This window comes from Thiobacter subterraneus (genome assembly GCF_055379455.1).
The window spans coordinates 72,501-125,596 of record NZ_AP042402.1; the positions used below are offsets into that span (position 1 = coordinate 72,501).

63 protein-coding genes, 4 tRNA genes, 2 rRNA genes and 1 pseudogene (1 of these 70 only partly in view) are annotated in these 53,096 nt (G+C 61.2%); 50 read left to right on the forward strand and 20 right to left on the reverse strand.

Annotated elements, in window-relative coordinates:
* From ACZ42P_RS00370 to pnp, 9 genes are all read left to right on the forward strand, one after another.
* Positions 1–2,389, forward strand: a 23S ribosomal RNA gene (locus ACZ42P_RS00370); it begins 1,227 nt to the left of the window's first position.
* Positions 2,390–2,481: 92 nt separating this feature from the next.
* A 5S ribosomal RNA gene (gene rrf, locus ACZ42P_RS00375) occupies positions 2,482–2,595 on the forward strand.
* Positions 2,596–3,216: 621 nt separating this feature from the next.
* Positions 3,217–3,648 carry a ribosome maturation factor RimP gene (gene rimP, locus ACZ42P_RS00380; protein WP_464898135.1) on the forward strand — a complete coding sequence of 144 codons (432 nt, stop codon included), beginning with the start codon at positions 3,217–3,219 and terminating at the stop codon, positions 3,646–3,648.
* 14 nt (positions 3,649–3,662) lie between these two features.
* Positions 3,663–5,153 carry a transcription termination factor NusA gene (gene nusA / locus ACZ42P_RS00385; protein ID WP_464898136.1) on the forward strand — a complete coding sequence of 497 codons (1,491 nt, stop codon included), beginning with the start codon at positions 3,663–3,665 and terminating at the stop codon, positions 5,151–5,153.
* 31 nt (positions 5,154–5,184) lie between these two features.
* On the forward strand, positions 5,185–7,728 hold the full coding sequence (gene infB, locus ACZ42P_RS00390) for a translation initiation factor IF-2 (protein WP_464898137.1): 2,544 nt from the start codon (positions 5,185–5,187) through the stop codon (positions 7,726–7,728).
* Positions 7,729–7,751: 23 nt separating this feature from the next.
* On the forward strand, positions 7,752–8,126 hold the full coding sequence (gene rbfA, locus ACZ42P_RS00395) for a 30S ribosome-binding factor RbfA (RefSeq protein ID WP_464898138.1): 375 nt from the start codon (positions 7,752–7,754) through the stop codon (positions 8,124–8,126).
* Between the two features lie 7 nt (positions 8,127–8,133).
* Positions 8,134–9,042 carry a tRNA pseudouridine(55) synthase TruB gene (gene truB / locus ACZ42P_RS00400; protein ID WP_464898139.1) on the forward strand — a complete coding sequence of 303 codons (909 nt, stop codon included), beginning with the start codon at positions 8,134–8,136 and terminating at the stop codon, positions 9,040–9,042.
* Between the two features lie 85 nt (positions 9,043–9,127).
* On the forward strand, positions 9,128–9,397 hold the full coding sequence (gene rpsO, locus ACZ42P_RS00405) for a 30S ribosomal protein S15 (RefSeq protein ID WP_464898140.1): 270 nt from the start codon (positions 9,128–9,130) through the stop codon (positions 9,395–9,397).
* A gap of 99 nt (positions 9,398–9,496) precedes the next feature.
* Complete coding sequence (gene pnp / locus ACZ42P_RS00410; protein ID WP_464898141.1) at positions 9,497–11,644, forward strand: polyribonucleotide nucleotidyltransferase; 2,148 nt, start codon at positions 9,497–9,499, stop codon at positions 11,642–11,644.
* 78 nt (positions 11,645–11,722) lie between these two features.
* On the opposite strand, the gene ACZ42P_RS00415 is transcribed toward pnp, so the two are convergent.
* The gene (locus ACZ42P_RS00415) at positions 11,723–12,178 is read right to left on the reverse strand and encodes a hypothetical protein (protein ID WP_464898142.1); all 456 of its coding nucleotides are present in this window, start codon (positions 12,176–12,178) and stop codon (positions 11,723–11,725) included.
* Positions 12,179–12,185: 7 nt separating this feature from the next.
* Positions 12,186–12,608: an RNA polymerase-binding protein DksA gene (gene dksA, locus ACZ42P_RS00420; protein ID WP_347309194.1), complete on the reverse strand. Its 423-nt coding sequence runs from the start codon at positions 12,606–12,608 to the stop codon at positions 12,186–12,188.
* Positions 12,609–12,699: 91 nt separating this feature from the next.
* Here dksA and ACZ42P_RS00425 point away from each other — a divergent pair, with 91 nt between their 5' ends.
* Entirely contained in the window at positions 12,700–13,461 is a 762-nt protein-coding gene (locus ACZ42P_RS00425; protein ID WP_464898143.1) for an HAD family hydrolase, read from the forward strand.
* Positions 13,462–13,492: 31 nt separating this feature from the next.
* Here ACZ42P_RS00425 and folD read toward each other — a convergent pair whose 3' ends face one another.
* Complete coding sequence (folD, locus tag ACZ42P_RS00430; protein ID WP_464898144.1) at positions 13,493–14,350, reverse strand: bifunctional methylenetetrahydrofolate dehydrogenase/methenyltetrahydrofolate cyclohydrolase FolD; 858 nt, start codon at positions 14,348–14,350, stop codon at positions 13,493–13,495.
* A 101-nt stretch (positions 14,351–14,451) separates the two neighbouring features.
* On the opposite strand from folD, the gene ACZ42P_RS00435 reads away from it, so the two are divergent.
* The 3 genes from ACZ42P_RS00435 (at position 14,452) to ACZ42P_RS00445 (ending at position 14,793) form a co-directional block, all read left to right on the forward strand.
* A tRNA-Pro gene (locus ACZ42P_RS00435) sits at positions 14,452–14,528 on the forward strand.
* 35 nt (positions 14,529–14,563) lie between these two features.
* Positions 14,564–14,640, forward strand: a tRNA-Arg gene (locus ACZ42P_RS00440).
* Positions 14,641–14,717: 77 nt separating this feature from the next.
* Positions 14,718–14,793: transfer RNA gene (locus ACZ42P_RS00445), tRNA-His, on the forward strand.
* A 19-nt stretch (positions 14,794–14,812) separates the two neighbouring features.
* Here the strand turns inward: ACZ42P_RS00445 and smpB are convergent.
* The gene (gene smpB, locus ACZ42P_RS00450) at positions 14,813–15,262 is read right to left on the reverse strand and encodes an SsrA-binding protein SmpB (RefSeq protein ID WP_464898145.1); all 450 of its coding nucleotides are present in this window, start codon (positions 15,260–15,262) and stop codon (positions 14,813–14,815) included.
* Between the two features lie 81 nt (positions 15,263–15,343).
* On the opposite strand from smpB, the gene ACZ42P_RS00455 reads away from it, so the two are divergent.
* Positions 15,344–15,778 carry a type II toxin-antitoxin system RatA family toxin gene (locus tag ACZ42P_RS00455; RefSeq protein WP_464898146.1) on the forward strand — a complete coding sequence of 145 codons (435 nt, stop codon included), beginning with the start codon at positions 15,344–15,346 and terminating at the stop codon, positions 15,776–15,778.
* The gene (locus tag ACZ42P_RS00460) at positions 15,768–16,097 is read left to right on the forward strand and encodes an RnfH family protein (protein ID WP_464898147.1); all 330 of its coding nucleotides are present in this window, start codon (positions 15,768–15,770) and stop codon (positions 16,095–16,097) included. The genes ACZ42P_RS00455 and ACZ42P_RS00460 overlap by 11 nt, the downstream gene beginning before the upstream one ends.
* 6 nt (positions 16,098–16,103) lie before the next feature.
* On the opposite strand, the gene ACZ42P_RS00465 is transcribed toward ACZ42P_RS00460, so the two are convergent.
* Positions 16,104–16,550, reverse strand: coding sequence for a DUF4124 domain-containing protein (locus tag ACZ42P_RS00465; RefSeq protein WP_464898148.1), 447 nt, complete (start codon positions 16,548–16,550; stop codon positions 16,104–16,106).
* 49 nt (positions 16,551–16,599) lie between these two features.
* Complete coding sequence (locus ACZ42P_RS00470) at positions 16,600–16,932, reverse strand: hypothetical protein (protein ID WP_464898149.1); 333 nt, start codon at positions 16,930–16,932, stop codon at positions 16,600–16,602.
* 169 nt (positions 16,933–17,101) lie between these two features.
* On the opposite strand from ACZ42P_RS00470, the gene guaB reads away from it, so the two are divergent.
* From guaB to ACZ42P_RS00485, 3 genes are all read left to right on the forward strand, one after another.
* Entirely contained in the window at positions 17,102–18,562 is a 1,461-nt protein-coding gene (gene guaB / locus ACZ42P_RS00475; RefSeq protein WP_464898150.1) for an IMP dehydrogenase, read from the forward strand.
* A gap of 99 nt (positions 18,563–18,661) precedes the next feature.
* Positions 18,662–20,227 carry a glutamine-hydrolyzing GMP synthase gene (gene guaA / locus ACZ42P_RS00480; protein ID WP_464898151.1) on the forward strand — a complete coding sequence of 522 codons (1,566 nt, stop codon included), beginning with the start codon at positions 18,662–18,664 and terminating at the stop codon, positions 20,225–20,227.
* A gap of 287 nt (positions 20,228–20,514) precedes the next feature.
* Positions 20,515–21,795 (forward strand): tyrosine-type recombinase/integrase, encoded by a 1,281-nt coding sequence (locus tag ACZ42P_RS00485; RefSeq protein ID WP_464898152.1) that lies wholly within the window; start codon positions 20,515–20,517, stop codon positions 21,793–21,795.
* Between the two features lie 10 nt (positions 21,796–21,805).
* Here ACZ42P_RS00485 and ACZ42P_RS00490 read toward each other — a convergent pair.
* The 3 genes and pseudogenes from ACZ42P_RS00490 to ACZ42P_RS00500 all read right to left on the reverse strand — a co-directional run.
* A pseudogene (locus ACZ42P_RS00490) lies at positions 21,806–21,937 on the reverse strand (helix-turn-helix transcriptional regulator); the annotation flags it as partial.
* A 91-nt stretch (positions 21,938–22,028) separates the two neighbouring features.
* A complete protein-coding gene (locus ACZ42P_RS00495) occupies positions 22,029–23,735 on the reverse strand; it encodes an ATP-dependent helicase (protein ID WP_464898153.1) in 1,707 nt (568 codons plus the stop codon).
* Positions 23,736–23,739: 4 nt separating this feature from the next.
* The gene (locus ACZ42P_RS00500; protein ID WP_464898154.1) at positions 23,740–24,387 is read right to left on the reverse strand and encodes a hypothetical protein; all 648 of its coding nucleotides are present in this window, start codon (positions 24,385–24,387) and stop codon (positions 23,740–23,742) included.
* A gap of 496 nt (positions 24,388–24,883) precedes the next feature.
* Between ACZ42P_RS00500 and ACZ42P_RS00505 the strand changes: the two genes are divergently transcribed.
* The 14 genes from ACZ42P_RS00505 to ACZ42P_RS00570 all read left to right on the forward strand — a co-directional run bounded on the left by ACZ42P_RS00505 (position 24,884) and on the right by ACZ42P_RS00570 (position 33,308).
* Positions 24,884–24,955 (forward strand) — tRNA-Asp (locus ACZ42P_RS00505).
* Positions 24,956–25,216: 261 nt separating this feature from the next.
* Positions 25,217–25,810, forward strand: a complete 594-nt coding sequence (locus tag ACZ42P_RS00510) for a hypothetical protein (RefSeq protein WP_464898155.1) — start codon at positions 25,217–25,219, stop codon at positions 25,808–25,810.
* Positions 25,811–25,819: 9 nt separating this feature from the next.
* Positions 25,820–26,230 carry a hypothetical protein gene (locus ACZ42P_RS00515; protein ID WP_464898156.1) on the forward strand — a complete coding sequence of 137 codons (411 nt, stop codon included), beginning with the start codon at positions 25,820–25,822 and terminating at the stop codon, positions 26,228–26,230.
* A 404-nt stretch (positions 26,231–26,634) separates the two neighbouring features.
* A complete protein-coding gene (locus ACZ42P_RS00520; protein WP_464898157.1) occupies positions 26,635–26,793 on the forward strand; it encodes a hypothetical protein in 159 nt (52 codons plus the stop codon).
* A gap of 232 nt (positions 26,794–27,025) precedes the next feature.
* Positions 27,026–27,862 (forward strand): PD-(D/E)XK nuclease-like domain-containing protein, encoded by an 837-nt coding sequence (locus tag ACZ42P_RS00525; protein ID WP_464898158.1) that lies wholly within the window; start codon positions 27,026–27,028, stop codon positions 27,860–27,862.
* Between the two features lie 3 nt (positions 27,863–27,865).
* A complete protein-coding gene (locus ACZ42P_RS00530) occupies positions 27,866–28,339 on the forward strand; it encodes a hypothetical protein (RefSeq protein WP_464898159.1) in 474 nt (157 codons plus the stop codon).
* A gap of 209 nt (positions 28,340–28,548) precedes the next feature.
* On the forward strand, positions 28,549–29,628 hold the full coding sequence (locus tag ACZ42P_RS00535; RefSeq protein WP_464898160.1) for a recombinase RecT: 1,080 nt from the start codon (positions 28,549–28,551) through the stop codon (positions 29,626–29,628).
* Positions 29,629–29,638: 10 nt separating this feature from the next.
* Positions 29,639–29,914 carry a hypothetical protein gene (locus ACZ42P_RS00540; RefSeq protein WP_464898161.1) on the forward strand — a complete coding sequence of 92 codons (276 nt, stop codon included), beginning with the start codon at positions 29,639–29,641 and terminating at the stop codon, positions 29,912–29,914.
* 244 nt (positions 29,915–30,158) lie between these two features.
* Positions 30,159–30,563: a single-stranded DNA-binding protein gene (locus ACZ42P_RS00545; RefSeq protein ID WP_464898162.1), complete on the forward strand. Its 405-nt coding sequence runs from the start codon at positions 30,159–30,161 to the stop codon at positions 30,561–30,563.
* Positions 30,564–30,575: 12 nt separating this feature from the next.
* On the forward strand, positions 30,576–30,815 hold the full coding sequence (locus tag ACZ42P_RS00550) for a hypothetical protein (protein ID WP_464898163.1): 240 nt from the start codon (positions 30,576–30,578) through the stop codon (positions 30,813–30,815).
* Entirely contained in the window at positions 30,805–31,038 is a 234-nt protein-coding gene (locus ACZ42P_RS00555; protein ID WP_464898164.1) for a hypothetical protein, read from the forward strand. Before ACZ42P_RS00550 ends, ACZ42P_RS00555 begins: the two co-directional genes overlap by 11 nt.
* Before the next feature lie 152 nt (positions 31,039–31,190).
* Positions 31,191–32,285, forward strand: a complete 1,095-nt coding sequence (locus ACZ42P_RS00560) for a DUF7146 domain-containing protein (RefSeq protein ID WP_464898165.1) — start codon at positions 31,191–31,193, stop codon at positions 32,283–32,285.
* A gap of 13 nt (positions 32,286–32,298) precedes the next feature.
* Positions 32,299–32,565, forward strand: a complete 267-nt coding sequence (locus ACZ42P_RS00565) for a hypothetical protein (protein WP_464898166.1) — start codon at positions 32,299–32,301, stop codon at positions 32,563–32,565.
* A 398-nt stretch (positions 32,566–32,963) separates the two neighbouring features.
* Entirely contained in the window at positions 32,964–33,308 is a 345-nt protein-coding gene (locus ACZ42P_RS00570) for a type II toxin-antitoxin system PemK/MazF family toxin (protein ID WP_464898167.1), read from the forward strand.
* Here ACZ42P_RS00570 and ACZ42P_RS00575 read toward each other — a convergent pair.
* A complete protein-coding gene (locus ACZ42P_RS00575; RefSeq protein ID WP_464898168.1) occupies positions 33,305–33,781 on the reverse strand; it encodes a hypothetical protein in 477 nt (158 codons plus the stop codon). The genes ACZ42P_RS00570 and ACZ42P_RS00575 overlap by 4 nt on opposite strands.
* A 200-nt stretch (positions 33,782–33,981) precedes the next feature.
* On the opposite strand from ACZ42P_RS00575, the gene ACZ42P_RS00580 reads away from it, so the two are divergent.
* Positions 33,982–36,807 (forward strand): adenosylcobalamin-dependent ribonucleoside-diphosphate reductase, encoded by a 2,826-nt coding sequence (locus ACZ42P_RS00580; RefSeq protein ID WP_464898169.1) that lies wholly within the window; start codon positions 33,982–33,984, stop codon positions 36,805–36,807.
* A gap of 245 nt (positions 36,808–37,052) precedes the next feature.
* Complete coding sequence (locus ACZ42P_RS00585) at positions 37,053–37,241, forward strand: hypothetical protein (RefSeq protein WP_464898170.1); 189 nt, start codon at positions 37,053–37,055, stop codon at positions 37,239–37,241.
* Here ACZ42P_RS00585 and ACZ42P_RS00590 read toward each other — a convergent pair.
* The gene (locus ACZ42P_RS00590) at positions 37,225–37,542 is read right to left on the reverse strand and encodes a hypothetical protein (RefSeq protein ID WP_464898171.1); all 318 of its coding nucleotides are present in this window, start codon (positions 37,540–37,542) and stop codon (positions 37,225–37,227) included. The two genes, ACZ42P_RS00585 and ACZ42P_RS00590, sit on opposite strands and share 17 nt — an antisense overlap.
* Positions 37,543–37,636: 94 nt before the next feature.
* Here ACZ42P_RS00590 and ACZ42P_RS00595 point away from each other — a divergent pair, with 94 nt between their 5' ends.
* From ACZ42P_RS00595 to ACZ42P_RS00650, 12 genes are all read left to right on the forward strand, one after another.
* On the forward strand, positions 37,637–37,891 hold the full coding sequence (locus ACZ42P_RS00595) for a hypothetical protein (protein ID WP_464898172.1): 255 nt from the start codon (positions 37,637–37,639) through the stop codon (positions 37,889–37,891).
* Positions 37,884–38,030: a hypothetical protein gene (locus ACZ42P_RS00600; RefSeq protein ID WP_464898173.1), complete on the forward strand. Its 147-nt coding sequence runs from the start codon at positions 37,884–37,886 to the stop codon at positions 38,028–38,030. The genes ACZ42P_RS00595 and ACZ42P_RS00600 overlap by 8 nt, the downstream gene beginning before the upstream one ends.
* Before the next feature lie 115 nt (positions 38,031–38,145).
* Positions 38,146–38,985, forward strand: a complete 840-nt coding sequence (locus ACZ42P_RS00605; protein ID WP_464898174.1) for an ArdC-like ssDNA-binding domain-containing protein — start codon at positions 38,146–38,148, stop codon at positions 38,983–38,985.
* Between the two features lie 152 nt (positions 38,986–39,137).
* Positions 39,138–39,326, forward strand: coding sequence for a hypothetical protein (locus ACZ42P_RS00610; protein ID WP_464898175.1), 189 nt, complete (start codon positions 39,138–39,140; stop codon positions 39,324–39,326).
* Positions 39,323–39,454 carry a hypothetical protein gene (locus ACZ42P_RS00615; RefSeq protein ID WP_464898176.1) on the forward strand — a complete coding sequence of 44 codons (132 nt, stop codon included), beginning with the start codon at positions 39,323–39,325 and terminating at the stop codon, positions 39,452–39,454. The genes ACZ42P_RS00610 and ACZ42P_RS00615 overlap by 4 nt, the downstream gene beginning before the upstream one ends.
* Positions 39,455–39,464: 10 nt before the next feature.
* Complete coding sequence (locus tag ACZ42P_RS00620) at positions 39,465–40,121, forward strand: hypothetical protein (protein ID WP_464898177.1); 657 nt, start codon at positions 39,465–39,467, stop codon at positions 40,119–40,121.
* 286 nt (positions 40,122–40,407) lie between these two features.
* Entirely contained in the window at positions 40,408–41,001 is a 594-nt protein-coding gene (locus ACZ42P_RS00625; protein WP_464898178.1) for a JAB domain-containing protein, read from the forward strand.
* A complete protein-coding gene (locus ACZ42P_RS00630) occupies positions 41,001–41,273 on the forward strand; it encodes a hypothetical protein (RefSeq protein ID WP_464898179.1) in 273 nt (90 codons plus the stop codon). Before ACZ42P_RS00625 ends, ACZ42P_RS00630 begins: the two co-directional genes overlap by 1 nt.
* Positions 41,274–41,377: 104 nt before the next feature.
* Positions 41,378–41,848, forward strand: coding sequence for a hypothetical protein (locus ACZ42P_RS00635; protein ID WP_464898180.1), 471 nt, complete (start codon positions 41,378–41,380; stop codon positions 41,846–41,848).
* A gap of 179 nt (positions 41,849–42,027) precedes the next feature.
* Positions 42,028–43,302: an RNA-guided endonuclease InsQ/TnpB family protein gene (locus ACZ42P_RS00640; RefSeq protein WP_464898181.1), complete on the forward strand. Its 1,275-nt coding sequence runs from the start codon at positions 42,028–42,030 to the stop codon at positions 43,300–43,302.
* 988 nt (positions 43,303–44,290) lie between these two features.
* Positions 44,291–44,584, forward strand: a complete 294-nt coding sequence (locus ACZ42P_RS00645; protein WP_464898182.1) for a hypothetical protein — start codon at positions 44,291–44,293, stop codon at positions 44,582–44,584.
* A gap of 62 nt (positions 44,585–44,646) precedes the next feature.
* Positions 44,647–44,889: a hypothetical protein gene (locus ACZ42P_RS00650; RefSeq protein WP_063393546.1), complete on the forward strand. Its 243-nt coding sequence runs from the start codon at positions 44,647–44,649 to the stop codon at positions 44,887–44,889.
* 4 nt (positions 44,890–44,893) lie between these two features.
* Here ACZ42P_RS00650 and ACZ42P_RS00655 read toward each other — a convergent pair whose 3' ends face one another.
* Entirely contained in the window at positions 44,894–45,310 is a 417-nt protein-coding gene (locus ACZ42P_RS00655; protein WP_464898183.1) for a PIN domain-containing protein, read from the reverse strand.
* On the reverse strand, positions 45,307–45,561 hold the full coding sequence (locus tag ACZ42P_RS00660) for a FitA-like ribbon-helix-helix domain-containing protein (RefSeq protein ID WP_310676608.1): 255 nt from the start codon (positions 45,559–45,561) through the stop codon (positions 45,307–45,309). The genes ACZ42P_RS00655 and ACZ42P_RS00660 overlap by 4 nt, the downstream gene beginning before the upstream one ends.
* A 310-nt stretch (positions 45,562–45,871) precedes the next feature.
* Between ACZ42P_RS00660 and ACZ42P_RS00665 the strand changes: the two genes are divergently transcribed.
* Both ACZ42P_RS00665 and ACZ42P_RS00670 read left to right on the forward strand, forming a co-directional pair.
* Positions 45,872–46,282 carry a hypothetical protein gene (locus ACZ42P_RS00665; RefSeq protein WP_464898184.1) on the forward strand — a complete coding sequence of 137 codons (411 nt, stop codon included), beginning with the start codon at positions 45,872–45,874 and terminating at the stop codon, positions 46,280–46,282.
* Positions 46,273–46,854, forward strand: a complete 582-nt coding sequence (locus tag ACZ42P_RS00670; protein WP_464898185.1) for a DNA-binding protein — start codon at positions 46,273–46,275, stop codon at positions 46,852–46,854. Before ACZ42P_RS00665 ends, ACZ42P_RS00670 begins: the two co-directional genes overlap by 10 nt.
* Positions 46,855–46,869: 15 nt before the next feature.
* Here the strand turns inward: ACZ42P_RS00670 and ACZ42P_RS00675 are convergent, their stop codons facing one another.
* The 7 genes from ACZ42P_RS00675 to ACZ42P_RS00705 are packed head-to-tail and all read right to left on the reverse strand — an operon-like array spanning position 46,870 to position 51,452.
* Positions 46,870–47,088, reverse strand: coding sequence for a WGR domain-containing protein (locus ACZ42P_RS00675; protein ID WP_464898186.1), 219 nt, complete (start codon positions 47,086–47,088; stop codon positions 46,870–46,872).
* The gene (locus ACZ42P_RS00680; protein WP_464898187.1) at positions 47,078–47,713 is read right to left on the reverse strand and encodes a uracil-DNA glycosylase; all 636 of its coding nucleotides are present in this window, start codon (positions 47,711–47,713) and stop codon (positions 47,078–47,080) included. Before ACZ42P_RS00680 ends, ACZ42P_RS00675 begins: the two co-directional genes overlap by 11 nt.
* Positions 47,691–49,634: a tyrosine-type recombinase/integrase gene (locus tag ACZ42P_RS00685; protein ID WP_464898188.1), complete on the reverse strand. Its 1,944-nt coding sequence runs from the start codon at positions 49,632–49,634 to the stop codon at positions 47,691–47,693. The genes ACZ42P_RS00680 and ACZ42P_RS00685 overlap by 23 nt, the downstream gene beginning before the upstream one ends.
* A complete protein-coding gene (locus ACZ42P_RS00690) occupies positions 49,565–50,005 on the reverse strand; it encodes a VRR-NUC domain-containing protein (RefSeq protein ID WP_464898189.1) in 441 nt (146 codons plus the stop codon). The genes ACZ42P_RS00685 and ACZ42P_RS00690 overlap by 70 nt, the downstream gene beginning before the upstream one ends.
* On the reverse strand, positions 49,999–50,247 hold the full coding sequence (locus tag ACZ42P_RS00695) for a hypothetical protein (RefSeq protein ID WP_464898190.1): 249 nt from the start codon (positions 50,245–50,247) through the stop codon (positions 49,999–50,001). Before ACZ42P_RS00695 ends, ACZ42P_RS00690 begins: the two co-directional genes overlap by 7 nt.
* Positions 50,247–50,477 carry a hypothetical protein gene (locus ACZ42P_RS00700; protein WP_464898191.1) on the reverse strand — a complete coding sequence of 77 codons (231 nt, stop codon included), beginning with the start codon at positions 50,475–50,477 and terminating at the stop codon, positions 50,247–50,249. Before ACZ42P_RS00700 ends, ACZ42P_RS00695 begins: the two co-directional genes overlap by 1 nt.
* Positions 50,478–51,452, reverse strand: a complete 975-nt coding sequence (locus ACZ42P_RS00705) for a ParM/StbA family protein (protein ID WP_464898192.1) — start codon at positions 51,450–51,452, stop codon at positions 50,478–50,480.
* Positions 51,453–51,977: 525 nt separating this feature from the next.
* On the opposite strand from ACZ42P_RS00705, the gene mobI reads away from it, so the two are divergent.
* Positions 51,978–52,460: a conjugative transfer protein MobI(A/C) gene (mobI, locus tag ACZ42P_RS00710; protein WP_464898193.1), complete on the forward strand. Its 483-nt coding sequence runs from the start codon at positions 51,978–51,980 to the stop codon at positions 52,458–52,460.
* Positions 52,461–52,664: 204 nt separating this feature from the next.
* Positions 52,665–52,970 (forward strand): helix-turn-helix domain-containing protein, encoded by a 306-nt coding sequence (locus tag ACZ42P_RS00715; RefSeq protein ID WP_464898194.1) that lies wholly within the window; start codon positions 52,665–52,667, stop codon positions 52,968–52,970.
* Positions 52,971–53,096 lie beyond the last annotated feature (126 nt).

Sequence of the window (53,096 nt, forward strand, 5' to 3'; positions counted from 1 at the left end):
AATAGCTCACTGGTCGAGTCGTCCTGCGCGGAAGATGTAACGGGGCTCAAGCCATGAACCGAAGCTGCGGGTCAGAGGACAGAATACAGATGACAGAAGACAGAGAGGTGTTCAGTGAACAGGCAACGGAATCCAGAGACTGCCGAGCGGCAAATCAAGGATGTGGAAGACTTGGTGGTGTACCGGAAGGCGTATGCGATATCGCTGGAAGTGCATCGTGTGAGTCTGGAGTATCCGAAGATCGAGCAATTTGCGTTGGCTGATCAGATGCGTCGGGCATCGAAATCGATCTGCGCGAATTTGGCCGAAGGGTTTGGCAGGCAATCGATATCGAAGGCCGAATTCAAGCGATTCGTCTTGATGGCGATGGGTTCGGCCGACGAAATGCGTGTATGGATTCAATACAGTGTTGATCTGGGGTATATCGCGCAGCCGAAGGCGCAAGCCTGGCGTCGCGAATATCAAGACATAGCCAAGATGCTCACTGGGCTGTATGCCAAGTGGGGGTAACGAACTGGCTGCTGATTACTGACAAGCTCTCTGTCCTCGGTCGTCTGTCTTCTGTCCTCTGGCGGTAGGAGAGCGTTCCGTAGGCCTGTGAAGGTGTCTCGAGAGGGATGCTGGAGGTATCGGAAGTGCGAATGCTGACATGAGTAGCGATAAAGGGAGTGAAAGGCTCCCTCGCCGAAAGCCCGAGGTTTCCTGCGCAACGTTCATCGGCGCAGGGTGAGTCGGCCCCTAAGGTGAGGCAGAAATGCGTAGCTGATGGGAAACGGGTTAATATTCCCGTACCATGCCTAGATGCGATGGGGGGACGGAGAAGGTTAGGTGGGCCGGGTGTTGGATGTCCCGGTTTAAGCGTGTAGGCGTGCCCTTTAGGCAAATCCGGAGGGCTAAGCTGAGGCGTGATGACGCAACCTCCTTCGGGAGGCCAAGCCACTGATACCATGCTTCCAGGAAAAGCCTCTAAGCTTCAGTCTAGGTGTGACCGTACCGCAAACCGACACAGGTGGGCAGGGTGAGAATCCTAAGGCGCTTGAGAGAACTCAGGAGAAGGAACTCGGCAAATTGGCACCGTAACTTCGGGAGAAGGTGCGCCCCTGGTACGTGAAGTGGCTTGCCCATGGAGCGGAAGGGGGCCGCAGTGAAAAGGTGGCTGCGACTGTTTAATAAAAACACAGCACTCTGCAAACACGAAAGTGGACGTATAGGGTGTGACGCCTGCCCGGTGCCGGAAGGTTAAGTGATGGGGTGCAAGCTCCTGATCGAAGCCCCGGTAAACGGCGGCCGTAACTATAACGGTCCTAAGGTAGCGAAATTCCTTGTCGGGTAAGTTCCGACCTGCACGAATGGCGTAACGATGGCCACACTGTCTCCTCCTGAGACTCAGCGAAGTTGAAGTGTTTGTGAAGATGCAATCTCCCCGCGGCAAGACGGAAAGACCCCATGAACCTTTACTGCAGCTTTGCATTGGACTTTGAACAGGCTTGTGTAGGATAGGTGGGAGGCTGTGAAGGGCAGACGCCAGTTTGCCTGGAGCCGTCCTTGAAATACCACCCTGGTCTGTTTGAGGTTCTAACCTGGGCCCCTGAACCGGGGTCGGGGACCGTGCATGGTGGGCAGTTTGACTGGGGCGGTCTCCTCCTAAAGCGTAACGGAGGAGCACGAAGGTACGCTAAGGACGGTCGGAAATCGTCTGGATACCGCAATGGGAAAAGCGTGCTTGACTGCGAGACTGACAAGTCGAGCAGGTGCGAAAGCAGGTCATAGTGATCCGGTGGTTCTGTATGGAAGGGCCATCGCTCAACGGATAAAAGGTACTCTGGGGATAACAGGCTGATTCCGCCCAAGAGTTCACATCGACGGCGGAGTTTGGCACCTCGATGTCGGCTCATCTCATCCTGGGGCTGTAGCCGGTCCCAAGGGTATGGCTGTTCGCCATTTAAAGAGGTACGTGAGCTGGGTTTAAAACGTCGTGAGACAGTTTGGTCCCTATCTGCCGTGGGCGCTGGAGATTTGACGGGGGCTGCTCCTAGTACGAGAGGACCGGAGTGGACGCACCTCTGGTGTACCGGTTGTGACGCCAGTCGCATCGCCGGGTAGCTAAGTGCGGAAGAGATAAACGCTGAAAGCATCTAAGCGTGAAACTCGCCCGAAGATGAGATCTCCCCGGGGGCCGGCTTTATGCCTCCTGGAAAGACGAAGCAGGCTTCGCCGCCGCGTGCACCCGCACGCCAGGCAAAGCATTCCTGCAACCGCCAGGAGACAGGGGGCATAAAGCCGGACCCCCCTGAAGGGTCGTCGAAGACCACGACGTTGATAGGCTGGGTGTGGAAGCGTGGCAACACGTTAAGCTAACCAGTACTAATTGCCCGTGAGGCTTGACCCTATCCCCTCAAGCAGCTTGCGAAACCGCAATCAAACCCGACTTCTTCCAGATGCGCTGTGACGTCCCCAAAAACGCCACAGCAACCCGTTACGCTTGGCGGCCATAGCAGCCTGGACCCACCCCTTCCCATCCCGAACAGGACCGTGAAACGGGCTCGCGCCGATGATAGTAGAGACCCCCTCTGCGAAAGTAGGTCACCGCCAGGCACCCCACACCCAAAAAGCCCTGACCACACCGTCAGGGCTTTTTGCTTTCAGAAAGCGAAAAGGCCGCTGCCATGGCGCGCCTTTGGCGGGCTGTCGTTTCGCCACCTCCCAGCTGGTGTAAGAGGGCCGTCAGGGACCCTGACCGCCCCTATCCGGAATATGGAGTCGCCGTCAGGGTTGAACTTTTTAGTCAAGCCGTTGGCTCCGCCAAGGCGCCCTCCACAGCAGCCATGGCTAGAGGGAGCGGCTTGGGTCGCGACGAATCTGATTGGGGGGCTCGCCACCGCAGTGCCTTCCACGCCCCCCGACCCTTCCGCGCCGGGGGGGCGGACTATTTTCCTCGGTGTGTCCCCGTCGAGGGCAAGAAGCCCTGTGGCAGCGGCTTTGGCCGCGAGGCAGGACGATACCCGCCGGCGGTGCCCCAGGGTGTCCTGGCCGCGTGTCTGCGGGGTTATGGAGCCCGTGTGGCATTTGGCGACCGTCCGGGGCACACTGCCTCGGGGGCAGGCCGGCCGCCCGGTATCCTTCCCGTCGATTTCCTTCCTTAGTTGTTGTTTTCTTGTTATAATGGCCGGCTTAAAGGGATGGGCGTTGCGCCCATTTTTTGTTTCTGGCGGTCGCATGGACTTGCAAGCGCTGTTCGAGAAGACGTTGCCCGGACTCGGGTACGAGCTGGTGGACCTGGAGCTCAGCAACCGGGGCAGGTTGCTGCGCCTGTTCATCGACAAGCCTGGCGGTATCACCATCGATGACTGTGTGCGGGTCAGCAACCATCTGACCCGCCTGCTTGCCGTCGAGCTCGACTACGACTACGACCGCCTGGAGGTGTCCTCACCGGGCCTCGATCGCCCGCTGAAGAAGGCGGCGGATTTCGAGCGCTTTGCGGGGGAACGGGCGCAGGTGAAGCTGCGTGTTCCGGTGGCTGGACGCCGCAATGTCACCGGCGTGCTCAAGGGTGTGCACGACGGTGTGGTGGAAATGGACGTGGACGGGATGCTGCAGACGTTCGAGCTCGCGAACATCGACAAGGCGCGTCTGATCCCCAATATTTGACCGGAGGTTGCTGTATGAGCCGCGAGATTCTGCTGGTGGTGGATGCGCTGGCGCGTGAAAAGAACGTGGACAAGGAGGTGGTGTTCTCCGCCCTCGAACTGGCCCTTGCATCTGCGACGAGGAAGCGCTTCCACGAGGACGTGGACGTGCGCGTCGTCATCAACCGTGAAACGGGCGAGTACGAGACTTTCCGCCGCTGGCATGTGGTGCCGGATGAGGAGTATCTGGACGAGGGTCTGCAGATCCCGCTGTCCGAGGCCCGCAAGAAGCAGCCGGACATCGAAGTCGGGGGTGTGATCGAGGAGCACCTGGAGCCGGTCGAGTTTGGCCGCATCGGCGCGCAGACCGCCAAGCAGGTAATCCTGCAAAAGATCCGCGAGGCCGAGCGGGAACAGATTCTGAACGATTTCCTGGAGCGCAAGGAACACCTGGTTACGGGTGTCATCAAGCGCATGGAACGCGGCAATGCCATCATCGAGTCGGGGCGCATCGAGGCCGTGCTGCCGCGGGATCAGATGATCCCGAAGGAAAATCTGCGCGTCGGCGACCGCGTGCGTGCCTATCTCCTGAAGATCGATCGCGCTGCCCGGGGCCCGCAGCTGATCCTGTCGCGCATCACGCCGGAGTTTCTGGTGAAGCTGTTCGAGCTGGAGGTGCCGGAGATCGAAGAAGGGCTGATCGAGATCAAGGCCGCCGCGCGTGATCCGGGGGTGCGTGCCAAGATTGCCGTGAAATCCAACGATCCGCGCATCGACCCCCAGGGCACGTGCATTGGTATGCGCGGCTCACGGGTGCAGGCCGTGACCAGCGAGCTGGCCGGGGAGCGTGTCGATATCGTGCTCTGGTCGTCCGATCCCGCGCAGTTCGTGATCAACGCGCTGGCACCGGCGGAGATCTCCAGCATCGTCGTGGACGAGGAAAAGCACAGCATGGACGTGGTGGTGGAGGAGGAGCAGCTGGCACAGGCCATTGGCCGCGGCGGCCAGAACGTGCGTCTGGCGTCCGAACTCACCGGCTGGGATCTCAACATCATGACCGCCGAGGAGGCGCAGCAGAAGAGCGCCGAGGAAGCCGAGCGGATCATGAAGGAATTCATGGAAAAGCTCGACGTCGATGCCGAAGTGGCGCAAGTGCTGGTGGAAGAGGGTTTCACCAGCCTGGAGGAAATTGCTTACGTTCCCTTGTCCGAGATGCTGGAAATCGAGGCCTTCGACGAGGACACCATCAATGAACTGCGCAGCCGGGCACGCAATGTCCTGCTCACGGAAGCCATCGCCAGCGAGGAGAAGGTCGAGCATGTGGCGGAAGACCTCGCGACCATGGAAGGCATGGATCCAGAAACGGCGCGGCTGCTGGCGACCAAGGGCATTTCCACGGTGGAGGAGCTGGCCGATCTTGCAGTGGACGATCTGGTCGAGATGACGGGCATGGACCCGGAACGCGCCAAGACCCTGATCATGACTGCACGTGCACCCTGGTTTGCGGCCGAGCAAACCAACAGCTGAGAGCAACGGACCGAATCGACGGAGGGCTTCAATGCCACAAATGAACGTAGCGCAATTTGCCTCGGAGCTGGGGGTGGCAGAAACGGTTCTGCTGGAACAGCTGAGAGCGGCCGGGGTGAACAAGAGCGCTGCCGAGGATCCCCTGACGGAACAGGACAAGGCGCAGCTGCTGGATTATTTGCGGCGCGCCCACGGCGTCAAGGAAAGCCGCAGCAAGATCACGCTGACCCGGCGCGAAACCACCGAGATCCGCAAGGCGGATGCCACGGGCAAGGCGCGCACGATCCAGGTGGAGGTGCGCAAGAAGCGCGTCTTCGTCAAACGGGATCTGGTGGCGCCGGCTGCGGAGCCGGTGGCGGAGGTCAAGCCGGCGCAGCCGGTGATCGATGCCGAGCAGCTTGCTAAGCGCGAGGAAGAGGCGCGCAAGGCGGCCGAACTCATCGCGCGCCAGAAGGAAGAAGCCGAGAAGCGCGCTCAGCGTGCCCGCGCCAGGAAGCCTGCCGAAGAGGAAACCAAGCCGGCAGCGGAGGAGGCCACGCCCGCGGCGCCGGCGGCCGAAGCGGCACCGGCACCGGCGGCCGAGACGAAGACCGAGGGGACGCTGCACATTCCGAAGGCCGAGGAAAAAACCGAGGCCGAGAAAAAGAAAGGCGCCAAGAAAAAGGCGGCGCCCGCCACCGGCTGGGTCGAGGAAGGTGCCAAGAAGCGCGGCATCAAGGTCAAGGGCGACCTCACGGGCGGGGGCTGGCGCGAGAAGGGCAAGCCCGGCCGCCACAAGGGTGAGGAAAGCAGTCATGCCTTCACCGCACCCACCGAGCCCATCGTTCGTGAAGTGCTGGTGCCGGAGACCATCACCGTGGGCGAGCTTGCCCACCGGATGGCGGTGAAGGCGGCCGAGGTCATCAAGACCCTGATGAAAATGGGCACCATGGTCACCATCAACCAGGTCCTCGACCAGGAGACCGCCATGATCGTGGTCGAGGAAATGGGGCACATCGCCAAACCTGCTGCCCTGGACAACCCGGAAGCCTACCTGGAAGAGGCCCAGGTCAGGGAAGTCGAGGCCCTGCCGCGTGCGCCCGTGGTGACCGTCATGGGTCACGTGGACCACGGCAAGACGTCGTTGCTCGACTACATCCGCCGCACGCGGGTGGCCAGCGGCGAGGCGGGGGGCATTACCCAGCACATTGGCGCCTATCACGTGCAGACGCCGCGCGGGGTGGTGACCTTCCTGGACACGCCGGGCCACGAAGCCTTTACCGCCATGCGCGCCCGGGGTGCGAAGGCGACGGACATCGTGATTCTGGTCGTGGCCGCCGATGACGGCGTGATGCCCCAGACCATTGAGGCCATTCATCACGCCAAGGCGGCGAACGTGCCGCTGGTGGTGGCGATCAACAAGATCGACAAACCCGAGGCCAATCCCGAGCGTGTCAAGCAGGAGCTGTCCGCCCAGGGCGTGGTGCCCGAGGAGTGGGGGGGCGACACCATGTTCGTGGAAGTGTCTGCCAAGACCGGGCAGGGCATAGACGATCTGCTGGAACGCGTGTTGCTGCAGGCCGAGGTGCTGGATCTCAAGGCGCCGCGCGACTGTCCCGCCAAGGGGCTGGTCATCGAGTCGAGGCTCGACAAGGGGCGGGGTCCGGTGGCGACCATCCTGGTGCAGTCCGGCACGCTGCGCCAGGGCGACGTGCTGCTGGCCGGCACCGCCTTCGGCCGCGTGCGCGCCATGCTCGACGAGAACGGCCGCCCGGTAAAGGAGGCGGGGCCCTCCATTCCCGTGGAGATCCTGGGCCTTTCCGATGTGCCCCAGGCGGGTGAAGAAGCCATCGTCGTGCTGGACGAGCGCAAGGCGCGCGAGATCGCCCTGTTCCGTCAGGGCAAGTACCGCGACGTGAAGCTGGCCAAGCAGCAGGCGGCCAAGCTGGAAAACATCTTCGAGCAGATGGCCGAGGGCGAGGTGAAGACGCTCGCGCTCATCATCAAGGCCGACGTCCAGGGTTCCCAGGAAGCCCTGATTCACGCCCTGAGCAAGCTTTCCACGCCCGAGGTGAAAGTCAACATCATCCACAGCGGGGTGGGCAGCATCACCGAATCCGATGTCAACCTGGCGCTGGCCTCCAAGGCCGTGATCATCGGTTTCAACGTCCGTGCGGATGCCCAGGCCCGCAAGCTGGCCCAGAGTTCCGGCGTGGACGTGCGCTACTACAACATCATTTACGACGCGGTGGACGAGATCAAGGCAGCCATGTCCGGCATGCTGGCCCCCGAGAAGAAGGAGCAGGAAGTCGGCCTGGTGGAAGTGCGTCAGGTGTTCCGCATCTCCAAGGTGGGAACGGTCGCCGGCTGTTACGTGCTGGAAGGTACGGTCAAGCGCGGCGCCATGGTGCGTGTCATCCGCGATGGCGTGGTGATTCACACCGGCGAGCTGGATTCCCTCAAGCGCTTCAAGGAAGACGTCAAGGAAGTCAAGGCCGGCTTCGAATGCGGTCTGTCGATCAAAAACTTCAACGACATCCGCGAAGGCGACCAGATCGAGGTGTTCGAGGTGGTCGAGGTGGCGCGCTCCCTGTGAAGCCCGTCAAGGCAGCCTGATTCATGCCAAAAGACTTTACCCGTCCGCGCCGAGTGGCCGAACAGATCCAGCGCGAGCTCGCGGATCTCCTGCGTCTGGAGGTCAAGGACCCGCGCGTGGGCATGGTGACCATCACGGATGTGGAGGTCAGCAACGATTACGCCCATGCCAAGGTGTACTTCAGCCTGCTGGGCGATGAGGCACGTGTGCAGGAAGCCCTCAAGGGGTTGCAGTCCGCGGCTGGTTTCCTGCGCAGCGAGGTTGCCAAGCGCATCAAGCTGCGGATCATGCCGCAGCTGCACTTCGTGCACGATACTTCCATCGAGCGGGGTATGCGGCTCGATCAGCTGATCGATGCCGCCGTGGCGGAAGACGCGAAGCGTCACCGCGACCAGTAGGCAGGTGATGGCAGGCGAGAAGCGCGAAAAACGCGCCGTCGATGGCGTATTGCTGCTGGACAAGCCCGTGGGCGTCACTTCCAATGGCGCCCTGCAGCATGTCAAGCGACTCTACCGTGCCGCCAAGGCCGGTCACACGGGCAATCTCGACCCCATCGCCAGCGGCCTGCTGCCCATCTGCTTCGGTGAAGCCACCAAGTTCGCCCAGTATCTGACCGATGCCGACAAGCGCTACCGGGCCCAGATCCGCCTTGGTCAGACCACGGACACCGGAGATGCCGAAGGTCAGATCCTGGCGACCCAGCCGGTGCGGGTCAGCCTGGACGCCCTCCAGGCAGTGCTGCGCCGCTTCGTGGGCGAAATCGAGCAGGTGCCGCCAATGCACTCGGCCCTCAAACACCAGGGGCGGCCCCTGTACCACTACGCACGCAAGGGAGTGGAGATCGAACGGGCGCCGCGTCGGGTGACCATTTTCGAACTCAATCTGCTGGGCTTCGATGGCGAGAGCCTGTTCGAGGTGGACGTGCGCTGCAGCAAGGGGACCTATATTCGGGTGTTGGCCGAGGACATCGGGCGCGCCCTGGGTTGCGGCGCCCACATGGCGGGACTGCGCCGGATGGGCGTGGATGGTTTTTCCGTCGAGCAGGCCGTCACGCCAGGCCAACTGGAGGCCATGAGCGAGCCGGAACGGGACCGCCAGCTGTTGCCGGTGGATGTGCTGGTCGCCCACCTGCCCCGGGTGGATCTGGACTCGGATGGGGCATTCTATTTCCAGCGCGGCCAGCCCCTCTGGATGCCCCGCCTGCAGGTCTCCCAGGAATACCGGATTTACGATGAAAAACAGCGGTTTATCGGGATCGGCGCGGGCGACCGCGAAGGGCGCCTGGCCCCCCGCCGGCTGGTGGCCCAGGCGTGAGGGCCGGGCGGGGTTTGCGGGAAAAACTTGTGAAAATACATGGGTAACGTGTAAAATTCACGTTTTCGGACTGGAGCGAAAAAGAATGGCTGTTACGACTGCTGAAAAGGCGAAGATCGTGAGCGAGTATCAGCTCGCGCAGGGCGACACCGGCTCGCCGGAAGTGCAGGTGGCGCTCATGACGGCGCGCATCAACGACCTCACCGAGCACTTCAAGAACCACGCCAAGGATCATCATTCCCGCCGCGGCCTGCTCAAACTGGTGAGCAAGCGGCGCAAGCTGCTGGATTATCTCAAGCGCAAGAACGCAGACCGCTACCGGGCTCTGATCGATCGCCTCGGTCTGCGCAAGTAAGGCGAGCACAGGAAAGGCGCGGTCATCCGCGCCTTTTTCATTCGGGTTTGGTTGCGTCAGGGGCCTCTCTGCGGCCCTCCAGAATCGAGGATTCCCAAGTTGGCATACTTCAAGAAAACCTTTGCCTACGGCAAGCATCAGGTCACGCTGGAAACCGGCGAAATTGCGCGCCAGGCGAGCGGCGCCGTGATGGTGAACATGGATGACACCTGCGTTCTGGTCACGGTGGTCGCTGCCAAGAACGTGAAGCCCGGCCAGGACTTTTTTCCGCTCACCGTGGATTACCAGGAGCGCACCTACGCCGCAGGCCGTATTCCCGGTGGTTTCTTCAAGCGCGAAGGCAAGCCTTCCGAGAAGGAGGTGCTGACCTCCCGGCTCATCGACCGGCCCATCCGCCCCCTGTTCCCGGACGGCTTCTACAACGAAGTGCAGATCGTTGCCACGGTCATGTCGGCCAACCCGGAGGTCGATCCCGACATTCCCGCGCTGATCGGCGCCTCTGCCGCGCTGTCGCTGTCCGGCGTGCCTTTCCACGGGCCGATTGGGGCCGCGCGGGTGGGATACAAGGATGGCCAGTATTTGCTCAACCCCACCATCAGCGAGCTCGACACGTCCCTGCTCGACTTGGTGGTGGCGGGCACCGAACAGGCCGTGCTCATGGTGGAATCGGAAGCCCATGAACTGCCGGAGGACGTCATGCTGGGGGCCGTGATGTTCGGCCACGAGCAGATGCAGACGGTGATCCGCGCCATCAACGAGCTCACCGAGGAAGCCGGTGCGGAACCTTGGGACTGGACACCGCCGCCCCGCGACGAGGCGCTGGTGGAGCGTGTGCGCCAGCTGGCGGAAGCCGAGCTGCAGGAAGCCTATCGCATCACCCAGAAACAGCAGCGCGTGGCGCGCGTGGATGCCATCCGCGAGAAAGTGTTCGCCGAGCTGATCACGCCCGACATGGACACGGTGGCCCAGAATGCCATCAAGTCCTATTTCTTCGAGCTCGAGGCCAAGGTGGTGCGCAGCCGCATCCTTGCCGGCGAACCGCGTATCGACGGGCGCGACACCCGCACGGTGCGCCCCATCAGCATCCGCACCGGCGTGCTGCCCCGGGCCCATGGCTCGGCCCTGTTCACCCGCGGCGAAACCCAGTCCCTGGCCGTGGCGACTCTGGGCACGGCACGTGATGCGCAGATCATCGATGCCCTGGAGGGCACCTATTCCGAACGTTTCATGATGCACTACAACATGCCGCCCTATGCCACCGGAGAGACGGGCCGGGTCGGGGCGCCGAAGCGGCGCGAGATCGGGCATGGACGGCTGGCCAAGCGCGCCCTCCTGGCCGTGTTGCCCAGCGAGGAAGAATTTTCCTATTCGATTCGTCTGGTCTCGGAAATCACGGAATCCAACGGGTCCAGCTCCATGGCGTCGGTGTGCGCCGGCTGCCTGGCGCTCATGGATGCCGGCGTGCCGGTTAAGGCCCACACCGCCGGCATTGCCATGGGACTCATCAAAGAGGGCAACCGCTTCGCGGTGCTCACCGACATCCTGGGCGACGAGGACCACCTGGGTGACATGGACTTCAAGGTCGCAGGCACCGAGCGTGGCGTGACCGCGCTACAGATGGACATCAAGATCACGGGCATTACCCGGGAAATCATGCACGTGGCCCTGAACCAGGCGCGCGAGGGACGCATGCACATCCTCGAGCTCATGAAACAGGCCATGCCCCAGGCACGCGAGGAGCTGTCGGACTACGCGCCGCGCATGATCACCCTCAAGATCAACCCGGAGAAGATTCGCGACGTGATTGGCAAGGGTGGGGCGGTCATCCGCGCCATCACCGAGGAAACCGGTACCCAGATCGACATCGCCGAGGATGGTACCGTCACCATCGCCTGCGTCAACCCGGAAGCCGGTGCGGCCGCCCGGAAGCGCATCGAGGAGCTGACCGCCGAAGTGGAGGTGGGCAAGGTGTACGACGGCACTGTGCTGAAGCTGCTGGATTTCGGCGCCATCGTCAGCGTGCTGCCGGGGCGTGACGGCCTGCTGCACATTTCCCAGATTGCGCACGAGCGGGTCAACAACGTGAGCGACTACCTGAAGGAAGGACAGGCCGTGCGCGTCAAGGTGCTGGAGGCCGACGAAAAGGGCCGTTTGCGCCTGTCCATGAAGGCGCTGCTGGAGCCGCCCCCCCAGAAGGGCGAAGCCAAGGCGGAGGCTGCCGAGAAGAAGCCCGAACAGACGGCGTGACGCGCGTCAGCGGGAACGACGAAAAAGGCAGCTTCGGCTGCCTTTTTCGTTTGCATCGGAGCGGCCCCCGACGCTGTTTCAGCGCAGCGAGGCGAGAAAGCCCTGCCACCAGCGCTTGCGGCTTTGGGGGACCACCCAGTTCGGGGTGAGCTCCACGGGCGGCACCTGGCTCATCACCCAGCCCGGCAGCACCACGGTCTTCGACGAGCCGCAGGCGCTGCCCAAGTGATTGGGGTCGTAGATCTTGATGAAGGTGGGACGATCCAGATCGTCCGCATAGACGATGCTGCAATAGTCCTCGCGATGTTCCTCGCGCAGGAGCCGGTCCAGGTCGGCCATGAATTTCTGCACGTGTTCCGCGTCGGCGGGCGCAGCCGGCGGCGGTTCACCCACCGCATAGAGATACCAGCCGGCCCCGGGATCCACCTGCCGCCAGAAGCGGCTGAGCTGGTCCCAGGTCATGATGCCGAACAGGGTTCCCGTGAGCTTGCGGGTGAACTCGGTGTCCGGCAGGTCGAGGCCCCGGGCGGACATGGCGGCCTTACTTGGCCATCTGGCGCTCGCGCAGTTCGTCGAGCGTCTTGCAGTCGATGCACAGGGTGGCGGTGGGCCGTGCCTCCAGCCGCTTGAGGCCGATTTCGACGCCGCAGCTTTCGCAATAGCCGTACTCTCCGGCGTCGATCTTGGCGATGGTTTCCTCGATCTTCTTGATCAGCTTGCGTTCCCGGTCCCGGTTGCGCAGCTCCAGGGCCATGTCGGATTCCTGGCTCGCCCGGTCGTTGGGATCAGCAAACACCGTGGCCTCGTCCTGCATGGTGTGCACGGTACGATCGATGTCCTGGGAGAGTTCCGCTTTCCACTCTTCCAGGATTTTGCGAAAATGCGCGCGCTGTTTCGGGTTCATGTACGCTTCGCCCTTTTTGGGCACATAGGGGGCGAAGGTCTTGTGCAGTTCTGCGGGCATCTCGTTACCTACCGTTGGCGAAAAGCCGATTTAATACCAGTTTTTCCTGTGCCCCGCAAGCACGCCAGCCGCTTCATTCGAGGGAGTCACCGTGTCCCTGCAAGCCCTGATTTTTGACGTGGACGGCACCCTGGCCGACACGGAACGGGACGGCCACCGGCCGGCCTTCAACGCGGCCTTCCGGGAGTTTGGCCTGGACTGGGAGTGGGATCCCACCCTCTACGGCGAGCTCTTGGCGATCACCGGGGGCAAGGAACGCATCCGCCACTACGTGGAACGTTACCGCCCCGATTACCGGCGGCCGGCGGATTTCGACGATCTGGTGACCGAGCTGCACCGGGCCAAGACCCTCCATTACACCGAACTGCTGGCCACCGGGGCCATTCCCCTGCGGCCGGGCGTGCGGCGGCTGATCGAGGAAGCGCGCGCGGCCGGGCTGCGCCTCGCCATCGCCACCACGACGACGCCGGACAACGTGACGGCCCTCCTGGAACACAGTCTGGCGCCGGGGGCGCAATCCTGGTTCGAAGTGATCGGGGCGGGAGACATCGTCCCGGCCAAGAAGCCTGCGCCCGACATCTACCACTGGGTGCTGGAAAGAATGGGGCTCGCGCCGGGCGATTGCCTGGCCTTCGAGGATTCGGGCAACGGCATTCGGGCAAGCCGATCAGCGGGGCTACCCACGGTGGTCACGGTCAACGACTATACCCGCGACCATGACTTCTCCGGCGCGATCGCCGTGTTGAGTGACCTGGGTGAGCCCCATGCACCATTCCGGGTGATCCGGGGCGACGCGGCCGGCAGGGCATGGGTGGACCTGCCCCTCTTGCGGGCCTGGCACGGCGCCTCCTGAGCAGCCGGCCGGCGCCGGGGGCGGCGGGTCCCTAGGCGGGATCGTGGGCTTCGGCGGCCTGCAGGGTGTTGGCGAGCAGGGTGGCGACTGTCATCGGTCCCACACCGCCCGGCACCGGGGTGATCCAGGCAGCGCGCCGGGCGGCGGTTTCGAACTCCACGTCGCCACAGAGGCGACCGTCCGGCAGCCGGTTGATGCCCACGTCGATCACGATGGCCCCGTCGCGGATCCACTCGCCCTTCACCAGCCCCGGCTTGCCCACGGCCACCACGAGGATCTCAGCCTGGCCCACCAGGGCCGGCAGGTCGCGGGTGAAGCGGTGGGTGACCGTCACCGTGCAGCCGGCCAGCAGCAGTTCCAGCGCCATGGGCCGTCCCACGTGGTTCGAGGCGCCCACCACCACGGCATGCTTGCCCTTGAGTTCCGTGCCGGTGGTCTTGAGCAGATGCATCACGCCGTAGGGCGTGCAGGAGCGCAGCACCGGCAGGCGCACCGCGAGACGGCCGATGTTGTAGGGATGGAAACCGTCCACATCCTTGTCCGGGCGAATGCGCTCGATCACCGTCTCGTCGTTGATGTGGGGCGGCAGCGGCGCCTGTACCAGGATGCCGTCGATCGCCGGGTCGGCATTGAGCTGGTCGATGAGGGCGAGCAGCTCGCCCTCGGACAGGGACGCCGGAAGGTCGTGGGAGACCGAGCGGACGCCCGCCGTTTCACAGGCCTTGCGCTTGTTGCGCACATAGATGGCGGAGGCGGGATCATCGCCCACCAGGATGACCGCGAGGGCGGGCCGTCGTCTCCCCGCCGCGACGCGTGCTTCCACCCGGGCGCGGATGTCGGCCAGCATGGCCTCGGCGATGGCTTTGCCGTTGAGGATTTGTGCCGTCATGGATGCCAGCGAAAAAAGCCAATGATCGCATTGGCAGCCTGGGTTCCTCAAGCGGCGCGCGTTGCTTTTTTGGGGGGTGGGCGCTATAGTCCCGCGTCGTTCGGGGTGTAGCGTAGCCTGGTAGCGCGCCTGCTTTGGGAGCAGGATGTCGGGGGTTCAAATCCCTCCACCCCGACCACACGCCTTGTCCCCTGCGGTCTTCTCTTTTGACTGCTGCCCGTAGCTCAACCGGATAGAGCACCAGCCTTCTAAGCTGGGGGTTACAGGTTCGATTCCTGTCGGGCAGGCCATGCGCGTTCGGTTGCTTTTTGGCGGCCGCTGGCCCATAATTGCGCCCTTCGCGATGCCGTCCGGCATCGCGTCCACGGCGGGGTTAGCTCAGTTGGTAGAGCACTGGATTGTGGCTCCAGGTGTCGTGGGTTCGATTCCCATACCTCGCCCCATCTTCCCTGTCGTTCCCGGTCATTCCCTGGGTGTGCGCAGCAGGCGCTGCTTCTCCCGTTCCCACTCGCGTTTCTTTTCTGCTTCGCGGATGTCGTGTTTCTTCTTGCCCTTGGCCAGCCCGATTTCCGCCTTGATCCGGCCGTTGCGGTAATGCAAGTCCAGTGCCACCAGCGTGTAGCCCGCCCGTTCCACCTTGCCGATGAGTCGCCTGATCTCGTCGGCGTGGAGCAGCAGCTTACGGCTGCGGGTGGGATCGGGCTTGACGTGACGGGATGCCGTGGGCAGCGGGCTGATATGGGCGTTGATGAGATAGAGCTCGCCGTTCCGGATCACCACGTAGGATTCCTTGAGCTGGACGCGCCCGGCGCGGATGGCCTTGACTTCCCAGCCTTCCAGGACGATCCCGGCCTCGTATTTGTCCTCGATGAAGTAGTCGTGGAAGGCCTTCTTGTTCTGGACGATGGACATGTTGGCCCGCGCAAGGTGAGCTGGAAGGGAAAATCGCGTATTCTAGCAGCTTTCGTTGCAGGCCCCGCCTGCTGACCATTCATGGCGCAAGTCGAGAAGTCGGTGCTGGTCGGCCATTCCGCACCGCAGATGTTCGAGCTCGTGGACCGGGTGGAGGACTACCCGCTGTTCCTGCCCTGGTGCCCGCGCACGGAAGTGCACTGCCGGGAGCCGGAGCGGGTGGTGGCCACCATCCACATCGATTACCATCACCTCAAGCAGAGTTTCACGACCGAGAACGTGCGGGTGTATCCCCAGCGTATCGAGATGCGGCTCAAGGAAGGGCCGTTTCGCGTGCTCGAAGGCAGCTGGCAGTTCCACGCCCTGGCGGAGGAGGCATGCAAGGTGGAGTTCCGGTTGCACTACGAGTTCGCCACGCGCTGGATCGAAAACGTCGTCAACCCGGTGTTCAGCCTGATCGCAGGCAACCTGGTGGAGGCGTTCGTGTTACGCGCGGAGAGAATCCATGGCGGATGAAACGATTCTGGTGGAGGTCGCCTATGCCCGCCCCGATCAGCAGGTGCTCATTCCGGTGCGCCTGCCGCCCGGGGCCACGGTGGAGGAAGCGATCCGGCGTTCCGGGGTGCTGGAGCGTTTTCCCGAAATCGACCTGACTCGCAACAAGGTGGGCATCTGGTCCAAGCTCAGCAAGCTGGACAGCCCGCTGCGGGACCGGGACCGGGTGGAGATCTACCGCCCGCTGATCGCCGACCCGAAGGAGGTGCGCCGCAAGCGCGCCGAGGAGGGCAAGGCGATGAAGAAGGGCGGCGGCGAGCTGAAGGAGGAGGCCGAGTAGGGCGCCTTACTTGCACCAGGTCTCGACGGCCTTGCGGGCATCGTTGATGGCTTTCTGGCGGGCCGCGTCGTCCAGGACCTCGCGCTCGCCCTGGGCGTTGACCGTCACCACCCGCTGACCGCTTTCCAGCAGCTGCAGGTTTTTGCGCGCGGCTTCGCAGTTGGCCTGTTTCTGGCGCGCCTCTTCGGCTTCCTTTTCTTTCTTTGCCTGGGTTTCCGCCTCTGCGGCACGCCGCTGGCGGAACTCCATTTCCTTTTCCTGCCAGGACTTGGGCGCAGTGCCGGTTGTCGGGGTGGCAGGAGGCGGGGTGTTCAGGGTTTTGGCGGATCTGACGTTTCCAGGGGGTGGGCTGTCGGAGTAGTGCACCCTGCCTTGGGCATCCACCCAGCGATAGAGCTCGGCGGAGGCCCCCAGGGGCAGGGCCAGAAGCAGCAGGATCCAGAGCCTGTTCATGCCGAACCCGAGGGGAAGCAAGGCCGTCCGGAGACGGCCTTGCTGGGACTCAGCGGCCCACCACACTCAGCGGGTAGGACTTCTGGGCCAGGCCCAGGGCCGCGTGCTCGCTGGCGAGTTTGGCGTTTTTGATCACGGCGGCGCTGTCACCCTTGGCGGCTGCTTCCTTGGCCGCCTTGAGTGCGGCGTCCGCGGTGGTCCACAGGGCACCCTTGGCGCTGGCGGCCTTGACGTCGGCCTCGGCCTTGGCCAGCGCGGCCTTGGCTTCGTCGGACAGGGCCGGGGTGGCCGCGGCCTTGTCAGGCTGGGCGGGGGTGGTCTGGCAGCCGCCGAGGACCAGCAAACCGGCGGTGGCAAGGGCGATGAGCATCTGTTTCGACATCGTTATGGACTCCTCTTTTGGTAATTAAGGCTGGAGATTCGTTATATGCGCTGGGCGCTGGCGCTACCTTAGCCCGAGCCGGCCGGCCCGTCAACCGGCGCCAAGCCGGCGCGCGTTTACCCCGGGGGGTGCGAACCCGTATAATATTCTTTTGTTCCGGGACCGAAGAATGCGCATCCTGCAGAAAGCCCTCACCTTCGACGACGTCCTGCTCGTCCCCGCCTACTCCACCGTCCTGCCCAGGGACGTCTCCCTGAAAACGCGCCTGACCCGAGACATCGAGCTCAATCTGCCGCTGGTGTCGGCCGCCATGGACACCGTGACCGAGGCGCGCATGGCCATCGCCATTGCCCAGGAGGGCGGGCTGGGCGTGATCCACAAGAACATGACCATCCAGCAGCAGGCCGCCCAGGTGCTGCAGGTGAAGCGCTTCGAAAGCGGCGTGGTCAAGGACCCGGTCACCATTCCCCAGGACATGCCGGTGCGGGACGTGCTGGAGCTGACGCGCATGCACAAGATTTCCGGCCTGCCGGTGGTGGACGGGCGCCGGGTCGTGGGCATCGTGACCAACCGCGACCTGCGCTTCGAGACCAATTTGGATCAGCCGGTGAAGGCCATCATGACACCCAGGGAGCGGCTGGTGACCGTGAAGGAAGGCGCCTCGCGCGAGGAGGCCCTGGCGCTCATGCACAAATACCGCCTGGAGCGGGTGCTGGTGGTCAACGACGACTTCGAGCTCAAGGGGCTCATCACGGTCAAGGACATCCAGAAATCGACGGAGCACCCCAATGCCTGCAAGGACCAGCTGGGACGTCTGCGGGTGGGCGCCGCCGTGGGTGTGGGCGAGGGCACCAACGAGCGCGTCGAGGCCCTGGTGGAAGCCGGGGTGGACGTGATCGTGGTGGACACGGCCCACGGTCATTCCAAGGGCGTGCTGGACCGCGTGAAGTGGGTGAAAAAGCATTTCCCGCAGGTTCAGGTGATCGGCGGCAACATCGCCACCGGTGAGGCGGCGCGGGCCCTGGTGGACCATGGTGCCGATGCGGTGAAGGTGGGCATCGGCCCCGGCTCCATCTGCACCACCCGCATCGTGGCCGGCGTGGGGGTGCCCCAGATCACCGCGGTGGCGGACGTGGCGGAAGCCCTCAAGGGCACGGGCGTGCCCCTGATCGCCGACGGTGGCATCCGCTACTCGGGGGACATCGCCAAGGCGCTGGCCGCCGGGGCCGATGCCGTCATGCTGGGTGGACTGCTGGCCGGTACCGACGAGGCGCCGGGGGAGATCGAACTGTTCCAGGGACGCTCCTACAAATCCTATCGGGGCATGGGTTCCCTGGGCGCCATGCAGCAGGGATCCAGTGACCGCTATTTCCAGGAAGCGGAGGCCAACAAGGACAAGCTCGTGCCCGAGGGCATCGAGGGACGCGTGCCCTACAAGGGCAGCGTGCTCACCGTGATCCATCAGCTCATGGGCGGTTTGCGTTCCAGCATGGGCTATCTCGGCTGCGAGACCATTGCAGCCATGCACGAGCGGGCGGTGTTCGTGGAAATCACCTCCGCCGGGGTGCGCGAATCCCACGTGCACGACGTCCAGATCGTGAAGGAAGCGCCGAACTACCGGGTCGGCTGATTCCTGTTCCATCCGCCGTGCCTGCACGGCGGCGCAGAGTGATCCTTCCCGTGGGGGCCTCGGGCCCCCGCGTATCCCCGTGGCCGGAAACATTGATCCATGACGCATGACAAAATCCTGATCCTCGACTTCGGTTCCCAGTACACCCAGCTCATCGCGCGCCGGGTGCGGGAAAGCGAAGTCTATTGCGAGCTGCATCCCTACGACGTCTCCGAGCAGTTCATTCGCGACTTCAACCCCAAGGGCATCATTCTCTCGGGCGGTCCGGCTTCGGTTTACGAGGCGGAGACACCGCGCGCCCCGGATGTGGTGTTCCGGCTTGGCGTGCCCGTGCTGGGCATCTGCTATGGCATGCAGACCATGGCGGCCCAGCTGGGCGGCAAGGTTGAGAATGCCAGCCATCGCGAGTTCGGCTACGCCGAAGTGCGCATGCGCGGCCATTCCGCCCTGCTGCGCGACATCCAGGACCGCTGCGACCCGGACGGCAAGTGCTGGCTCGACGTGTGGATGAGCCACGGCGACAAGGTCACCGAGCTGCCCCCGGGCTTCAAGGTGATCTGCGAGAACGCCGCCACGCCGATCGCCGGCATGGCCGACGAAACCCGGCGCTTCTACGGCCTGCAGTTCCATCCCGAGGTGACCCACACCCTGCAGGGAAAAGCCATCATTGCCCGCTTCGTGCATGACATTTGCGGCTGCGGCTTCGACTGGAACATGCCGGACTATGTGGAGGAAGCCATCGGGCGCATCCGTTCCGAGGTGGGCGGCGAGGAGGTGATTCTGGGTCTGTCCGGCGGAGTGGATTCCTCGGTGGTTGCGGCGCTCCTGCACCGGGCCATCGGCGATCAGCTCACCTGTGTTTTTGTGGACAACGGTCTGCTGCGCCTCAACGAGGCGGAGCAGGTGATGCAGACCTTCGCGCGCAATCTCGGTGTCAAGGTGATCCACGTGGACGCCTCGGAACGCTTCATGTCCGCGCTCAAGGGAATCACCGACCCGGAGGAGAAACGCAAGATCATCGGCCGGGAATTCGTCCACGTGTTCCAGGAGGAAGCGGCCAAGCTGCCCAATGCGAAGTGGCTGGCCCAGGGCACCATCTATCCGGACGTGATCGAGTCGGCGAGCGCCAAGACCAAGAAGGCCCACACCATCAAGAGCCATCACAACGTGGGCGGCCTGCCGGAGACGCTGCATCTCAAGCTGCTGGAACCCCTGCGGGAACTGTTCAAGGACGAGGTGCGCGAGCTGGGCCTGGCGCTGGGCCTGCCGCACGACATGGTCTACCGCCATCCCTTCCCGGGACCGGGACTGGGGGTGCGCATTTTGGGCGAGGTCAGGCGCGAATACGCCGACCTGCTGCGGCGCGCCGATGCCATCTTCATCGAGGAACTGCGCGCCAGCGGCTGGTACGAGAAAACCTCCCAGGCATTCGCCGTCTTCCTGCCCGTAAAATCGGTGGGTGTGATGGGCGATGGGCGCACCTACGATTACGTCGTCGCGCTGCGTGCGGTGCAGACGCAGGATTTCATGACCGCCCATTGGGCGGAACTTCCCTATACCCTGCTCGCCAAGGTATCCAACCGCATCATCAACGAAGTGCGCGGCATCAACCGCGTGGTCTACGACGTCACGGGCAAACCGCCCGGCACGATCGAGTGGGAGTGAGCAGGGGTCTGGCAGCTACAGGCGAGAACAAGCAACAAAGTCGCTGTAGATAATTGAAAAACAAGCAAAAATCTAAAATTCTTCTGGCAATGTCTAGCAGCATCAAGCGGGGGTAAGCAGTCAATTTTTGCTGGTATATTTGCTGGCATCTCGCGATCTGATACCATCGGGTTCATCAGATACCATCAACCATGCGCAGGGCTTGTGATGGTATCGAAATCTACTAACCTGTTGATAAACAAAGAAAAAACGCTTGAATTCAGCGTTTGTTCTGTGATGGTATCGAGATGCTGTCCGACACCAAGCTTCGCAACCTCAAACCCAGGGAGAAACCATACAAGGTCGCCGACCGTGATGGTCTGTATGTGGTCGTCACACCCACGGGGACGATCTCATTCCGCTACAACTACCGGCTCAATGGTCGTCAGGAAACGCTGGTGCTCGGCCGTTATGGAACCGATGGCATCACGTTGGCCGAAGCGCGAGAAAGACTCCTGGCCGCAAAAAAGCTGGTCAGCGAAGGCAAGTCGCCGGCCCGCCAGAAGTCCAGGGAGATGCGGAAGCTCAGAGACGCCGAAACGTTCGGCACGTGGGCTGAGCTGTGGCTCAAGCATTACCCGATGGCTGAGTCCACCAGAGACATGCGCCGGTCGGTCTATGAGCGTGACCTGAAGGAACCATTTGGCCGACTCAAGATGACGGAGATCAGCCACGAAGATCTTCGGGAACTATGCGACAAAATCGTGGCGCGAGGTGCGCCGGCAACAGCCGTTCATGCGCGTGAAGTTGTCCACATGGTGTATCGGTACGCGCTGGATCGCGGGCATCGTTATGAAAACCCCGCAGAACTCGTGCGGCCCACATCCATTGCACGCTTCGAACCAAAAGACCGAGCACTGTCTCCACAAGAGATCTGGCTGCTCTATCAATACTTGGAGCGCGTATCGACCGCGCCGACCATCCGATTGGCGGTCAAGTTGCTGCTGTTGACGATGGTCAGGAAGTCGGAATTGACCGAAGCGACGTGGGACGAAGTCAACTTTACTTTGGCGACCTGGACCATTCCAGCGGAACGGATGAAGAGAAAGCGTCCACACGTGGTGTACCTGTCCCGCCAGGCATTGGATATTTTCGTTGCCCTCAAGACGTGCGCAGGCGGGTCACGTTACGTCTTGCCGTCACGCTACGATCCTGACATTCCCATGAGCAAGGCCACGCTGAATCAAGTGACGACTCTTGCGTGGAAGGCGGCGCAGGAAGATGGGAAGCCGTTAGGAAAGTTCTGTGTCCACGACTTGCGGCGGACGGCCTCGACCCTGCTTCACGAGGCCGGCTACAACACTGATTGGATCGAGAAGTGCCTCGCCCATGAGCAAAAGGGAGTAAGAGCGATTTATAACAAGGCTGAATATGCCGAGCAGCGTCGCGTCATGCTTCAGGACTGGGCTGACATGATCGACCGCTGGGTAAAGGGCGACCCGGCGCTTTGGGCCGTTGTGCCGCCGCCTTCCTCGCCTCTATCCATGCTTCGACCTCCCTCAAGTCCCATGCCACTGATCGCGGAGTGAGGGTGAATCGCCGCGGAAAGTCTCCGCGCTTTTCCATGTCGTAAATCGTTCGATCCGATAACGGAACGATCTTTCGAAGCTGCTTGCGGTTAATGAGCACCCGCCCAGGGATTTTGAGTTCATCTTCTTGAATGGTCCGCATAGTGTCTCCGTTACATGCTGGTTCTTGCTAGAAAATCTAAACCACCCATCCAGTGTTTTGGTGGGGCAAAAGCGCACACTTTTGAATCATTTCAAGCCAACCCGGCCTCCTCCAGGAAGCGCGATTCAAGACCTTCCTCGATGGCGCTGCTGAGGATGAGACGATGTCTGGCGCGGGTCATGCCGACGTATAGCAGACGCCGCTCGTCTTCCTCGGTCGAGTCGGTATGCGGCAAATTTCCGTCCTCGCAGCCCATGACCCACACATTGTCGAATTCGAGCCCCTTGGAGGCATGGAGAGTCATGATTTGCACGGCGGGTTTCTGGCGATTCGCATTGGGCCGGCCTAAGATGGAGAGCCGCTGCGCAAGCGAGCCTGGCATCTTGGCGATGGACGCTTCTAACCTTCTCAAGAGGTTTAACTGGTTTGGCTTGCAGTAATCCGCCAGAAAACCAGCAACGCCGTGTACGACCAGAGACGGCCTTCCTTTCGCTGCCTGTTTGACCCATCCCGCGAGCCCCATCCGCAAGCGAATGAGGATCTTTCGCGTGCTGTCGTCCTCCTGGGTATGGTCAATGGCCATGTCGAGCCGAGCGGCGCATCCACCTGAAGTGCGCCTGGAGTAGCCATTGACCCATTCGGGATGAATTCCGCAAAACGATAGGGCATTCGCGACCCCGGTCCACGAGTCGTCCAATGTCGTTCGCAGCAACCCGAGAAAGACGCTCCCAATGGAGTGTTCCCAGACACTCTTCCCTCCCGACCTGGTGTACGGCAATCCAGCGTCGGATAGCGCCGCCTCTGCGGCATCGAGGAGAGAATTGGTGCGCCCAAGGACAGCCCATTCCTGATCCTCGCCGCTCTTCTTGATCGCCTCGGCGATCAAATCAACCTCGTCCCATCGTGAGGGCGCGCGAACGACGCGAACTTCGCCAAGATCATCCCTGTGAGCGGTGATTTTCTTGACCGCCCGGTCTTTGTTGTGGGCGATCAGCTTGGCCGCGTGAGCCAGGATGTTGGGCGCACAGCGGTAGTTCACGGGGAGTGTGGTCTCGGTCGCAGACAGCGCAAACGTGATTTCCCTCAACCCTGCGTATCCCAGCGCGTGCCTGAAGGCGTACAGGCTTTGGTCGTCGTCCCCGACCAGGGTTACCTCGACCCCCGCCCGGCCGTGGAGGAGGATCCACTCCATCTGCACTTCATCCATGTCCTGCGCCTCGTCCACCAGCAGCCAGCGGATGGGCAGCGGAGTCATCTCGCCGTTAGCCATTTTGCGGACGGAGGCCAAAAGCAAGTCAGAGAAGTCCATTGCGCCCTCGGATTCCATGAGATCCTGGTAGGCGTGGAACAAGGCTTCGAGAGGCGGGGCGGAAAACAGCGGTGGCGTGAGGCGCGCCTTGGCGGCATCGACGGCCCGCACCACCTCATCGAACGAGAGCTCGGGCGCATGCTGCTCCCAGCATCTCCGCAGGACCGCCAGGCGCTCTCCTTCGGAGAGCAGGCGTAGCGGCTTTTTTCGGCTGGCTCGTTTTAGCTGCGCGAGCGCAAGGGAGTGGAATGTGCCAACGGCCAGACGCCGCGCATGCGCCTGACCGCAGGAGGCGAGGATTCTCGATCTCAGCTCCTCGGCCGCATCGCGGGTAAAGGTAACCGCGCACAGGCGGCCTTTGTGGTGGTTTGCCAGCAACCTGGCGGCGCGTTCCGAAAGAACACGTGTCTTGCCGGAACCCGGGCAGGCGAGGATGGTGCAGTGGCCGGTTGCGGCTACTGCGCGTTCCTGGAAGGGGTTGAGCTCCAATCGGCTATGCTGTGGTGGCGATGGACGAGGGCTCGACAACCGGAGGGTTATCGTGGTCGGAAGCGGCGGCCGGCTGGGCCTTGTCTCCGGCTTCGACCACGGCTTTATCGGCGCCACGGGCTTCCTTCTTCCTGGCCGCGATCACAGCTCGGCTGGCGATGGATCGAATGGTGCCGGCCAATCGGAGAAGCCGACGCTTCCATTCGTAGATGCTACGGGAGTAGTTGCCATCAGGAATGACGCCAGACAGCCACAGGGTGTCCAGCTTGGCGACGAGGCCATCGAATTCCCGAATGAGGCCAACGTAGCGCACGGCACGAGGAGAGGTGATCTTGGCCTCGACTTCCTTGGGATGAGAGTAATCAATGCCCTTGAACTCGATACCGTTCGCTTCAGCCAGTTTTTCGAGGCGGGCGGCCTCGCTCCGGATGTCCTCGAACAGCTTGTTCAGGCGCTCATCAACGACACCCTCGACTTCGCGGGCCTGTTCGTCTGTGCCGATGATTCTCAGCACCACCGAGAGGGAGAAGATCGCATTCGCGCACAGCTCGAAGCCTCGATCGAATACCTGCTGTGCATGGAACGAGTGGAGCTTGACCTTCTGGGTGAAGTAGGGGTGGCTCTTGGTGTTGTCTCGCGATGCAGTTGCCATGAATACCTCCCGAAACGATGGGCAGGAGGCCATGCTACGAAACATGAAACACAAAACGAGCGCGAAAAGCGCACCAAAATGCACCGTTTAGCATCGTGTTGGTGCTTGACATTACCAATCCGGTCGATAGAATTGGGATCACCATTCGATGTGCGTCACGCCTTCGGATGATCGAAAGTCCTAGCTGGGGACTCAAAAGAAACAGCACTCAACAGTCCGGCCACCACCAAGCGGCCGGTATCAGCTGGTCGCCGCGGTCGAGCGGCGGTCCATCAGGGGCGCATCTCGCCCAACCCTTGCCACGGGGTATTGCTGGCATAGGCTTGGGCGCGAGATCGTAAGACCTCCCCGTCGCGTTTGCGACGGGTCGAGGCAGCGCGCCCCGTGAACCTGCGTGAAAGGAAATCAGACAAAGCGGCGGGCGACTTGGAAGGTCGCCAGCGAAGGATACCTGTGCGCCTGACGAGCGCATCGAGGCGGGTATCGTTCGTCCGCTGGGGCGGTAGCTCAATGGGAGAGCAGCAGGCTGTCAACCTGTTGGTTGCGGGTTCAAGTCCCGTCCGCTCCATTCCCCGATCCGGCTTGCGGTGTTACACTGTAAGCGGAATCAGGCAGGCGCTCCGAGGAGATTCGGAGGGTTGACAGCCCCTCACCCAGTGGGGGTCTGCCGAATAGATTGGGGAACGACGCCTCGGCCACGGTCCGGGGCGTTCGTTTATCCAGCAGACGATTTCTCAACCCCTTCTCAACCCCATGGGGGCATTCGTGTCCCCGTGGGGCATGGTGTCTCCGTGGTTTCGTTTCATCAACCCAACCTCAGGAGACCAAAATGATGGAAAAACTCATGCTGATCCTCGCCATGGCCGGTTCTGTTGGCTGGCTCATCGACAAAGCCGCCTTCCTTCTCAAGAAGCCAGATGATGGTCTCAAGCAGCGTGACGAGCAGATTGCCCGTCTGCTGGAGGAGATCAAGCTCCAGAAGGAGCGGGCGGCCGAGGAAATCTCGAAACTTTCTGAGCAGCTTCGTCAGAGAGACGCGAAGATCGTCGATCTGATGGGGCGCTTGAAGGCGTTCGAGGTTCGCCTGTCGGCCAAGGAGGAAGATGCTGCCGAACGGGAGCCCGTTCAGCAGGAAATCGACCTCCGGCACACCGACCCGATGGCCGAAATAGATCGCGAGGCTGAGCAGAAGGCGAAGGCCTGCCTGGTTCACGCCAAGCGTCTGGCGCTGGCCGCCGTCGAGGCGACTGGGCGGGAAAAAACCCGCCTGATCGACGAAGCGAAGGCGCTCACGGCGAAAGCTGCGGAGTACCGAGCTGTGGCGGGCGGTGACCTGATGGCCAAGGAAGTCGCTGACAAGGCGATCAATAAGGCTCGGCGTGAGGGAAGGAGCCCGGCCGGCAAATTTGAGATCGTCGGTTGAGGCGGTAAAATGGCGCTCATGCACATCCCGCTCGAAATCTACGATCTTCTGGAAAGGCGGCTGGGGCGCGACGATGCGATGGCGGTGGCCAGGAGCATCGAGGCGTCGCTGGCGCTGATCGAGGAGCGTAGCCGGGAAATCGCCGCTCAGCGCAAGCTGGAAGTCAAGGAAGAACTTCGCGTCGAACTGCGCGACGAGTTGACGACGAAGGAAGACTTGGCGAAGCTGGAAGGCTTGCTCAGGGAAGACCTGGCGAAGCTGGAAGGCTCCATGAAGGAGCTGGAAGGCAGGGTGGAAGCAAGATTCGAAAGGCTGGACAAGAAGTTTTCGCTTCTGTTCATGGCGACGATCTTCGCGGTCATCTTCGTCAACCAGAACGCTCTGGAGTTTCTGGCGCGAGTGGCAGGGTTGATCAAATAGCCCGACGACTTCAACAACCCCTCGGGGGCGCTTTTGCCCCCAGGGGCATGGTGCCTCCGTGGGATTCATCAACCCAGGAGGCATAAATGGAAGTTGTGATTTTTCTTATCTGCGTTCTTTCCGGCCTGGTCATCAGCCGTCCGATCGTTCGGGCGCTGGGACTCCGGTAACGCTCAAACCGCCTGTGGGATTCCCCGCAGGCCAGAGGTCTTTCCATGGAGAGACTTCCGGCCTGCGGGGTTGCCACGGGCGCGTATCAAGCCTGGCAACTCTTGCGGGGTTTAGTCAACCCAGAAAGGAGTAGCCAATGACAGTTATTCTCATGATGTGCGCGTTTTCTGGCTTTGTGATAAGCCGCCCAATCGTTCGAGCGATGGGGCTGCGGTAACAAAGGAGGGGAGCGCATGACAAATCATGTCATTGAGCGCATGTACAAGGCGATCCCGTTTTCAATGGCTTGTGAACTGCATCAACGCCTGAAATCTGGCTGCCTGTCTCCCGAAACCAGGAAGATGCTGCAAGAAGCATTGAAAATGTCGGGTATTGCAAAACGTGCGGCTTGATCACGCGCCCCGCTCAAGTAGCGGGGCTTTCCAGAGCGCGCTTCATGAGTGCGCCCTGGAAAGCAACGATTGTCGCTCCTGGGTAACCAAGAGCACATGGCGGTAGCTGGCCGCTCAAAACAATCAGCATCAAGGTGCTGCGCTGGGCAACTGGTGCAGCGTTTCTCAACCCCATGCCGGGGCGCTCAAACCCCGGCAAGGGGGACGAGCGCCTCCGGCGAAAGGAGGCACCATGAAGATCGAAAACGTCGGTCTGCTGTCTATGCCGGCAGACCAGTATCATGCTCACCCAGCCGTGGGACACTCTGGGTTGGCGCGCATCATCCGCTCTCCCGCTCATTACCAGGAGTATATGAGCAATCCGCCAGAGCCGACCCTAGCCATGGTTCTCGGGACAGCATTCCACGCAGCGCTGCTGGAACCAGAGCGGTTTAGCCAATCCTTCGTGCTGGCGCCGAAGCTTGACCGGCGCACCAAGGAGGGAAGGGCGGCAGCCGAGGCCTGGGTGGCGGAAAACGCGGGGAAAACCCCGCTGACCGCTGAACAGATGGAGACCATCCAGCAGATGGTGGCTAGCGTGAGAAATCACGCTGGGGCGGCCAGTCTGCTGGCAAACGGCATGGCCGAGATGTCCGGCTTCTGGAGTGACCACGAGACCGGCATCGAATGCAAATGCCGGCCGGATTTTTTGGCCATGGCAGGGGAGACCGTCACCGGCATCGTAGACGTAAAGACCTGCTGCGACGCAAGCGCCGATGGTTTTGCTCGCGCTATCGCGACGCTTGGATATGACGTCCAAGCGGCGTTCTACCAGGACGGGCTAAAAGCCCTGACCGGTAGGACGGTCACCTTTTACTTCATCGCCGTCGAGAAGGAAGCGCCCTATGCAGTCGCGGCATACAAGGCGAGCGATGAGGTAATCGAGATCGGGCGCGCGAAATATCGTGCAGCGCTCCAGCTACTCCGCTGGTGCCGCGAGAACGACCGCTGGCCGGCCTACCAGCCCAACGGGGAGGTCGAAACGATCAACCTGCCGCGCTGGGCGTCGAACTTCGACATGGAGGGCTGAACCATGATCTACACAAAGTTCATGTTGACTCCGGGTGTTCAGTGGGTCGAGACCGCGTCGCTCGTGGGGCCGGAAGGCATCTACTTCCGTCCGATGCCAGACCATCGCAGTGCCGTGGAGTTTGCGATGGATCACGCAGACGATGGCTTCGCTGGCCGTCCCGCAGTCGCCATGATGGGCTACGACCCGGAGGGTGGCAGGTGGGAAACGCTTGTCGTCTGCCATTCCGCGCATGGCTTGAAACGACGTGTGTGGATGATGTTCGGCCTGAACATCGAGTGGGACGGCGACGCTCCGCTTGAGTTTGATCGCGGACAAGGAATCAAGATGACCAAGTACACCGCTCACGGCGGCGAATCTGTCATCTCCTTCTCCGGTCTCATGACCGGCATGGTCGCCGCGCGCTCGGCAGATGAGAAGCTGCGGGCGGAAATCCTTGCGGCGCGCTTGGGGGTCACCATCAAGGAGGAATCCTGATGGTGAAGTTCGAGCGTAATGGCAAGGAAAGCGGTTCATAAGCAGTCAGGCCGAATCGATCGTTTCGAGAAACTGCGCGAAGCGAAAGAGGAAGCCGTCAAGTCGGCCTGCTAGACCGCTAGCAGGCCAATTCAACCGGGCGGGAGCCCATGCGTCTCCCGCCAGGGAGCCATGGTGCGACCGCCTTTTCTTTTCAAAAGGAGAACACCATGGCACTTCAAACTCTCAAGAACCTCAACCGCACCACCCCGGCTGAAGCCCAGACGCAAGGCTTCCCGGCAATGCTTGAACGGTTCAAGGGAGAGATTGCTAGGGCGCTGCCCAAGCATATCAACCCCGACCGGATGGCGCGGATCGCGCTCACCGCATTTCGCATGACACCCAAGCTCGGCGAATGCGATCCGCGTAGTGTGTTCGCAGCCGTCATCCAGGCCTCACAACTCGGTCTGGAGGTCGGGCTGATGGGTGAGGCGCACTTGGTCCCCTTCGGAGATCAGTGCCAACTCATCCCCGGTTACACTGGGTTGATGAAGCTCGCTCGCCAGAGCGGCCTCGTGCAGGACATCTACGCCCACGAGGTGCGTGTGAACGACAAGTTCACGCTCAAACTCGGGATGGAGCGCAGTTTGGAGCACGAGCCGCTCACAGGGCCCGGCGGCTTCCCTGCTTCCGATGAGGAGCGGGGTGAGGTTGTCGGGTTTTATGCTGTTGCTGTGTTCAAGGATGGTTCTCGTACCTTCGTGGCGATGAGCCGCAAGGAAGTCGAGAAGATCCGTGACAACAGTAAAGGCTACCAGGCAGCCAAGCGGTACAAGAAGGAATCTGTCTGGGATTCCGACTTCACCGCCATGGGACTGAAAACGGCGATCCGTCGCCTCTGCAAGTTCCTGCCCAAGTCGCCGGAACTTGCGACGGCTCTGGCGCTTGACACTGCTTCTGAACTTGGGAGGCCGCAGAACCTCGACATCAAGGAGGCGATCGACGGCGCTTACGCGCCAGTATTCGAAGAGGTCGTCGACGAAGAAACGGGGGGAGCACTGGAAGCCGCACCAAAGGAAGAAGCCAAGCCCGAGGCGAAGGCCCAAGCCAAGCCGGTGGGCGAAGAAGGCAAGGCCACCAAGCCGAACGCCAAACTTGCGGCGGCGGTGCAGGCGATGGAGAAGGCAACTTCAAAGGAAGCTCTCGACGAACTCTACATTCGTCTTGAGCCTGATTTCGAAGGTGCTGATCTTGAAGCCATGATGCGCGAGTATCGTCGCATCAAGGCCGATCTCGGTAGCCTGATCTAAGGAGGGCGTCATGGCTTATCCGTGGTACTCAACCGGGCTGCGTGTTGCCGGACCCAATCAGACGGCAGCCGTGACCGTCGAAAAAAACAGCGAGACGGGCGCGAAACGCCTGAAACTCGATGTTCTGATCGGTCGCCGCATCAAAACCGCTACGGTTCCTTCGTTAGATGGGATCGTGGCGGCTGGAGAGAAAATTCTCCAGAAGGCGGGCTGTGATGACGCTCAAATGATCGAGGACATCAAGCACCTGTCTCGGTCCGAACGTCTGGCAGCAGTGCTTGACTAACCATTCCCCCGCGCTTCGGCGCGGGGCTTCCCCAAATGCATCGTCAGGTGCGTTTCGGAAAGCGGAATTGTTCTCTCTGGCTATGCCAAAGAGACATGAAGGTAGCTGGCCTTCTGAAACAAACAGCATTGAAGCGGCAGACGGGCGACCGGCTGCCATTCCGAAACCCAGGCGGGAAACGCCATGTCTCCCGCCAGGGGGCATGGTGCGACCGCCTTTTTCTTATTCTGAAAGGAGAATCACCATGCTGAACAAAGTACAACTGATCGGTTTTCTGGGCGCGGACCCAGAGGTTCGTTATACCCAAGAACAAGAAGCCGTCACCCGCGTGCGAATCGCCACCAGCGAAACCTGGAAGAAGAACGGCGAGAAGCACGAAAAGACGGAGTGGCACAACGTCGTGTTCTTCGGGAAACTCGCTGAAATCGTCGGCGAACACCTGAAGAAAGGCTCCCTGGTGTATGTCGAGGGCCACCTCCAGACCCGTTCATGGGAGAAGGATGGCGAAAATCGCTACACCACGGAGATCGTCGCCGAGAGCATGAAAATGCTCCCGAGTGGTGGCGGCAAGGTCAAGGAAGCGCCAGATGCGTCCAAGCAGACGCAGAAGGGGAAATCCAAGCCGAGCTATGACGATGGGCCGTTCTGATGGAGGTGGGCAATGGAAATCGTAACCGTTGTCCTGCCCGCGTCGTGGGCCTCGGCCTTGGTCAACAACGATTGGTCTGGTCTGGAGTATGACGATCCCGACGGCGCTGCCAAGGCGAAAGCCTGGCAGGCGGACTCCGGGCTGTCAGTGCTCTCGTGCGGCGAAGAAGAATTTGTCGCACGATACGATGGTCTGCTGACAATGTGCCTTGAGTACCACTGTACCCCGGTTGGAGGAAATCATGAGCAATGAACTCCCTCCATGCCGAGCAGATTTCGAGGCGGCGCTCTCAAGAATTGAGAGCGGTCTAGCGACAGCAGAGGACGCCGCGCTCATCCATCAGTACGTGGCCGACATGGAGGAAGGCATGAACTACCTCCTTGATCTGTTAAGGCGCGAACGCGAATCCAGCAATCGCTTGCAGCGGGCGCTGGAGGAGGCGTTCAACTCAGGGTCTGGGGCTTACATCCCCTGACCCAGACCAACCCCAGCCGGGGAGCTTCTCCCCGGTTTGGGGAAGCTCTTCGGCTGGTTTGCTTCAATACCCCAGACCGGGGCATCTCCAAGTGCCTCCTTCTGGGGGGTTCTTCGGGATGCCCCGACTGGGGCTTTTCAGAGGAGAACCGTATGAAAGCCGAAGAAGTAAGACCAATGGCACGAGGACGGTGGGGAAAAATCCTCGCAGGCCTTGCGCCGCAGTTGCAACCTGCGCTTGACCGCGTAGGCCGCCACGTTCCGTGCCCAGTGCACGGAGGCAAGGACGGATACCGCGTTTTCAAGGATGTAGATGAAACCGGAGGGGGTGTCTGCAACACCTGCGGGGTGTTTGCAGACGGGTTCGCCACCCTGATGTGGGCGAATGGTTGGGACTTCCCGACCGCGCTCAGGGCGGTGGCGGACTACTTGCGTGCGGGGGTTAGCACAGGGAGACCCGCGGGCAAAGCGGCGAAGCCCGAGCCCCTGAATGGCGAAGAGGACGATGTTGCGGCAAACGAAAAGCTCCGCCAAGCTCTCAACCGCGTCTGGAACGAGTCGGTCCCGATCTCGGATCGGGACGCCGAACCGGCCAGGCTGTATCTGGCCCGGCGCGGAATATCGATCCCACCGCCCGAGGCTCTCCGGTTCCATCCGGAGCTGGCATACCACGACGGGGACAAGAAGGTTGGGGGGTACCCGGCCATCATCGCCATGGTGTCCGGCATCCAAGGTAATCCGGTAACGATTCATCGGACATACCTGACCAAGGACGGGCAAAAGGCTCCGGTGGAATCCCCTAAAAAACTGATGAGCTACCCAAAGGATCGGAAGCTTATCGGAGGGTCTATCCGGCTGGTCGATGCTGGGCCTGTCCTTGCGGTGGCCGAAGGGCTGGAAACGGCCCTGGCGGTCATGGAGGGGACTGGTCTTCCTGTGTGGTGCGCGGTCAACGCGCTCATGCTGGAAAACTTCGTTCCTCCGGCCGGAGTGAGCCGGGTCATCGTATTCGCGGACAAGGACCGGCCGACCCAACAACACCCGAAAGGACATGGACAGGAAGCTGCAAAGCTGCTCGTCCAGCGTCTCTGGGAGATGGGGATCAAGGCATCGGCCATCGTTCCGGCAGGGGAGATTCCGCCAGGCCAGAAATCTCTGGACTGGTTGGACATCCTCAATCGGGACGGAAAGGCTGGGTTTCCGACCTTGATGTCCATCGATGAACGCGTCATGCGCCGTGTGGCGTGAAGGAGATGATGCCATGTACGGTCTCATCAACTTTCGGGTGATCAACACCGATCCAGGTGCGAATACGGCGTTCGCTCCACCAAAGGATTGGCAAGGCGACTATCGTCAATACATGCGCGACCGCTGGAAGCATGACCCCGGTGTTAGGCAGCATGTGGCCGTGGTTGGCCGCTTGCTCGCATTAGGCGAGCGGGTGGAGTTCCACGGGCGTTTTGCCAATGAGGCTAGGCGGATCGCTGAGGCGGTATGGAAAGGGGGTCGCCATGATAACGTGGCCTGATCTCCAGTTGCCGCCGATAAATCTCTGGACTGCGCCGCGATTGGTGGTTCAGCCAGAAAGCATCAAAAAAGCGCCAACACCCAAGCCGGCAGCATGCCGGACAAGGGTGAGCCCTCTGATTACCATCAGGAAACTGACGGAGGCGCGTTAGCGCCCCCCGCCGCAAGGCGGGGCTTTTCCCAGCACATCGGACGGTGTGCTGAGAACAGCCAAGTTTCTTCCTGCCGGGATATTCCGGTGGGTGGATGGTCCTAGCTGGGGACTCAAAAGAAACAGCATCTAGGCAGCAGACGGGCGACCGGCTGCCATTCCGAAACCCCGTGGGGAACATGTTTCCCCGCAGGGGATGCGCGTCTCTCCACGACCGATGCCGGACGGTATCCGGTTTGGAGACGATCATGGAAGGAGATATCGTTCTTGCCCCGTTTCGTTTCTCCGAGACGGAGCAGAAAAAGCTTCGCCCCTGCCTGGTATGGCAGGTTACACCAGTGGCAGTGGTGCTGGTGTACATATCAAGCCAGCATGTCTGCCACGACGGGGGCTACCCCACCGAAGTCGGCCTCAACGAAAAAGAGGCCGCTGCGATCGGGCTCGTCAAGCCGAGTCGCATCGACTTCGGAAAACGGGATAGCTGCCTCCCAGGTCAAATCCGGAAGGTTTTCGGGAATATCCGGAATCTTCCCAAGAAGAAGCTCTGGGAGTGCAAGGAGGCAGCCCAGGCAGCCTCCTTGCTGCGGCTTTAGCCAGCCGAATGCCCGGCAATGGCTGCCCGCGAGCCCCATTCCTCAGGCGCAAGTTCCTCGTTCTCTTTGAGGAACTTTGCCTTGAGGTGACGCTTCGCGTCTGGCGACGAGGCAGACCGGACAGCGGCCTGTTGTTCTTCGGTCAGAAACTGGAACAGCAGGTTGCTTTCCAGCTCGTCGTCGTCTTCGTGAGGAAGCGGAACACCCTTGGCGATCCGCTCCTTCACGCGCTCGATGAAAGCAGGATCGTGGTTGAGGTAGGTAATACCGCCGACCTTGACCCCGTGCCGCTTGAATTCGAGCTCTTCGAGCATGTCTTCCTCTCCGGCAAGACGCTGCCAAGCCTGGTTGATCGCGTAGGCAACCGCCTTGTTCTGAGACACACCGAGAAACTCGGCAATGTCCTTCAGGCGTTGATGCGTGGTCTCGAAGGTAGAAGTTTTGTCGGAGAAGCGAACGACGAGTGATTTCATAGTGCCTCCTGTAGTATCACAATGATACTACCAAGAGGTGATTTGTCAACCCCCAGCCGGGGAGATGCCCCGGTCGGGGCTCTCCTTTGCGGTGGGTTTCCAACCAACGCCCCTCGACAGGGCCTTCCATAGCGCCTGGTCGCGGGCGTTACGGCAGGCCCTGTCAGGGGTTTCGTGCAACCGACGTAAAGGAGAAACAAATGAAGATCGAACTTCAAGAAGTGAGCGCCAGGGAACTGGCCAACAAATACTTCCGTGGGTCAGAACGCACCATGGAGGAACTCAAGGCGAGAATCGCCAACGGCCTCGCCAAAAACGAGGCCGACCGAGAGAAGTGGGCTGGCGTGTTTCAAAACGCGCTGGACTACATCATCCTGGGCGGAAGAATTAACGCGAGCGCCGGGGTGGACGACGTGCAGACCACGTGGATCAACTGCTTCGTCCAACCACTTGCAGACTCGGTTTACGAGCCGGTCGATGGCGTGCCGGGCATTATGGAGGCGGCGCGGCAGGCGGCGCAGACGATGCGTCTGGGCGGCGGGGTCGGATACGACTTTAGCCCCATCCGGCCGAAGGGGGCCTGGATCGCCAAGACCAAATCCCTTGCCTCCGGCCCGATCAGCTACATGGAGATTTTCAACTCCATGTGCTCGACGGTGATCTCCGCCGGCGCCAGGCGTGGCGCCCAAATGGGCATCCTGCGCTGCGATCACCCGGACATCGAGGAGTTCATCGTGTGCAAGCGCGTCGATGATCCAAACATGCCGTGGGATCGCCGCCCGTTCCGTAACTTCAACCTCTCGGTTGGGGTGACGGACGTGCTGATGAAGGCCGTGGAAGCCGATGGCGAGTTCGAGCTGGTCCATGTGGCCGAGCCCGGACCCGACATCAAGGCGCAAGGTGCATACCAGCGCCCAGACGGGTTGTGGGTGTACCGCAAGGTGCGCGCCCGCGACCTGTACAACAAAATCATCCGCGCAACCTATGATCGCGCGGAGCCCGGGGTGGTGTTTCTGGACCGCATCAACCAGGACAACAACCTGCGCTACGTGGAGCGCATTGCCGCGACCAACCCGTGTGGCGAACAACCGCTTCCTCCTTACGGATGCTGCGATCTCGGGCACGTGAATCTGACCAAGCTCGTGCGTGAGCCTTTCACGCCGGGCGCGAGGTTCGACTTTGGCAAGCTCGAAGAGGTAGTTCCGGTACTTGTCCGGATGCTGGACAACGTGCTTGATCTTACCCCCTGGCCGTTGCCGGAGCAGCAACGCGAGGCGCAAGCCAAGCGGCGCATCGGCATCGGTATCACGGGTCTTGGTGACACGCTCATCATGCTGGGCTTGAAATACAGCTCAGCGGAGGGGCGTGAGTTTGCCCGTCTGGTCATGGAGCGTATTCGCAACGTGGCCTACGAGGCATCGGTGGAGCTGGCGAAAGAGCGCGGGGTGTTCCCCCTGTTCGACGCTGATAAGTACCTGGAGGAAGGCACCTTTGCAAGCCGCCTGCCTGAAAGCCTCAAAAAGGCGATCCGGAAGCACGGCATCCGCAACAGCCACCTCTTGAGCCTAGCTCCAACTGGCACGGGGTCGCTGACCTTCGGCAACAACTGCTCGAGCGGTTGCGAGCCGGTCTTCGATTTCGTTCAGAAGCGTTTCATCATGCAACCAGATGGAACGCGCCAGGAGGCGGAGCTGGTGGACTATGCCTACCTCGTCTATCGCGAGATGGGCGGGGATACGGACAACCTGCCGGACTACTTCGAATCGGTGGCAACCCTCAAGGTGGCCGACCACGTGGAGATGCTGAAGGCCCTTGCGCCTTACGTCGATGCTGCCATCAGCAAGACGGTGAATGTTCCGGCCGACTATAGCTTCGAGGACTTCAAAGGCATCTACATGGAAGCGTGGAAGGCTGGCCTAAAGGGGATCACCACCTATCGCCCCAACGATGAGATTGGCGCCGTGCTGATTTCGTCGTCGGATGCCAAGAAACAGGCGGAAGACCTGGACGAGTCTGATCCTGATCGGCGTCTCAAGCTCGCAGCAGTGCCGGAAACGGTTCTCAAGAGCATGCGCTGGCTGGATAGACCGCACATGGCGGACGGCAACCCGGCCCACACCTACATGGTGGAGTCGCCGGAAGGCGATTTTGCCGTGCAGATCGGGCACTTCGTAAACGGCGATACGCACCCGTTCGAGGTGTGGGTCAATGGCTCCGAATGCCCGCGCGGGCTTGGGGCCATCGCGAAGACGCTTTCGGCAGACATGCGGTCCTACGATCGCGGTTGGCTGAGGCTCAAGCTCGAAGCCTTGCAGAAATGCAAGGGCGAGCCCTTCGAAATGCCCATGCCCCCGGACGGTGCGACAAAAATCATGCCTGGCGCGGTCGCCGCGCTGACGTGGTTGGTGGCCTACCACTGTGCCAAGACGGGATGGTTCGACAAGGATGGCGACAACACCCTCACGTCGGCCATGATGTTCCGCAAGGAACCCAAAACGGGCACGGGTGGCACGCTGTCCTGGACGGTGGATGTCAAGAACCCGGCAACGGGGGATGACTTCGTGCTGTTCGTCAAGGAACTGGAGATGCCTGATGGCACCCGCCGGCCGTACTCGGTCTGGCTTGCCGGAGAGTATCCCAAGACGTTCGACGGGCTATGCAAGCTGCTGTCCATCGACATGCGTATCGTCGATCCGGCGTGGATCGGGATGAAGCTGCGGAAACTGTTGACCTACAAGGAACCGCAAGGGGATTTCCTCGCCAAGGTTCCGGGCAGCGAGAAGCAGCAAAACTTCCCGTCCACGGTCGCATACATCGCGCGACTGCTGCTGCATCGATATGCGCAACTCGGCATCCTCGACGAGGAAGGCCGAGTGAGCGGAAGCGTGGAACCGGCATTCGCCGGCGAAGCGCCGAAGCGCGGTGTGGCAGGCCGCGAGTGCCCTGAGTGCGGTGTCAAGGCCGTGATCAAGTACAACGGCTGCGACAAATGCACGAACTGCGGGTACACCGGCTCGTGCGGGTAATCCGTGTTCCCCCCCTTGCGCCGCAAGGCGCGGGGGATTTTCAAAGGGGCGCCAGGCGCTCCTTCGAAAATCCTCTGCATTCCGTAATGGATGCGGGATCGGCGGTAGCTGGCCGCGCCGAAAGGTAAAACAGCAATCAGGCGCTGAACCGGTCACCCGGTCCAGCATTCATCAACCCCGGCCGGGGGCGCTCGTCTCCGGTCGGGGACGCATGCGCCCAGGCGATTCATCGAAAGGAGAGTCAAGTGGGCGTGCTATTCGATATGGCGGCGTTCTTCAGTTGGTTGAGGGAAGCTAGCGAAAGCGAGCTTGCGGAGCGTCACGAAATCGTGATCGCCTTCATCCAGAAGGCTAGAACCGATAATGCGAAGGAAGAAGCTCAGTACCTTCTTCGCAAGATCGAGGAAGAAATGCTGGCTAGGATGATGAAATGAGGCTCAACCCAAGCTCGTTGCGCCTTTGCATCACCGAAATCAGGTTACGGGCTTCATCATGACGCCCATCGATGATGGCGAGCAGCGTATCCCTCTCAAGCGGGTCTTTGGCTCGTTTGCGGATACGCTCTCCAATCAATCCCTCGATCTCTGAATAGGAGAGTTTGAACAGCTCGCACAGCCGATCAAACTCGTCGTGATCGAGAAGCCACGGCTGGTTGAACAGGAGACGCTTCTTGCGCTCAAGTTCGGCCTTGCCGCCATCGACGACCGTGAAAGCTTGTTTGCGTGACTTGTTCATGCAGATAGTTTAGCACGGTTCTGTTCCAACCCCCTGCGGGGCACCCTCTGCCCCCAAGGGGGCATGGTGCCTCCGCGAAGACAAAAGGAGACCCATGGGAAAAGTCAAGATTCTTGGCGAGTTCGTTGGTCATCTCGCGGTTGGCGCGGCGATGTTTGCGGCGCTTTTGATCTTCGGTGGAATTATCAGCATGCTGGTACATTGGGTTGAGCCTGTCGTTGGTGATACCCAGTTCATCTTCTTGATGAAGGTGGTCGAGAAGATTATCCTGTATGCGGATGTTGGATTCGTCGTGTGGTGGGCGATCTATTCCACCTACAAGGCGATCAAGGAGATGACCGATGAGTGATTTCTTGCAAGGATTCATCAAGGGAGCCAAAGAAACTCCGCGAGGTTACTTTGCTCCCCTTGTCGCCATTTGGCGGCTGCTTGTCAGCGTCACGGACTCGCTGGTGTCCCAAAGCCAGAAGAAAACCGTTACGCATTAACTTGGCCGACGCCTTGTACTAGTTACCAGTTCCTCAACCCCTTGGGGGCACCCTCTGCCCCCAAGGGGGCATGGTGCCCCTCTTCTTTATCACGCAACTTCATAAAGGAGGCACCATGAGCAACAACCGCCCCGACTGGGGCAAACTTTTCAACTCAATCCTCGCCGAGCCTGGGCGGCTGGGCGAGTATTACAGTCTGTTCCATAGCTACAGCCTGGGCAACCAGGCACTGGCTATGTTTCAGATGACACTGCGCGGCATCCCTATTGGCCCCATCTCCAGCTTCAACGGCTGGAAGAAGCTGGGGCGCCGGGTCAAGAAGGGCGAGAAAGCCATTGCGCTCTGGATGCCCGTAGTCAAGAAGGAAATCGTCGAGAAGGACGACGGGACGAAAGAGGAAAGAACCAAGCGGTTGTTCATCATGAAGAACAACTGGTTCGCCCTCGGACAGACCGAGCCGATCGACCCAAACAACCCCGGGACGGTCCCGACGCTGGAAACCCCGGAGTGGGACCGTGCAACGGCACTGGCAAACCTCGGGATCATCGAGGTGCCGTTCGAGCACACGGACGGCAACTGCCAGGGTTTCGCCCGCCCGGACAGGGCCGAGATCGCCATCAACCCGCTGGCGGCCATGCCGTGGAAGACCACTTTCCACGAGCTTGCTCACTGCTTGCTGCACAACAAGCAGGCGGAGGTGGCCTTCGTCGATGGTGGCTATGTCAGCCGCTCGATCGAGGAGGCCGAGGCCGAGAGCGTGGCTTTCCTCTGCTGTGCCACCCTAGGGTTGCCCGGACTTGAAGAAGCCCGAGGCTACATCCAGGACTGGCTTGGCTCGAAGGAACGTTCCGAAGAGTTCGCCAAGAAGAGCGCGGCACGGGTGTTTGCTGCGGCGGACAAGATCCTCAAGGCTGGTCACGCGGCCGGCGCGGAGGCGGATGCTGGCCGAGTGTGACAGCCGGAAGGCCGCCGAGCGACAAGCCTGGATGAGGGCATCTTGGCCACCCGGTCTTCGGGCCACGGGTTGATGCGGACCTGTCTTAATTTCCACCCCACACCGGGGCCACCCGGTTGGGGTGGTCTCGGCTCTTTCCAAAAGGAGAAGCCATGTACTACGACGACAACGAGACGGCCAAAGTCATCGCGCTGAACCGAGAGCTGCTTGCGGCACTCGAAGCCTGCGTCACGCAGATTGAGCAGATGCGCGGTCTGTTCAATGACCAGGACGGCACGATTCAGGCCTCCCTTGAGGATGCCTATAAGGCTATTCAAGCAGCAAAAGGAGACGCGGCATGAAAACGGTCTTCACCATTCGCAAGCAGGATGGCTTGTTGTATATCGAGCCCGCACCATGCGCGCATTCCAGTCCGGCTTGCGGCATTGTGAGGAGGATTGGTTGGCTGCTGCGCCTGTTGCTCGGATAAGGAGATGTCCATGGACAGCATCCTGGTTGCAGCAGAGAAATGGGAGGTCATCGCCACGGCCAATTCTAGCCACGTGGCAGCAGAACACAAAGGTAACAAGCCATTGCCCGTGCGGACGGCCGAGTATCAAGGGTTCCTCTATACGGCATTTGCCACGATATACGGGCCGTATGGGGAGGCCAGAAAGCCCACTATAGAGGCTTACCGCCTGGTGCCCGAGTCTTTGTACACGGGGGAGACCACCTTGGTGTACCACGACGAGGCCGCCATTGAGGCTGGGCGCCGCGAACGCGGCGACCACACTGGGCTGCTTGTAGCGGTCGGCAGTGAGCTCATGGTGTGCGCACAGAAGGTTAACTTTGTGATGCACCTTCCAGACACGCCGCCGTTATCTCTGGACGAAGCCAAAGAGCACGACGATCGTCAACGCAGTTCTGGTTGGCGTGCGTTGTGGTTCGGTGGCAAAGAAGCGGAGTGGTTCTCGCTGCGCGGCCATCCTGTGGCCGTGTATCGTGAACACGCAACGCTCGGCGGTGACATGGCAGTGCTGCTGTGGAAGCTCGACGGAGAAATCCGCGAGCTTGCCATTGACAGCGACGTGAGCCTGTCGCCACCAGAAGAGCTGCGCACCGTACCTTCTGATGAAGGCCAGTTGGCGCTCTTCTGATTTTCACTAGCCTGGAAGCGGTTGCCCATAGGGGCGGCCGCTTCCGGCATTTCTATACACAAACGAAACGGTTTTTTGATATGCTTTTCTGGACGCACTAGGAAGTGTGTCGAGGAAAGCAGAATTCAGGCTGATGGATAAACCATTGGCTCGATCCTCCTAGCTGGGGAGGCGAAAGAAACAGCATTCAAGGCGGCCAGGAAGTCCTGGTCGCATCAATTTCCCCAACCGGGGCACCATGTCCCGGTCAGGGGTGTGGTGCCCCTTTTTCATTCAAGGAGGCACCATGAATCATATGTCCAATGCTGACCTGCTGGCTGTGCTGGTTGGCAGGAAAACAGCCAAAGCGCTGGCGGCCAAACCGCTAGCGGAGCTGTTCGGCTTCTACAGGCCGAGGCAGCAGCACCTGTTCGAGGAGCCGGCAGCTTACACCGTCCATCCGGCTCTCGCCGCAGCGAAGGAGCTTTTGGTTCGCTGTATCCGGGAACGGATGGAGGAAGAAGACCTGCGCTTCTCCTCGCCGGAAACGACCAAGACGTTTCTGTGCTCACAAATCGGGCATCTGCAACATGAGTCGTTCTGGTGCCTGTGGCTGGACGCTCAGCACCGTTTGATCATCGCCGAGGAGCTTTTCCGAGGCACGATCACGCAAGCCTCGGTTTATCCACGTGAAGTGGTCAAACGCGCGCTGGCGGCGAACGCTGCCGCCGTGATCTTCGCTCACAATCACCCGTCTGGCGTGGCAGAGCCGTCACGGGCCGACGAAGCGTTGACAACAACCCTCAAGCAGGCGCTCGCGCTTGTGGATGTCAGGGTGCTGGACCATTTCGTCGTCGCCGGGAATCGGGCCACGTCGTTCTCTGCGAGAGGGCTGCTGTAATGGGCGCGATCAAACCCCTCCGGGAGGAAATGACTCTGGTCGTGGATCTCGATGAGCGTGGCTGGTTCAAGGCCCACGTCGAGAACCAGAACGGCGAGACGGTCTTCGAGTTCTCGAATGGGGACGAGGAGACCGGATGGCCGAGCGACGATGGGCTGTGGCTCATCGAATGCGGTTTCATGCGGCACGGGCGTGACGCTGATGGGCTGCTGGATTACCTGCGGTCTGTCGGTATCGCGTCACCAAATGCCGTCTTGAGAGTAGAGGGGTAATCCTCATAACCATCATGACCCCGCCGAAAGGCGGATCCCCAAACCGGGGCCACTATCCCCGGTTGGGGATGGTGGCCCCTTTCTTTTTTTGAAAGGAGAGCCGAATGGCATATATTGCAACCATCAACATCTTCAATGTTGCATTCAATCCGTTTAAGCTGGTCATCGAGGCTTACACGGTCGGTGGTGTCGAAGGCGGCCCATCATGGGCCGAACTGACCGTGACGGAAGACTTCCTCAACAAACTGCAACGGATGCGTGCAGTTTGTGAGGATGCTGGTCTCGACTCAGTTTCCGTCTCGCAATGCCCGGACAAATGGGATCGCGAGGAAGAGCTGGGGATGGAGGGTGACACCCTCAAGGTATGGCCCGACCACTTCTGGTTCGAGGCTAGCCCTGATGTCGAGACCAGGATGATCGACATTGATTTGTTGTTGGAAGTGGCCGAGATCGTTGCGGGGGATACCGAAAATCCTCTGCCACCAGGATTCATGATCCAGAACGGGGTCGTGTTCTATAGCGAAAGCGATCTTGAAGAGCTGGTTGACTCATATGAGTCAACCGTCAAAAGGTAGACCCCAAACGCAAACCACCCGCGCCTCCAGCCGCGGGTGGTTTACAATTTTTTCCGCTGGTTCACCATCTCGCGCGAGAAGCCGCGGCATTCATGCCGGGGAGGGATAGCGCATAACGGATCGGTTTCGTGCGTTTTTCGGCCACGATTGGGGGATGCGCGTTTGCTAGTCTGCGTTTTATGAGAACCAACCGGATCAGATTGCTGCCGGACGGGAACGCCGGGCGGACGCTCAAGCGGCTGGGCGATCGCGTATCCGCGCTGTGGAACGCGGCGAACTACATCTGCCGGCAAGCGTTTCTCGCGGGCGGCAAGGTGCCTGGGTACGCGGCGCTGTGCGATGGGCTTGCGGCGCACGAGACGTACCGGGCGCTGCCCTCCGACATCGCGCAGGAGGTTCTCAAGAAGCTCGCCGAGGCGTGGAAGTCCTATTTCGCGCTGCGGGAGCGCTGGAAGAAAGGGGCGTTTCCGGATAAGCCCGGGCTGCCCCGCTACCGCAAACGCAAGGACGGAAGCCGTCCGGCGGATCTCATCCCCATCAAGTGCGGGCGGTCCTATGCCGTGGATTCCCGAACCGTCGCCGTGACCCTGCCAGCCGATCTCCGGAACGGCTCCGGGCGGATCAGACTGCCCTACCGTGGGTTGCGGCGCTACGACGGGAAGCCGGGGCGGGCCGAAATCGCCTTCGATGCGGGACGGAATCGCTGGTACTTCCGCTATGCCGTCGAGTCGCCCGAACCGGCTCCCGCCCAAGGCGGGCGGATCGCCGGCATCGACCTTGGGGTGCGGGTGCTCGCCTCGCTCTCCATCGAGGGGGTGGAGACGGCGATCCACTTCCTGGGCCGGGAAGTCCTGAAGGACTGGGACTACTGGGGCCGGAAGATCGCGGAGCACATGGCGGAGCTGTCCCATCGTCCGGCGGGGAAGCGAACCTCGAAGCGCCTGCGGCGGCTGTACCGCAACCGCCGGGCGCGATGGGAGCACGCCTGGGAGGCGCTGGCCGCGCGGATCGTCTCCGTTCTGAAAGCCCACCGTGTGGGTCGCGTCGTGATCGGATGGCCGAAAGACATCCGGCGCGAGGTGGATTACACGCGCCGGTGGAACGGACGCATCCACGGCTTCTGGAGCTTCGACCGGGCGAGCCGGATCATCGAGAAACATTGCGCCAGGCGCGGCATCCGCGTGGAACGCGTGCTGGAGCGCGGCACGTCGGAAACCTGCCCGTCGTGCGGCTCGACGGACGTGGCGAGGCGGCCGTGGAGCGTGTTGCGCTGCCGGACCTGCGGGCTGGTCATGGAAGCCAACCAGGCCGCCTCGCGCAACATCGCGAAGAAAAGCAAACCCAGTCTGTGGGACGGGGCGGAGGCCGCCCCGAGGCCTGAAGCCCTCCGGTGGACGAAACACCGGTGGATGGACGCCTCGAATCCTCTCCATCCGGAGAGACTTGCAGCATGAGCCGCAGGAATCCCCTTCCTTCAGGGAGGGGAGGAGGTCAATCATGGGAATCCGTATCCCCCCGCCGTCCTACAACTTCTCGACAAGGCGTGAGCCCCGCCTTAAGGCAGTAAAGCTCAAATATAGCAGGCTGCATGCGCCGCTGGCCACCCTCCCATGATTCCCAGGCGCGCAATGAGGCACCAACGAGCTCGGCAGCTTGCCGCTGGGTGTGGCCGGCCATCAGGCGGGCCGCCTTGATTTGCTGCGGGTCAGGCTTGCTGCGCATGTCTTCTTACGGCATCTGTCTCTGAACCCATGCCCTGATCTCAAAGGGATTAAGACTACTTGGTCACCCTGAGCTTGGCCCTGGCCAGCTCTTGCTTGAACCGTTGTGGAACCCGCCGCCCCGTCTGGAATACATCCGGGAGCGTCCAGCAGCCATCCGAACCCGGGATGGCGTAAGCCCATTCGTCCGGGGCGCCAGAATCGGGGTCAAGATCACGCCTGATCAGGCACAGACGGAGCGCGACCCCGTCTATTCGATAGTCCGGGTAAAAATCCTTCACCCGGCCCTGGAAGTCTACGCAAACTATATCTTCGAGCTCATCAAGCCATTCGAGGCCCCACTCATACACTATGCGTTCCACGTATTCCTCCGGAACGGAACTACACATTGTGAAGATATCATATCCGCACATTGTGTGGTCTACCAATAGAATTATTTTATTGCCGCCCATGCGCGGCACTAATTGCCTATAAAATGCGCGCCCCAGATACTGGTTCTAGACGTGCTATACAGCGCTGTCGTATGAGAAGAAGACATGCTCTGGTGGGGCAACAAACTACCGCTGCCGCTTCTTGTGGTCGTTCGCGCCAAACCCCGTGCAGACCACGAACATCCCAGCAAGGAAACCGCGCTGAAGCCGCGGCCGTCGGCTCCGCCCACAATGGGGCTCATGCGGAAGCGGCCTGATTGAAACACCCTGGTCCCTCAAACATGAGGGCCGTGGATTTTTTGCTCGTGCGCATGGTGAAGGCATCGCCGCCGCCCATGCCTGCCTGGATCGCTGTAGCCGAGGCGCACGGTCTTGGTTATCCACAAAATTTGTGGATAACCGGGCTGTCGTTGGGCTTCTCTGCCAGAAATCTACGGCCTTTTTCTGGCGTGATCAAAGATTGCGCAATCCGCGCAAAGCTCAAGGCGGCAATCGCGTTCATGATAACTGTCATTATCATGAACGCCATTTTTTGCACGCAAGTCGGCAAACCAAAAATACAGCTGACAAAACCCCATAGATAACAATTGCTTGCGCCTCCGTTTGCTGCTATAGAGACGACGAACGACAGGAAGGAGAAGAAGAGATGGGTCTACTGACCAGACAGCAAGCGGCCGACCTGATGGATGTTCCCGTTTCCTGGGTTGATGCGTTCCTGGAGGTTGGCTCGCTGGAACGCCACGAAGGACCGAATGGCGAGACGTTGATCGATGCCGACGAGATTCTGGTGAAGCGTTTTGCGGCAACCCGCTTCGAAGCCGCTTCCCTTGCTCACGTCCGCAGCATGCTGAAAAAGCTTGGCGCGGGCCGCCCTGCGGCAAGTGGTTAGCGCTCTACGCCTCCCAGGGGTTGATCACTTGTAGCCCTGCCGCCTGGTAAGGGCCGGTGTCGCGGGATGCAACGATGAACCCTCGCGAGGCCGCAATGGCGGCGATATATCCGTCAGGCGTCGGGAATCCCAGGCCAGCGGTTCTAGCCGTCACGGCCAGTTCGGCATAGTGGCGGGCCGCATCAAGATCGAACGACAGCACTCGATCGCCAAACAGTTCCATCAAGCCATCGAGGGCGCTCTCCAGCGTGTTCTTGCGCTTACCGGCCGGCAGCGCTGCGATGCCAAACAGCAGCTCCGCCAGCGTCACGCTGGACAGGTACAGGGTTTCCGCGGACTGCTCGTTCAACCAGTTCCGCACGGCGGGATGCGGCTCTGGCCTCATCGCCTCGGAAACGACGTTGGTATCCAGGAGGATCATTCAAACCTCATCGGCTCGGCCGGCGTCTTGTCCCGCACCTGTTCAAAGACTGCGAAATCCTCATCCTTCAAGCCAATTTTGCGACCCAGCGCCGCCAGGGCATCGCCCATGCGGATGCGCTCCGCCGGCTTCACTGCGTTTTCCAGGATGGCGCGCACCTCGGCCTCCGTACTGCGCCCGTGCATGGCGGCGCGCACGCGAAGCGCCCGATGCACCTCATCAGGTAGGTTACGTACTGTCAGGGTGGCCATATCCAAAACCCCTTATCTGCTTTCATTGACATCAATGATAGGCGGATGACTGCATTTATGCAAGCATAGTCGCATTACAGAACCACCAGAGCACTTCCAGTAGCAGACAGTGTGGATTTATCGCCCGTAGGCTGAGCTACGCAACCGCCAGTGGACCGCCAGTAGCAGGCCCCAAACGCCACATCCTCAGCGGGTGCACCTCCAGAGAACTGCCTGTGCAGTGTGGCGTGTACCACACAAACCGGCCCATGTTAACTTGAATAATGTTGTATGTTGTAGTAGTATCGTATTAATACATGAAGGATCGTATATGAAAGAGTTGCTCCTGCTGATGCGCGAGACCATCGTGCGAGCTTTTGAAATCGCGACGTTTCGGTCTGCAGGGTCTGATCTTCCGGAATCGAAGGGCTTTGCCACGTGGTTAGCTGCCCTCTCAGCCGCATTCGTCGCTGGAGAGCAACTGGCGCGCGGCCACGGCATCGCCGGCATGCTCATCACTCCGCCCGCCTGGCTGTTCGTGGTTTGGGTATCCTCGCGGGTGGAGGGGAGGATCAACTATCGCATCGCCTCAGCCTTGCTTCTCGGGTCGATTCCCGTGTGCGCCGGTTTGATGCTGGTCGCCGGCCACGACCTGTGGGAGTGGGCGGTGGCCGCATGGGGTGCTTTCGTGATGCTCAACGTGCTCGTGCAGCAGCACGAGGAGTGGTCGCCATGGCACTGACCAAGGATGACATTTGGGCCGTCGCTGACCGGCTCGACGCAGAAGGGAAGGCGCCGACCCTGGCAGCCGTTCGTAAAGCGCTTGGCAGCGGAAGTTTCACGACGATTTCCGAAGCCATGCGCGAGTGGCATCAGCGACGGAAGGAGAAGGCGGACAAGGTGCAGGAAGCCGGCCCTGTACCACCCGACCTGGACGAGGCCGTCCGCCGATTCGCTCAGGAAGTATGGGCGAAAGCTACGGAGATGGCCAATGCGGAGGTGGTGAAGCTGGCGCACGAGTACGCCGAGGCCAGGAAAGAGTGGGACCGCGAACGGCAGGAGCTGGAAGCGGTGGCCGAAGACCTGTCGGTGGCGCTGGAGGAGTACCAGGCTAAGGCGGAAGAAGATCGCGCAGCGTTTGCGGACTTGGTTCGTCGTCACGGCGATACCGAAGCCCTTGTGCTCAAACTCAAGGAGCAAGTGAGAGGAGACGAGGCGCGGATCGAGGAGTTGCGGCAGGAAAACAAGCGCCTGCATGATCTGTTGCGCCAGATGGCTTCGACCCGAGCAGAAAACGATCGACGACAGCCCTAAATTCTTCGTCTTCTGCTATTGACCGACCGGCACATAGCCGTGCCTTTCCCGCACGCGCATGATCCGGCGTACTTCTCTCAGGGCATCCTGCTCGAGTTCAAACACCTGGTGTTTCATCCCTCCACGCCGGTTGTGCAAGCCATACCAGCGCCGATACAGCACAAAGGCCCCGAACAGGTCGCGCTCCAGCCACATGGTGTAGCCGCGCCGGTCGGTTCTGTACTCAAGTAGCATGCGAAAACTCCAAACATTCGACGGCCAGTTCAACCTGCTCTTCCCCAATCTCACGCCACACCTTTCCGTTGGACACCCTGCGGTTCCACGCCATGCCTGAGGTGTGCGGCATGGGAATGGCAAAGATGCCGTCCACAGCGCCATGCAACCTCCGGATCGCCGGCTGAAGGATTGGGTGCGCATCCTTGGCAAGCAGCACCGGGGACTTCCTGGATCGCTCGATCTGCCGGTGGAGCGGACCCGGCCCGAGAAAGACCTCTGTCGCCGTGGCCCCTACCAGGAGTAGCACGGTCGGCCTGCATTCCAGCAGGAAAGCCGCAAGCCACGGCAGGCAATTGTCGATCTCCTTCCGGTCCGGGCTGCGGTTGTTCGCCGCCCGGCACCGGACGATGTTGGCCACGCCGTAGTCGCGGTTTCGCTCCAGCCCGTGCCGGACGAGCAGGGTGTCGAGCGTGCGGCCGGCCTGCCCGACGAATCCTTCTCCGATTTCGTCCTCCTCCACGCCCGGCGCTTCCCCGATCGCCAGCAGACCGCCCGGCGGGCAGGGGGTCGGCAAGACGATCTGGCTGCGGCTGGCGGCAAGCCTAGGGCAGAGCTTGCAATCAAGCTCGCGATTCCAATTCATACCACAGTTGCTCATCGTCGGTCTCCGTGTAGATGCTGGTGGTCGCCAGACTTGCGTGACCCAGAAGCTTTTGCACCAGATTCACCGGCACGCCGCTCGACGCGAGATGCGCGCCGCAGGTATGCCGTAGCCAATGGACAGTGGCACGGCGGAAGACCTTGGCTTCCTGGTCTTTGCCATCCGCAGCCAGGCTTTCTGCTGCCTGATGGAACACCATCCGCAGCGTCTTGTACAAGGCGCTTCCTGTCATCGGCTCCTGGCTTCCAAGCCGGGAAATCAAAGGCGTCTCGGGCGGATTGGCGAGTGGGTCGGGATCGAGGCCACGGCGGGCAAGGTATTCCCGGAGGAGATTTATGACCCGGCTGGGCATGGGCACGGCCCGCCACTTGCCGCCTTTGCCCAGCACTTTGAGCATCCAGCGCACGCCCAGGCCATCCTTGAGCGGCATGGTATAGAGCCGCCCGATGCTCGCATCCACCAGCTCCGATAGACGCAGGCCAGTGGCTTGGGCGAAGGGCAACACGAAACGCAGCCGTGATGTCGCATCGTCCGCAGGCAAGGTGTCGAGGAAAGCCATCAGGTAGTCCCATTGGCCGGCCGTGAACACCCGCGTCAATTCCACGTCCTCGGGTGTGTCCGGGCTTGCGGCCAACTTCCGGCTCACGGCGTCCCAGGGATTGAAAGCGCAATACTGGACGCGCACCAGCCAATCGAACAGACTCGACAGGATCGTCAACGCCTGCCGGACACTCGTAGCGGATAGAGGGCCGTCGAACGGACGCCAGTTCGGGCTGAAACGCGGCGTGTTTCGGCTGCCGATCCATTCACTTTGGGGAATCCGGAACGGCCACTGCTCCGGGTTCGTCCGCCCAAGAATGGACAGCCAGTCCCGGTACGCCGCGCAGTCCTCGATGGTGAGATCGGAAAGCGCCTTCTGGCGTTCGATCACAGCCCAGAGAAGGAGCCGTTCAGCCTCCTTGCGGTAGGCCCTGGACGTGTGCGCACTACCCGATTTCGTGGCAAGCCAAGACTTGATGGCCTGATGGTCATTGGCGGCCTGGATGCGCGGCCGACCTGTGTGTCTGTTGGAACCCGTCTCGCCGGACAGCGGCTGCGGCACCGCGAGGACCTCGATGGGCACGATGGCGGTTTCCAGGCTGCGGGCCTGGACGAGCAAAGGAGCGGGCAGGCTACGAACAGGCGCAAGAGCGTGGTCCGGCAGCGGACCCAGTGAGGATTCGTATCCACGCAGCAAAGCGACGATCCGGGCGGCGCCTTTCTCGCCGAGCTTTGGCACGGTGACCCACCAACGGTATCCGCGTTCCCGGATTCGATTCAGAAGGGCGCCGATGGTCGGAATGCCGGCAAGAACCAGTCGATCGGCAACGGGCTTGTCGAACCATGCGGACACCAGATCGGAAGGCACTGGTTCGGTTGCGAGGAGATGCTCGATTACATCGAGCGCTTTCAGTTGGCGCTCGATGAGGCGTCGACGCTGACGGATTTTCCTGTCAGCGGCTTGAGGGAACGTCTCCAAGTACAGCCGGATCAGCTCTTCTTCTTGGTAGAAACCGTCAGGGTCGTGTTCCGACCGGAAATCGTCCAGCGATGGAAGTGCAGGGATCTTGACCACCTGGCTGGACGCCAGCTGGAGACGCAGCAATCGCGCCTCGCCGCGTTTGCCCTGTCTGAGCGCCGCCTGGCTCAGGGTATCGCGCAGCCAAGCGAGCGTGGACTTGGCAAATCGCAGATCAAGGCCGGTTTCAAGGTAGCGGTCCGCGAGCAACTTGAGATCGAGGCCCTGCAGCCAGCCCCGATAGAAGGCGAGATGGTGGCGGCCAACTTTCCGGCTTACGGCTCCAGAAAGCACAAGCAAACCTCTTGGAACTCGTCGACCGACCGCACGACCGCCGTCAGCCATCCATCCTGCGCGAGCGCCGCCAGCCAGTCCGCCTGACACCTGCTGAGCCTGCCGGATGGCGATTTGACCTCAACGGCCAGGCCGGACCACGGCCCGTTTCGACGGGGGAGCAGGATGTCCGGCAACCCGGGCCGGACACCCATCGCTTTCAGCTTTCCGGCTTCGCCTTTTGGGCGCATTCCGCCGTTCGGAACGTGAAAAATCCACCGCAATAGCGGGTAACGAGCAGCCTGGGTCGCAGCCCACTGGATGCATGCGCGATGGATGGCCTCTTCAGGGGAGCGCGCGATTCTTCCGCGCCTCCGCCTGCGCCCGGATGTGGCCACAACCAGCGCCCTGTACTCGGCTACAGAGATGGAAGTTGTCAGCATGAACGGTCCTCTTTGAGTAACGACATGAGAGCATCTTCCAGGTTGCTTGAATCGCCGCACCTGCGCAGGACCGCGACTGCATCGAGGATCTTCTGCGGCTGGGGCACGACGCCATGGACCAGGCTCGAGGCACAGGCAATCAGTCTGGACACCTCGTCTGGCTTCAGGCTGACCCGCGCCGCGCGCATGAGCAGATGTTCGCCGATCGAGCGCGCGACGCCGCCCGCCTTAGAAGCTGACATCACAACACGCCTCCAAGTTTTCTTGCGATGGCGCCTACCCTGGTTTCAGCGTCTCTGTCTTGGCTGCTCTTGGACGGTTGTTCGTCCCGCATGACCTGGCCGGACACGCTCACCAGCCCGACAGTGGCAAGGGTCCGCAGCCGCTCGGCGCGCTGCCGCGGTGGGGTGCCGTGAAGCGCCTTGTAGAGCTCTGGGTTCCCGGTCTCGGTGACAACGACCACGATGCGCATTTACAGGTTTGCTCCCATCAGCCAGAAGCCCCGGGCGTTGGCGTACACCGGGTCCTTTGGTGTGATCACCTGAAGACGCGGAAAGGCGCTTTGCAGGGCCTCACGGAAGAAATCCGCTCCGCCGCCCACGAGGACGACGAGATCCGGCGCCTCGCCCTCAGTCCGCAGCGACTTCTGGATGGATTCAACGACGACCGGACCGACCGTCTTCGCGGCCTGCTCGATGTAGGGAGCCAGCTCTACGCGCTGGCCAAGCACGAGCACGGTGGGCTTGCCAGACCGGATGGCGTTTTCGAGGGTTTCGGTCTTGACAGCCGAGCCATGATCCTTGGCAATCAGCCTGGAAGCCTCTTCGAGAACGACCGATGACGCATTGAGGCTGGTGCCAGACGACTGGCGATGCAGGTCTTTGTTGGCAATCACAACCCAATCGACCGAAAAGAATCCGGGATCGACCACGAGAACCCGCGCGTCCTCAATATCGGCATCTTCCTGGGAGATGTAGTCCAGAAGCCCACCAACCGGTTGCGGGATAACCATGACCTTCTCGACGGTGACGGTTCTCCTGGGGGTGACTTGATGCGCTCCCTGCATTTGCTTGGCCACGGCTTTCTTGCGGGTTTCGTCCAGATATTGAGAGACCGGCAGCCCGGTGACGAGCATGTCGATCCTGTCCATCTCCGAGAGGAGAAGCCCAGCGTGAAACAACGCCTTGTAAGACGCGCTGGAGGAGTAATCCGCGTGGAGAGAGCGAATCCACATTTCGGCGCGGTCCGGTGAGACGCCGGCGATGAACTCTTGCCCGTCCACCATCACATGCAGGAAGTCCTCGTGCGCCTTCCCGTCGAAGCGCGACCCGAAGCGGTCTGCGGGAGCCGCGCCCGCAGGGCGCAGGTGCGTTTTGGGAGATTCTCCTTTCTGTCCGAAGGCGAGCTTTAGATTGGAGTACCCAATGTCAATGCCGAGTATGTTCAAAGCGCTTTCTCCTTAAAGCTACGGGTTCTGTCTACCGCTAGAGCACCGCCAGTCGCAGACTGCGCCTGTCTGTGCCAATCTTCCAGGTCCAAAAAACCGCTAGTGCACCGCTAGTGCCGCAGGCCGCTTCATGGCGCAACAGCGAACTGGTAGCGAACTTAACATGGACGCCGCTGGCAAACTTTTGGAAAAGCGCACAAAACAGCATCCTTTAGCGCGTTTTTTTCGCCGGCCGCTTGTTACGATTGGCCTCAATCCGCCTATTAGGAGGAACGCAAGTGTTGGCATCTGAAAAACGCGGCCTCAGGGGGATTCATGGGGGTTGAATTCCCCTGAAGCTGGGGGATTGAACCAAGGCAGAGACGAGGTGACGCCGACGGGCGTCTGGGAGGCCGAGAGGCAAGAATCGTCGGCCCCTAATAGGGGGATTCATGGGGGTTGAATCCTCCTATTAGGGGCTGGAAAAACGCGGCCTCTGGGGGATTCATGGGGGTTGAATCCGAACTAGTAAGAGTAGGAAGCATCATGGGTAGAACTGATCACGGGGAACTGGTGGTAGAGCAGCTCCAGGCATGGCTGGATGACCTGTACGATCGCGCGTATGAGATCGTGGAAGCACACTGGGCGGTCGTGAGGGCGACAGAGCAGAAGATGCCTGGGTGGGAGAACAAGAGCACGCTGCAGGTGCGGTGCGTGCGAGACGGGAACGCCATCAAGCTCGAATGGGCTAGGGTAAAGTGGGTCGGATCGAAGACGAAAGGGACAAGGCGGGCGGAGAGGCTTTCCATTCGAAAGACAGGGGAATATGGCTACAACCTGAAGACCCTCCTGGGTTTCAGCAAAGAGTGGGAGAGGCCCTTGGTCGAGGATACCGAGATCAAGCTGACGGCGATCCGGCGCGAAGCGCGTCACGTCAACAAGGCGCTGCAGTACATCCGATTCGCCAAGGCTGCGAGAGAAGCCGCTATAGCCTCTGACAAGAAGGGTGACGCTGATGCGTACCCGTGAATAATGTGGGCGCGCTCCTGAAGGAGGCGTTGCGCGCCCTGATCGAGCGAGAGAGCGCCCGTCGGCTCATCCGGCTGGGTGGCACGGAAGATCAACTCAAGGTTCGGCCCATCGGGAGCGCTGGTTGAGTTAGATACGTCTTTGACGTATAGTGCTGCTAATGTTCATGTTCGTCGAAACGCCTACGTTCGTTGGAGATCGAGAATGGCTAGTACTGGCAAGGCCAAGCGACCGTCGAGCGGTAAAGCGCTGGGCCTGAAGTTGCTGCAGTCCGTGCGCGAGATGAAGGCCGGTCAAGCGGCCCGTGTCACCTCGGTGGCGCCTAACGAGATTGCTCAGGCTCGGCAGAGTTCAGGTCTTTCGCAGGCGCAGTTCGCTGAAGCGCTCGGTATTTCAAAGCGCACGCTGCAGGAGTGGGAGCAGGGCCGTCGTTCTCCATCAGGGGCGGCCAAGGCGCTCATTCGCATCGCCAAGCGTCATCCCGAGGTCGTGCGAGAAGCCTTGTCGTGAGCCAGGCGACGAACCACTCGTTCGAGCGGACAGCTGCCGGTAAGCCGGCAGCCGACGCTCAACTCGAACGATATCCCCTGCCGCAAGGGGTGCGGTGGTTACCTGAACATCGGGATGGAGTGTGCA

Bases quoted from the DNA above. Each gene is read 5' to 3' on its own strand.
- rimP (WP_464898135.1), top strand. From the start codon at position 3,217: ATGGACTTGCAAGCGCTGTTCGAGAAGACGTTGCCCGGACTCGGGTAC.
- nusA (WP_464898136.1), top strand. From the start codon at position 3,663: ATGAGCCGCGAGATTCTGCTGGTGGTGGATGCGCTGGCGCGTGAAAAG.
- infB (WP_464898137.1), top strand. From the start codon at position 5,185: ATGCCACAAATGAACGTAGCGCAATTTGCCTCGGAGCTGGGGGTGGCA.
- rbfA (WP_464898138.1), top strand. From the start codon at position 7,752: ATGCCAAAAGACTTTACCCGTCCGCGCCGAGTGGCCGAACAGATCCAG.
- truB (WP_464898139.1), top strand. From the start codon at position 8,134: ATGGCAGGCGAGAAGCGCGAAAAACGCGCCGTCGATGGCGTATTGCTG.
- rpsO (WP_464898140.1), top strand. From the start codon at position 9,128: ATGGCTGTTACGACTGCTGAAAAGGCGAAGATCGTGAGCGAGTATCAG.
- ACZ42P_RS00415 (WP_464898142.1), bottom strand. From the start codon at position 12,178: ATGTCCGCCCGGGGCCTCGACCTGCCGGACACCGAGTTCACCCGCAAG.
- dksA (WP_347309194.1), bottom strand. From the start codon at position 12,608: ATGCCCGCAGAACTGCACAAGACCTTCGCCCCCTATGTGCCCAAAAAG.
- folD (WP_464898144.1), bottom strand. From the start codon at position 14,350: ATGACGGCACAAATCCTCAACGGCAAAGCCATCGCCGAGGCCATGCTG.
- smpB (WP_464898145.1), bottom strand. From the start codon at position 15,262: ATGTCCATCGTCCAGAACAAGAAGGCCTTCCACGACTACTTCATCGAG.
- ACZ42P_RS00455 (WP_464898146.1), top strand. From the start codon at position 15,344: ATGGCGCAAGTCGAGAAGTCGGTGCTGGTCGGCCATTCCGCACCGCAG.
- ACZ42P_RS00460 (WP_464898147.1), top strand. From the start codon at position 15,768: ATGGCGGATGAAACGATTCTGGTGGAGGTCGCCTATGCCCGCCCCGAT.
- ACZ42P_RS00465 (WP_464898148.1), bottom strand. From the start codon at position 16,550: ATGAACAGGCTCTGGATCCTGCTGCTTCTGGCCCTGCCCCTGGGGGCC.
- ACZ42P_RS00470 (WP_464898149.1), bottom strand. From the start codon at position 16,932: ATGTCGAAACAGATGCTCATCGCCCTTGCCACCGCCGGTTTGCTGGTC.
- guaB (WP_464898150.1), top strand. From the start codon at position 17,102: ATGCGCATCCTGCAGAAAGCCCTCACCTTCGACGACGTCCTGCTCGTC.
- guaA (WP_464898151.1), top strand. From the start codon at position 18,662: ATGACGCATGACAAAATCCTGATCCTCGACTTCGGTTCCCAGTACACC.
- ACZ42P_RS00485 (WP_464898152.1), top strand. From the start codon at position 20,515: ATGCTGTCCGACACCAAGCTTCGCAACCTCAAACCCAGGGAGAAACCA.
- ACZ42P_RS00500 (WP_464898154.1), bottom strand. From the start codon at position 24,387: ATGGCAACTGCATCGCGAGACAACACCAAGAGCCACCCCTACTTCACC.
- ACZ42P_RS00510 (WP_464898155.1), top strand. From the start codon at position 25,217: ATGATGGAAAAACTCATGCTGATCCTCGCCATGGCCGGTTCTGTTGGC.
- ACZ42P_RS00515 (WP_464898156.1), top strand. From the start codon at position 25,820: ATGGCGCTCATGCACATCCCGCTCGAAATCTACGATCTTCTGGAAAGG.
- ACZ42P_RS00520 (WP_464898157.1), top strand. From the start codon at position 26,635: ATGACAAATCATGTCATTGAGCGCATGTACAAGGCGATCCCGTTTTCA.
- ACZ42P_RS00525 (WP_464898158.1), top strand. From the start codon at position 27,026: ATGAAGATCGAAAACGTCGGTCTGCTGTCTATGCCGGCAGACCAGTAT.
- ACZ42P_RS00530 (WP_464898159.1), top strand. From the start codon at position 27,866: ATGATCTACACAAAGTTCATGTTGACTCCGGGTGTTCAGTGGGTCGAG.
- ACZ42P_RS00535 (WP_464898160.1), top strand. From the start codon at position 28,549: ATGGCACTTCAAACTCTCAAGAACCTCAACCGCACCACCCCGGCTGAA.
- ACZ42P_RS00540 (WP_464898161.1), top strand. From the start codon at position 29,639: ATGGCTTATCCGTGGTACTCAACCGGGCTGCGTGTTGCCGGACCCAAT.
- ACZ42P_RS00545 (WP_464898162.1), top strand. From the start codon at position 30,159: ATGCTGAACAAAGTACAACTGATCGGTTTTCTGGGCGCGGACCCAGAG.
- ACZ42P_RS00550 (WP_464898163.1), top strand. From the start codon at position 30,576: ATGGAAATCGTAACCGTTGTCCTGCCCGCGTCGTGGGCCTCGGCCTTG.
- ACZ42P_RS00555 (WP_464898164.1), top strand. From the start codon at position 30,805: ATGAGCAATGAACTCCCTCCATGCCGAGCAGATTTCGAGGCGGCGCTC.
- ACZ42P_RS00560 (WP_464898165.1), top strand. From the start codon at position 31,191: ATGAAAGCCGAAGAAGTAAGACCAATGGCACGAGGACGGTGGGGAAAA.
- ACZ42P_RS00565 (WP_464898166.1), top strand. From the start codon at position 32,299: ATGTACGGTCTCATCAACTTTCGGGTGATCAACACCGATCCAGGTGCG.
- ACZ42P_RS00570 (WP_464898167.1), top strand. From the start codon at position 32,964: ATGGAAGGAGATATCGTTCTTGCCCCGTTTCGTTTCTCCGAGACGGAG.
- ACZ42P_RS00575 (WP_464898168.1), bottom strand. From the start codon at position 33,781: ATGAAATCACTCGTCGTTCGCTTCTCCGACAAAACTTCTACCTTCGAG.
- ACZ42P_RS00580 (WP_464898169.1), top strand. From the start codon at position 33,982: ATGAAGATCGAACTTCAAGAAGTGAGCGCCAGGGAACTGGCCAACAAA.
- ACZ42P_RS00590 (WP_464898171.1), bottom strand. From the start codon at position 37,542: ATGAACAAGTCACGCAAACAAGCTTTCACGGTCGTCGATGGCGGCAAG.
- ACZ42P_RS00595 (WP_464898172.1), top strand. From the start codon at position 37,637: ATGGGAAAAGTCAAGATTCTTGGCGAGTTCGTTGGTCATCTCGCGGTT.
- ACZ42P_RS00600 (WP_464898173.1), top strand. From the start codon at position 37,884: ATGAGTGATTTCTTGCAAGGATTCATCAAGGGAGCCAAAGAAACTCCG.
- ACZ42P_RS00605 (WP_464898174.1), top strand. From the start codon at position 38,146: ATGAGCAACAACCGCCCCGACTGGGGCAAACTTTTCAACTCAATCCTC.
- ACZ42P_RS00610 (WP_464898175.1), top strand. From the start codon at position 39,138: ATGTACTACGACGACAACGAGACGGCCAAAGTCATCGCGCTGAACCGA.
- ACZ42P_RS00615 (WP_464898176.1), top strand. From the start codon at position 39,323: ATGAAAACGGTCTTCACCATTCGCAAGCAGGATGGCTTGTTGTATATC.
- ACZ42P_RS00620 (WP_464898177.1), top strand. From the start codon at position 39,465: ATGGACAGCATCCTGGTTGCAGCAGAGAAATGGGAGGTCATCGCCACG.
- ACZ42P_RS00625 (WP_464898178.1), top strand. From the start codon at position 40,408: ATGAATCATATGTCCAATGCTGACCTGCTGGCTGTGCTGGTTGGCAGG.
- ACZ42P_RS00630 (WP_464898179.1), top strand. From the start codon at position 41,001: ATGGGCGCGATCAAACCCCTCCGGGAGGAAATGACTCTGGTCGTGGAT.
- ACZ42P_RS00635 (WP_464898180.1), top strand. From the start codon at position 41,378: ATGGCATATATTGCAACCATCAACATCTTCAATGTTGCATTCAATCCG.
- ACZ42P_RS00640 (WP_464898181.1), top strand. From the start codon at position 42,028: ATGAGAACCAACCGGATCAGATTGCTGCCGGACGGGAACGCCGGGCGG.
- ACZ42P_RS00650 (WP_063393546.1), top strand. From the start codon at position 44,647: ATGGGTCTACTGACCAGACAGCAAGCGGCCGACCTGATGGATGTTCCC.
- ACZ42P_RS00655 (WP_464898183.1), bottom strand. From the start codon at position 45,310: ATGATCCTCCTGGATACCAACGTCGTTTCCGAGGCGATGAGGCCAGAG.
- ACZ42P_RS00660 (WP_310676608.1), bottom strand. From the start codon at position 45,561: ATGGCCACCCTGACAGTACGTAACCTACCTGATGAGGTGCATCGGGCG.
- ACZ42P_RS00665 (WP_464898184.1), top strand. From the start codon at position 45,872: ATGAAAGAGTTGCTCCTGCTGATGCGCGAGACCATCGTGCGAGCTTTT.
- ACZ42P_RS00670 (WP_464898185.1), top strand. From the start codon at position 46,273: ATGGCACTGACCAAGGATGACATTTGGGCCGTCGCTGACCGGCTCGAC.
- ACZ42P_RS00675 (WP_464898186.1), bottom strand. From the start codon at position 47,088: ATGCTACTTGAGTACAGAACCGACCGGCGCGGCTACACCATGTGGCTG.
- ACZ42P_RS00680 (WP_464898187.1), bottom strand. From the start codon at position 47,713: ATGAATTGGAATCGCGAGCTTGATTGCAAGCTCTGCCCTAGGCTTGCC.
- ACZ42P_RS00685 (WP_464898188.1), bottom strand. From the start codon at position 49,634: ATGGCTGACGGCGGTCGTGCGGTCGGTCGACGAGTTCCAAGAGGTTTG.
- ACZ42P_RS00690 (WP_464898189.1), bottom strand. From the start codon at position 50,005: ATGCTGACAACTTCCATCTCTGTAGCCGAGTACAGGGCGCTGGTTGTG.
- ACZ42P_RS00695 (WP_464898190.1), bottom strand. From the start codon at position 50,247: ATGTCAGCTTCTAAGGCGGGCGGCGTCGCGCGCTCGATCGGCGAACAT.
- ACZ42P_RS00700 (WP_464898191.1), bottom strand. From the start codon at position 50,477: ATGCGCATCGTGGTCGTTGTCACCGAGACCGGGAACCCAGAGCTCTAC.
- mobI (WP_464898193.1), top strand. From the start codon at position 51,978: ATGGGTAGAACTGATCACGGGGAACTGGTGGTAGAGCAGCTCCAGGCA.
- ACZ42P_RS00715 (WP_464898194.1), top strand. From the start codon at position 52,665: ATGGCTAGTACTGGCAAGGCCAAGCGACCGTCGAGCGGTAAAGCGCTG.